Genomic DNA, 57,671 nt, shown 5'->3' with positions numbered 1-57,671 from the left:
TAGTAGAAATGAAAATAATAAATGACAATTTGGATGAAACTTTTAAATTTTTAATTTTAACCATCTCTTTTCCCTCTCTTTACATTTGATTATATTAATTAATAGATATATTTGATATTCCCTCCATTCCCTGCTTATATAGCAAGACTCAAAATTAAGCTCCAAACACTATATAAAGACTTTTGTTCATCATTATAATACTATATAATGATGAATGTAAATGTTTTTTAAACATGTATGATAAATCTGAATTACTGCTTTCCAAACAAAAATGGTAATTCAAAAAGAAATTACCATTTTGTTTGGAAGCTTGTATAGATCAAAACAACTTAGAAAATAAATCTTCCGTTGTTTCAATAACTTTATCGATCATATCATTTTCATTTTCTTCTTGTTCTTTCAACATCTTAATCGTTTCTTTTGCATCTACAGGATAATCTGTAATAATTCCATCTACATTCAACTTATAATATTTCTTTAAATTCTCCATATCATTTACAGTCCAAACGTAGATTGGTTTATTTAATTTCCTTGCTGATTTTACGATTTGTTTATTTATCATATATTCTTCCGCGACATAAAAATCAGCTTGTACATATTTTAAATTCGCTCTACTTGCATATAAAATATATCCTACTTTTATATTTGGATTTTCACGCTTAAACTCTTGAATAAGAGAATAATGTAACGTTTGAATAACACATTGTTTTTCAAACTCATTCTCTTTGATTGTCTGTAGTACCTTTTTTACAAAGTCTTTTTCATTTCCATGTAACTTTACTTCTATATTGAGCTTTATATTATTTTTTGCAAGCTTTATAATCTCATCTAACGTACTAATTTTTCCTGTAAACCCATCTTGTCTTAAGGTTAGCTTACGGAGTTCATCCATTGTCAAATCAGCAACTTGTACATTCTCATTCGCAAGACGTTTTAATTTCAAATCGTGTATGACCGCTAGTTGACCATCCTTTGTTTGTAACACATCAATTTCAGCATAATCTGCCTTTGCATCAATCGCACCTTGTACAGCTTCTCTCGTGTTTTCTACACCTTTTGAAATATAACCACGATGTGCCATAATAATTGGTTCTCTATACGTATTAGAAATGAAAGTGACAATGAAAGCAACGGCCATTCCTAATGTAAACACACCAGCAATATATACACCAATGAATTTAAAGCGATGTTTTTTAAAAAAACATTTCTCAGCTCTTGCTTTTGAATAATCTAACCCTTCTTCTAACAAAACATCTTCTACTGGAACTTTCTGCAAATAAAATCTAGTCAATGCCATAATATAAAATGGCGTCATAATAAAACTAAATACATATAATGTACTCGTTAAAAATACTGACAAAGTTGATTCAGCTAATAAAGCAAATGTCCCTTTTGGATTTGTAAATTCATATATTCCCCATATCGATAAAAAGTATATTCCCGCAAATAACAAAAATACAATTCCTATCGATACTAAAAAGCCTATTAAAAAGAACAATACTTTCAAGAAATTTGTTCTTACTAAATTTGCACTTTTGCGTGCAGCAATTCGAAATGACTTCTTTTCTAATACCATAATAGGCAACACAAATATCCAGCGAAGATTCATATAAGCGACGATAGCAAAGAAAGCGTAGTACCCAACTTGCCCCATCGTCGTTTTAAATAATTCCCCTGTTATAAAGTTCGGAATTTGAATGTCTGGGATAAGTGCAGACTGATATCCGAATCCGAATAAAGGTAACAATACAACAGCATACAAAATAAATCCTGGTAAGCAATACGTGAAAAGAGAAGATAAATATGTTACCGTCTTATATAAAACTGGGCGCAATTTTACCTTTTGACGTTTATGTGCAAAATAAGAAAGAATAATAAGCACTGCAAACTCTGTAAAGATAAGAAACAGCGCCAATATTGATAAAATAGCAACAGCTAATATTCCATATGGTGTTTTCAAAAATGCTAATAATTCATCATTTGTAGCATTTGCATAACCACCCCAGTATAATAATTTATTGAAAATCATACCAAATAGCGGTATAAAAACAATCGCAGCTAATAATTTATAAATGAGTTGAAAAGCCAACACATTCCAAAAAGCAAATTGTACCGTTTGAAAGGAATGTTTCATGACCCCTAGTATAGATAGCTTTTTTCGGTGCAACATAAAGTCCTCCAAATTCTAAAAATGATGTTTGAAATGGATTTCATATTTCTTATCAGAAGTCCATCTTTTCTATACTAATCATATATTCTAACGAACGCAAACACACTTATTCGTTTCAAAAAGGAGTGATGGCTTTTTTCCATCACTCCTTTTCTTCTCTATTTCTTATCTAATCCTTGCCCAAATGCCTTCAGAAAGCTAAATCCAAATGTAATTGCTCTATTAATGTCTGGATCCTTGAGCACTTTAAAAAAGTCCATTACTTTTGTTTTCTTTCCTTTTTTTAATTCATCTGTTGCAAATTGTAGTCCTGTAACTAAACTAGAAGTTATTTGCTTTGTCAATTCTGGGTCTACTGAAGATAATGCTTCCCCTGCTCCCATCATATTGTTTAATACGTTTTTTACTGGTTCACGATTTAATTGTTCAATCGCAATTTTCGAAACGTCTTCTTTAGCAGCAAGCAAACTAATTGCTGCATCTAAAATACCAGCTTGCTGCAAACTAGCTAGCAACTGTATCGTTTCTTCAACCGCCTCACGATTTTCTTCTAATTGTATTAAGAGCTCATCTGTTAACTGGTGTTTCTTTTCTTCCTCTGTTATAACTTTCTTTTGAATCACAGTAATTTCTTTTGCCACGTTCTTCGCCCCCCTAATTCTGATCCACAAGTGATACGTATTGTTTTCTTTGCCATTTTTTCTGGATTTCAACCCCATTTTGTGGATGACGTTTTTTATTTCTTGGGTTTGAAGCAGGGAGTGGACGCTTTCCTTTTTCACGTAGTACGCGCATTTTCACCCTTGTTTGTTTATAAGCTGGTGTACATGTATAAATATCAGTTGCCGTACCTGTTAAAATATTAATTGCTTCTTCATTCACTGTTGCATGCATTGGTAAATATAGCTCATTACCAGTAACGCGATCTGTAATAAGTGCCTGCACTTTAATTTTGCCAAATGGTGAGGTAAGCTCAACAAGACCGCCATCTTTTACATTCCGTTCTTGAGCAAGTTCCGGCGAAATCTCTACAAACACCTCAGAAATTTTTGATAGAATTCCAGCTGATTTTTTCGTCATATTCCCTTCATGGAAATGTTCTAATACACGACCATTATTTAATAATAAATCATAGTCTTCTGGTGCTTCAACTGGCGGCACCCATTCATCTAGTGATAAGCGAGCTTTTTTATCAGGAAAATTAAAGCCATCTACATATAACAGCGGTGTATCTTTACCGTCATGGCTTCCCCAACATAAACTATTCCATCCTTCTAGACGATCATATGTTGCTTGTGAATAAAGTGGTGCAAGCGATGCAATTTCATCCATAATTTCACTTGGACTCTCATAATTCCAATCGCCACCAAGAGCGCGTGCTACTTTTTGTAAGATCCACCAATCAGGCTTCGAATCACCAAGGGGTGGCATTACTTCGTACAACCTTTGAATGCGGCGCTCCGTATTTGTAAATGTTCCTTCTTTTTCTAAGCTTGGTGCTGCTGGTAAAATGACATCGGCAAAGCGAGCTGTTTTGGATAAAAACATATCTTGTACAACAAGGAAATCAAGATTTGCTAAAATATGTTGTACGTGATTCGCGTTCGAATCCACCAATGCCATTTCTTCTCCCATTACATACATACCACGTAGTTTGCCTTCTTCTGCTGCAACAAGCATCGCAATGTTATTCAATCCTGGCTCTTTCGGAATCGTAGTTCCATATGCTTTTTCAAATTTCGCACGAAGCGCATCATCTGATACTGCTTGATATCCCGGAAGCCAGTTCGGCAATGTTGCCATGTCGCAAGCACCTTGTACGTTATTATGCCCGCGCAATGGATATGCACCTCCACCTGGACGACGATAGTTACCTGTTACAAGAAGCAAATTAGAGATTGCTGCTGATGTTGTACTTCCTCCTGTATTCTGTGTAACTCCCATACCCCAAAGCACGCAAGTTCCATCTGCTTCATAAACCATACGTGCAATATCTTTTAATGTATCCTTAGAAATCCCTGTAATTTCCTCCGTATAATCGAGTGTATACTTCTCTAACATTTTGCTGTATGCATCAAAATTCTTTACATTTTCATTTATGAAGGATTGATTATGCCATCCTTGATCAATAATATATTTTGTTACTCCAGCAAGCCATACATAGTCGGTTCCTTGGCGCGGATGAACAAACAAATCAGCCCGTTCTGCCATTTCATGTTTCCGAAGGTCTGCTACAATAAGCTTTTGTTCATGCAATTTATGAGCACGTTTCACACGCGTTGCCAGCACAGGATGACCTTCTGTTGGATTTGCTCCTACGATAATAACAAGTCCAGCTTCAGCAATATCCTGTATTGTACCAGAGTCTCCCCCCATACCAACTGTTTTAAATAAACCGTCTGTTGCCGGTGATTGACAATAACGGGAGCAGTTATCTACATTATTTGTTCCATATATTTGCCGAGCTAATTTTTGCATTAAATAGTTTTCTTCATTTGTTACTTTGGAAGAAGAAATAAATCCAAATGCATCGCTTCCGTATTCAGATTTGATACGTTGCATATGAGATGCAACTACTTCTAAAGCCTCTTCCCATGAAGCTTCAACAAACATATCCCCTTGACGAATTAACGGTTTTGTAATGCGGTCTTCACTATTGATAAAGTCCCAGCCAAATTTCCCCTTCACACATGTAGAAATTCCGTTTACTGGCGCGTCTGATACAGGTTGTACTTTTAAAATTTGACGGTCTTTCGTCCATACTTCAAATGAGCAACCAACGCCACAAAATGTACAAACTGTTTTCGTCTTACGAATCTTCGTTTTCCTCATTGCAGCTTCCACTTCTGAAACTGCTAAAATACTACTATATCCTGGTTCTACATCTTTCACAAAATCAATCATTGGATCTAGTACATCCGGCTTAAGCCCTGTCATAAATCCAGCTTCTCCGAGCATCGTTTTTTCCATTAATGCATTACAAGGACAAACTGTTACACATTGACCACAACTTACACACGATGAGTCATTAATGCTTACACCGTTATCCCAGATTACGCGCGGACGCTCTAAACTCCAATCAATAGATAATGTTTCATTCACTTGCAAGTTTTGGCACACTTCTACACATTGACCACATGCAATACATTGGTTCGGGTCATAACGATAAAATGGATGTGACATATCCACTTCGCTTGGGCTGACTTTCGGTTTATATGGATATTTCTGCTCTTCAATTCCCATCATATGTACCGTATTGTGAATCTTACAATTCCCATTATTGTTATCACAAACTGTACAATATAATAAATGGTTCTCTAATATGCGGTCCATCGCTTCAGTTTGCGCTGTTTTAGCACGTGCTGATTTTCTTTCAATATGCATACCATCTTCCACTTTTGTAGAACAAGCACGCATTAATTTTCCATCTACCTCAACAATACATGTGTCACAAGTTTGAATTGGATCTACTTCTGGCACATGACAAATTTGTGGATGCTCTAAATTACTTTCGTTAAATAATTGTAGTATCGTTTTTCCATCAGATGAAACGAACTCTTGCCCATCAATCGTTACACGAACTGTCTGTTCAGCCATACTTTCCCCTCTCCTTACCACTCACTGCACAACACAAATATGAATCCGTTTTCATTTTATGTTGTTATACATATTTTGAAATACCTTACATCCTATCTAAGATGGTCAATTCTATGGTGCTATTAACATATAATACGAAAGTCAAAATGACACTATTCTACAGCTCTATTATATCGTAAATATACAATAATAACCAAAAGAATCTTATAATGTAAGTAGTAGTTCAATATTTCATGATGAATAAGAAAAAATATATAAAAAGGGGAAAAGAATATGGGTCCTGTCCAAGAAACATATAACATGGTGCATTATCAAGATGGCATGTTCTCTGAAAAACATGATGAAATTGTTACCGAAACTCCGATTACAATTAAATTAAACGGTGAAGAATATGTTACTGTAGTATGCACTCCAAATTATATTGAAGACATGGTAGTAGGCTTTTTAATTTCGGAAGGCATTATTTCTTCTTACCAACATATTGAAGAGTTATGGATTCAGAAAGATCAGGGAATCGTTCATGTAAAAGCAAAGCAAATTAATCCTCTTTACCAATCTTTATATAATAAAAGATATGTTACCTCTTGCTGTGGAAAAAGTAGACAAGGCTTTGTTTTTGTTAATGATGTAGCCAAAGCAAAAAAATTACATGATGTACATATCACACTTACTCCTGAAGAATGCTTTTATTTAATGACTGCCTTACAACAGTCTTCCACTACATTCCAACAAACCGGGGGCGTTCACAATACAGCCTTATGTGATCGAAATAGCCTCATTTTATCAAGAATGGATATTGGAAGACATAACGCATTAGATAAAATATATGGCTATTGTTTACGCCATGATATACCCGTCACAGGAAAAATCATTGCATTTAGCGGCCGAATTTCATCTGAAATCTTATTAAAAGTATCTAAAATCGGTTGTGAAATTATCCTTTCTAAATCCGCTCCAACAAAATTAGCATTACAACTCGCACATGATTTAGGCATTACTGTTGTCGGCTTTATTCGCAATAACTCTTGCAATATTTATACACATCCAGTGCGAATTGAAGGTTATATATCTTCAAAAAAATAATTCCTGTTTTATATAAACATGGAATTGTCACTATTCGCTTCCAAAGCATCTTTGTTTCATAAAAGATGCTTTTTTCTTACAACAATGTAATGTTTACGTCATCTTTATCGATCGTTCTTTCCCAACCAATTCGCTATACTAAAAATATAAAATAATAATCCAAAATATTCAGCAATGATGCAAGCAATAAAGCGAAACTTTAATCAGTGGGGGTTTTCTTCATCCCCTACTGATTATGAACCCTCACCAATCGGGCTGTTACGGGCAGTAAGACTCCCACCTATCTTCCTTGTTTCTTTCTGAATCTTGAGGTGGGAGTCTTACTGCCCCAAAATAGCGGGATAAACCAATTGTTATATAATTTAAATCCATAATTAGAGGAGTATACAGAATGAAACAAACAAAATATCGGATTTTTTTTATTTGCAGCATGGTAATTGTCACTTCAAGCTTAGCTATTCTTCCGTGGTTTATCATATAAATTACAATCTTTCTCTTGATTATATAAATCAACGCATCCTCACTCATTATTAGCCTGAATTATTTTTCGGGGGATAGCTCTCCTCCCTCCTAGCACCTTTGTTTTTCGCTAAATCTTTAATAATGGGATTAAAAAAAAAAGCGAGTTGCTTCTAGTTACAGAAACAATTCGCTTTTTTATTTATTATTAAATCCCGAAAAATTTATTTACACACGTTATAATGATTCATGCAGATACCGCAATACATATTATAATTGCATTACGCCTTGTTTATAAACAATCTTCTTTTTCATCTATGTGCACGAAGTCTCCTGTATAAAAAAGTGTGAGATAGGAACCTTTTCTTATCCGATGCGAGGTGAATACGAAAATCCTCACTATCTCACATACACAATAGAATGGAATTGTCATTTTATAATTAAAATGACATGACGTTATGTCGCAACATAGGGTATTTTGTGTCGCTACGTTTTCATTATAAAAAAGAGTTGTGCAAAAGTAGTGCATTTTTTATGTCAATTACTTTTGTACAAAGAGTTTTTTATTATTTTCATGTAAACTATACAAAGTAGAAAGAATTGTTGGGGTGTACAAAAATATGATAAAAATTTTGTTAATAGACGATGAAGAACGCATGTTACAACTGTTAGACCTATTTCTCAGTCCACGTGGTTATTTTTGTATGAAGGCTAAATCAGGTTTTGAAGCTCTTGAACTCGTTCAGCAAAAAGAGTTCGACATCATTTTGCTAGATGTCATGATGCCAAACATGGATGGCTGGGAAACATGTAAGCAAATTCGGCAACTTAGCAATGTCCCGATCATCATGTTAACAGCTCGGAATCAAAATTACGATATGATAAAAGGATTGACAATAGGAGCTGATGATTATATTACTAAACCGTTTGATGAGCAAGTACTTGTTGCAAGAATCGAGGCGGTATTGCGCCGAACGAAAAAAGAAGGATTTGTTAGCTTCAATGGAATTGAATGGGATAAAATGAAACATACCGTTACTGTTTATAATGAAAAGATTTCACTTACACCAATTGAGTTTGCATTATTAGGACTATTTTTACAAAATGTTAATCGCGCATACAGCCGTGATGATTTAATCGAAAAAATATGGGGTTATCAAACAGATATTGAATATCGTACTGTCGATTCACATATTCGAAATATTCGTGAGAAATTAAGAAAAAAAGGATTTCCTGTTGAAAACTACTTAGAAACAATCTATAAAGTAGGATACAAATGGAAAAGTGACTAATCACTACAACCAGCTGAATATAGCATCTCTTCTTTTATCAAAATTTCATTTCACTACTTATAAGGCAGTTTCCCTTTTATTTCTCAATCGAGCGTAGAAAAGAAAGGGGAACTGCCATGATTCATTAGGGAAAAATATATTTTTAATAACAGACTGATTCAATATAAAAATAAGGTATGGTGGAACAAAATGGACAAACTTTCCCTTAAAATTGCTACATATTTTTTAATATTAGCTTTATGTATTGAAACAATTGCCTTTGTTTCTTTTCATACAAGCCTTGTGAAATTACGTATCGATGAAGAAACAAATACTCTTTTAAATCAAGGGAATAAGTATCGAAACATCATCGAAAAATTTATACATACTGGAAATGAGTCACGTGCTTTTAAAATCATTACTTTAATGGAATCTCACTCCGATTCAGATACAACTATGGTCATAACAGACACAAGCGGAAAAATTATATCCACTTCAGATATTGTTACAGAAAGTATGAAGAAGCAACTAGCTTGTAAAATAAAATCTATTTCGAGAAATGGGAAAACAGTTGAAACAAACTGGAAAAAGTCTAAATTCATTTCAACTGCAAGTCCCATTATTACAAAAGGACAAGTTACCGGATATGTACATATGTTTTTAAACACATCTTTCTTAGAAAAAATGATTTCTCGTTTAACAAATCAATTCATTATTATTGGATGTTTAACTCTTATTTTAACAACTATTTCTGTCTTTCTTTTTTCTCGCGTTATTACAGACCCACTTATTAAAATGAAAAAAGCTACAGAGCGAATGCCTAAATTAAATAAACCCATTGCATTAGGAATCAAACGCAATGATGAACTTGGTAGTTTGGCTACAACAATTGAAGAATTATCAAGTGAACTAACTTATATGAAAAAAGAAAGAAATGAATTTCTTTCCAGTGTTGCGCATGAATTGTTAACTCCCCTAACATATATGAAGGGATATGCAAAGGTCGCCAAAAGAGAGGGTTTGTCCAAAGAAGAACGCGAGGAATACTTACAAATTATCGAAGATGAAACAGATAGTATTACAGCACTCATACAAGACTTATTCGACTTAGCCCAGCTAGAACAGCATCAGTTTATCATAAAAAAACAAAAAGTAACTCTTAGACCATTTCTTGAAAAAATCATTGAAAAAACAAAAACAAACTTTTCTAAAACGGACATACAAATTCGATTACATTGTAATGACCACCTGAACGTTTATATAGATGAACGCCGCATGGAACAAGTTATGCTAAATTTGTTACAAAATGCGTATCAGCATTCTCACGAACCATCTATCATTACAATAAATGTGCTTGAAAATGAGAATACTTTTACTATATGTGTTCAAGATGAAGGAGAAGGTATTCCTAGTGAAGATCTTCCTCATATTTTCGATCGCTTCTACCGTGTTGATAAATCAAGAACAAGGGCAACAGGTGGAAAAGGAATTGGCTTAGCTGTTGCGAGAGAAATTGTAGAACTGCATAATGGGACCATTACCGTCCAAAGTGAATTAAACGTCGGAACAGAATTTCTAATAAAATTACCAATCCAATAAAGTGAAGCTTGAATCGACGGGGAGTTTTCTTCATCCCCACTGATTATAAGCCCTTACCATTCAAGCTACCTGCAAATAACGAAATAAAAGAAACTGATATTCTTCGCCAACAAAAACCATTATTCGAGCCAAGTTTTTGAAATTATTCTTATTTCAATATAAAATATAACTACATTTGTCAGAAATACGGAGGATGATATACTTGGACATTCATGTACTAACAAAGGATGAAGCAGAAATTTATTTAGAACTTCGTGTAGAAGGATTAAAACAAAACCCTGAAGCTTTCAGCTCTTCTTATGAAGATATCATTAATAAAGAATGCCCGATTGAATATAAAGCGCAAAAACTTGAACAAGATGAAAATTATACACTAGGTGCATTTAAAGACGGTAAATTAATCGGGGTTGCAACTCTAGAAACAAAACCATATGTAAAACAAGAACATAAAGCAAAAATTGGTTCTGTATATGTGTCTCCAAAAGCACGCGGTCTTGGCGCTGGACGCGCTCTTATTAAAGAATGTATCGAACTTGCAAAAAAACTCGAAATCGAACAAATTATGCTCGATGTTGTTGTTGGAAATGACGGTGCAAAAAAACTATACGAATCATTAGGATTTAAAACGTTCGGCGTTCAAGAACGCTCTTTAAAATATAATGGCCAATATTGGGACGAAGAACATATGGTATTATTCTTAGATCAAGAGAAATAGTGTAACCAAGAAAAGCACTCTCATACACATGAGGGTGCTTTTCTTGGTTACTCTTACATATCTAATTACGTATCTGATCCTATAATTTCTAATGAAATGTAAAAAGAAGTCGTACGAAACTTATAACCTCTTTGTATCCTTTTAAAGGAATTGTCCCACTCTCTAGTAAATACAATTACAGTAACAATACAAAGTGGGAGTGTGGCTACATGAAAAAAATAAGTACTGCGATACTATCCATCTTTCTTATGAGCGGCTGCGCAGCAATACAACCAGATTCAAAATCCCCCGAAAAACAAATAATGAAGATCTCAAAACCTCAAACAAGCGCACCTTCATTTTTTCACCTTAGCGTTTTAAAAGATGTGAATTGGGAGGAAAGCCCTTCGTTTGCCGAAGGAAAAATGCTCTTAAAAGGTATTGAAGGAAAAATTGGCATTGTAGATAGTGTATTTACTTCGAGTGAAGCAATGGAACATATGTGGGTTTTTCTCGATTCCCAAATACCAAATGGACAATTCTCTATTATTGCTTTAAAACAAGGGAAGACCGCTCCAACTCCCGTTATTCTTTCAAATGAAAACTCCGAAAAAATTTGGACAGCACAAAAATTACTCCAACCAGGTACAAAAGAAATGTCTCTACTTATGTCACTGCCTTCTGCTGGATTATGGGTTTTAAATGTGTATATAAATAAACAATACTATGAGCAACTTGTTATCAATGTAGAGTAATTTCTATTTCCGCAATTCGCTTCTCACACTCTTAATTACTCAAGATAATAGAACAACATTGTCATGAAGTAAAATTCATAATGCTATAAAGAATAACAACTTATTCCTTGTATTAAAGATTTCTTATCTGCTAAAAAGGAGACTTCTTTCGTAAGAAGGCTCCTTTTTAGCATTCATAACTTGGTATTTTTTTAATTTGCGCTACTCCTGACTCAATTGCTGCTTTTGCTACTGCCGCTGCCACACTTGGCACAACTCTTTTATCAAGCGGATTTGGGATAACATAGTTTTCATTTCTTTCTTCATCCGTAATAATGTTAGCAATTCCATATGCTGCTGCTAATTTCATTTCTTCTGTAACATCCGTTGCACGTACATCTAATGCCCCTCGGAAGATACCGGGAAACGCCAATACATTATTTACCTGATTTGGATAATCAGATCTTCCTGTGCCAACAACAGCTGCTCCGGCTGCTAATGCTTCATCTGGAAATATCTCTGGAATTGGATTTGCCATCGCAAATACAATTGGCTTTTTATTCATCGCCTGTACAAGCTCTTTTGTTAATACATTTGGAGCAGATACACCGATAAAAATATCCGCCTCACGAATTGCCTCTTTTAATGATCCTCGCACATGTTCTCGATTTGTTTTCTTCGCAATTTCTATTTGTGCTGGATTCATCCATAATTCTCCCTCACAAACAATGCCTTCTAAACTTACTAATGTTATATGTTCTACTCCGGCTTTTAATAACAAGTTACCAATTGCTATTCCCGCTGATCCCGCACCATTAATGACAATTTTCACTGTATTCATTTGCTTCTTTACAACTTTTAATGCATTAATTACAGCAGCTAACACGACAATTGCCGTTCCATGCTGATCATCATGAAAAACTGGAATATTTGTTTCCTCTTTTAGACGTTTTTCAATTTCAAAGCAACGCGGTGCTGCAATATCTTCTAAATTGATTCCAGCAAATGTCGGCTCTAAATTTTTCACAAGGGTAACGATTTCATCTACATCTTTTGTTCCCAAACATAACGGAAATGCATCTACGTTCGCGAATTTCTTAAATAAAATACACTTTCCTTCCATAACAGGCATCGCAGCTTTCGGTCCAATATCACCTAAACCAAGTACAGCTGTCCCATCGGATACAACCGCCACCATATTACCACGTGCTGTGTAATCATACGCTGTCTCTTCATCGGCCGCGATAGCTTTACAAGACTCCGCTACTCCTGGTGTATATGTCAAACTTAAATCCTCTGCTGAATTTACTTCTACTTTACTCGTAATTTCAATCTTTCCTACTAACTCTTTATGAAGTAATAATGATCGCTCATTAATTTGCTTTTCTAACATCGGTATATTCTCCCCTCAATTTGACAAGCTAGCCATATCTTTCTATAGCTAGCTTGCCCGATTGTTATTTAAGAAAACATTTTTAATAAAATTGTTGCGGTTACAACCATCGCTGCGCCACCTAAACGTGTTGAGATTTGCGCAAATGGCATCAATTCCATACGATTAGAAGCTGATAAGATTGCAACATCTCCTGTTCCACCTAAGCCGCTATGACACCCTGTTACAATCGCAGATTCAACTGGATACATTTTCATAACCTTTCCAACAAAATAACCGGACATTATCATTGTTAGAACAACTGAAGCACACACAACGACATATCCAAATGAAAGAACCTCTGCTACATCTTTTAATGGAATATATAATAACCCTAGACCAACCATTAGAGGCCACGTTAAATTTTTCGAAATAAATTTATATAATTGAAATGCCCCTTGCTCCATCTTTGCTGGCATTAATCTAAAATATTTCACAATTGCTGCCGAAAAAATCATAATGATAGCGCCTGGAATTCCAATAAATTTAGAGGCAAATCCTCCAAAAATAAAGAATGTGCAAGCAATTAATAATCCTGCTCCCATTAATGAAAAATCAATTGGCTTCTCTGTATTTTGTTCTTTTAGTAATTCTGCTTGATTATCCGTTTTTACTAATACACCATTCCCGCTTAGCTCTGGCTTTTTCTCACCTAAGCGCTTCATATACCCCGCGCCAATAATTGCAAACATATTCCCGATAATCGCCGCTGGAATAAGCTGTGAGACGAATGTTGCTGATGATTCATTTAAAATATCACTATAAGCTAATGAAAGTGGTAAAATCCCTTCTCCAATTCCTCCACTTACAATTGGCACAATAATAAAGAAGAATGTTCTCTTCATTTCAAATCCAAATAATGAACCAACTAATAGTCCTACTACTACAGATGCTATCGTTCCCACCACTAAAGGAATAAACATTCGAATAAATCCTTGCACTAACACTTTTCGATTCATTCCTAAAATACTTCCTACTACTAAACAAGAAATATATAAGTATAAAAAGTTCGATTTCTTCATTAACATCGTTGCAGCTTCCATAGACGCTGGATTCATCCAATTAAAAAAGACGAGTAAGGATGGAATGAATAATGAAAGAATCGCTGGACCACCAATATTTCTTAAAATTGGAATTCTCATTCCAATATCACCTAAGAAAATCCCCATAATCATAATAACGGCAAATCCACCAATCATATCTGCAGGCAATTTCTGATATATAGATGCTCCATAAATAATAGCTGCTAGAACAAGATATAATGGCAATGGTATAACACCTATTTTAATATTCATCATTTGAGAAGCGAAAGTTTCTTGTTTTGATTCATTTCTCTCCACAAATGATACCGCTTCCATATTATTTTGAATTCCCATGTGGCACCCCCTTATATTCTTATTCCCATATTAAAACGCTTCCAATAGTAAAAATAGTTTTTGTAAGTTTTGTAACCAATTTTGTAATTAAAAAAAGTATAAGCGACTTGTAAAAGTCGCTTATACATATAGATTTATTTTGTTATGATCAATACATCTTAATTTGCTTACAGGCCTTCCCACTTGTTGATATACCATTTCATTTTCTAAAACTCCAATTTCTATTAAAAACTTCACATATTTCCGAATAGATACTCTTGAGATCCCTACTAATTGAGCCATTTCATCAGTAGTAAATGACTTGCCGTAAAGCAACTCAATTTGCCGCCAAATGAGTTGTAATGTTTGCTTTGTTAGTCCTTTTGGCAACTCTTGATTTGCATTTCCTTCTACCTTTTCCTTTTTGAGAATGAGTGTATCTAATTCAGATTGACTAATCTGCTGTTGCTCTTTCATAAATTGAAACTTCTCCCGGTATGCAATTAACGCCTCTTTGAACCTTTCAAATGTAAATGGTTTAATTAAATAATCTACAACTCCGTATTGCAGTGCCTTTTTAATGCTGCTCATATCATGCACAGCTGAAATCATCATAATATCAATTTCTTTTTCTTGATTTCGAACATACATCAATAGCTCAAATCCTGTATCTTCAGGCATAAAAATATCGAGTAGAATAAATTCCACATTTAATTTCTCTAATATTCTTATCGCTTCTTTGACAGAGTAGGCGACTGAAACTAGTTCGAATCCCCCAATCTGCTCTAAATAATATTTATTTAGCATTGCTACCATCGGATCATCTTCTACAATTAAAACTTTAATCATCTTTGTATCTCATCCCTACTTTGTATATGGTATTTCAATTGTGATAGTTGTTCCCTTTTCTAATAATGATTGAATATGTATTTTCCCATTGATTCTCTTCATGCTTTCATTTACAAGAAATAACCCATAGCCTCGATTCTTTCCTTTTGTAGAATATCCTTTCATCAACACTGTATCAAGTCGATCTGTCGGTATCCCATGTCCTGTATCTTTCACTACAATCATTAATGTGTCTTCATAATAAATTGCAATTTGAACTCGCTTCTCTTCACAATTTGTTACCGCATCCAATGCATTATCAATTAAATTTCCCACAATCGTGATTAGCTCATGAATCATACTTTCATCAAATATATCTGGTAAATAAGAATCCTCACTTACAATGAGCTCTATATTCCTCTCTCTTGCATAGCTAAGTTTACCAAGTAAAAAACCAACAAATACAGGATTTTTAACTTTTTTCATAACACCACCAATTTCATATTGATGCTCTGATACCATACTACTAACATATTTCTGTAACTCATCATATTGCTTCATATGTGTAAGCCCCAGTACAACATGCATCTTATTCATAAATTCATGAGACTGCGCTCGCAATGCTTCAGCATATAATCGAATCCCTGTTATTTCTTCTGCCAATTTTCTTATTTCTGTTTTGTCACGAAAGGTTGCAATCGCACCAACAATTTCACCATCTACATATAGAGGAACCCTATTTGTAACAATCGTAACTCCATAAACATTTTGCTCTTCATGTAACTGAACTTGCCCTGTCTGTAACACTTCTTTAATACGTGAATTAGGCATATATGATTCAACATCTTTACCAATCCATTCTTCCTCAAGACTACTTTTTTTCAATAATCGCTTCGCTTCATTATTAATAAGTGTAACTCTTGCTTCTTTATCTACTGCAATAATTCCTTCTTTAACAGATTGTAGCATTGTATTTCTTTCTTCTAAAATTTTTGCAATTTCATGTGGTTCAAGGCCAAATAAAATCTTTTTAGTATGTCTGGCTAATAACACTGCCCCAATAATTCCAACTAATATTCCTATGCTAATCCCAATATAAATAATATGTCTACTTTCTTTCGTTCTCTCTTTTACATTATCAGCTGAAATCCCAACAGCAACTGCACCAACTTGCTTTCCTGCTTCAGAAAATACAGGTACAAATACGCGCATCGAAATCCCTAACGTTCCTTCAGCTAAAGACACATGTTCTTTTCCTTTTAAAACCGTTCCCTCATCCCCTCCAACAAAATGATGACCGATTTTTTGAGGATTTGGATGAGATTTTCGAATTCCCTTCATATCCATAACGACAATAAACTGAACATCTGTATTTTTTAATAACCTGTTCGTATATGTTTGAATTTCAACTGCATCTCTTCTACCTGTTAAGCCTTCCAACACAATTGGTGAATGCGCTACAATACGCGCAATTATTTTGGCTTTTTCTGCTTGGCTTTCTTCTGTCGTACGCTCAACATGATGACTAATTAAAATATCCGTTACAAGTAAAGAAAGTACAACAACAGTGCATACCAGCAGTGTAATCGTTTTCCATAAACTTAATAACCTTCTATTTCTCATCCTTTCATTGACTCCCCTATTGTTTATCAAAATCATACTTCTTGAGATAGAAAAATAAGTAAGGCAATAACAATTTCACCTTACTTATTTCATACTATTCTAGTTTAAATTCACTAATCATTTCTTGTAACTCTTCCGCCATCTCTGCTAAATTTTGCGCAGCTGAATGAATTTCAGTCATCGAGCTAACTTGTTCTTCAGCAGATGCTGCGATACTTTGCACACTCGCTGTATTTTCTTCTGCGGCCGCTGCAATTTCATCAATTGCATTTGTTACTTCATTCGCTTCTCTTGCCATAAGCTTAGTCGTATCTACCATTTGATTCACTTGTGAAACGATATGATTTGTCGAATCTAAAATTTCAGCAAAATTTAATTTTGTTTTGCTTACAACTTCTAATCCACACTGAACCTCGTCACTTACATATCCCATTGATTGTACAGTATTCTCAATATCAGTTTTAATTTCTTTAATTAAATTAGCAATTTCACGTGATGATTCCCCTGACTGCTCTGCCAACTTTCTAACCTCATCTGCCACAATGGCAAACCCTCGTCCCTGCTCGCCTGCGCGAGCTGCTTCGATCGCTGCATTTAAAGCAAGTAAATTTGTTTGCTGAGCAATACTTTGAATAGCTTCTGAAATAGCACCAATTTGTTTAGATTTCTCATCAAGACGCTTGATCATACCATCTGAGTGCGAAACAGATTTAGAAATAGAATGCATTTGTTTCGCCGTTTGACCTACTAGTTTTTCCCCTTCACCAGCTTTTTGTCTTGTATGAGATGAAGAAACAGAAATAGCTTGTACGCTTCCTGTTAAATTTTGAATTGCCATGTTTACTTGCTGTAATGTCGCTGCACCTTCTTCAACCCCTTGACTTTGCGATTCTGCTCCGCTTGATACTTGTTCCAACGCTAATGTAATTTGATCTGTTGCATCATTTGCCTGTTGTACATTCGCTGTTAGCTCCTCAGCTGATGCGGCCACATGCTCTGATGAAAAGCTAATTTTTGAAATAACACTACGAAGAGAATCTGACATTTTATTGAATGACTGTGCCAAATTTCCTATTTCATCTTTCGAATAAATCTTGAGTTCTTCTCTTAAATCACCTTTACTAATTTTATGTGCAGAATCCACTATTTTACGTAACGGTTTTATAATAGATTGCACAAGGAAATAAACTAAAATACTACCAAGAACAATAGAAATCGTAATAACAATTAATGTTTTATAAAAGACTGGCTCAGCTGCTTGAACCACTTCCTCTGCAAACATAACCCCAACTATTTTCCATCCTGTTTTTTCATTTGTTATAAAAATTATGTTTTTGTCATCGCCTTTTTCTGTATAGGATAAGCTTCCTTGCTTTTTCTCATAAATAGGCGTTACCCAAGAATCTGTAATCTTTGAACCAACTTTTTTTGATGGATGACTAACAACTTGTTTATTTTGATCTAAAATAACAGGATACCCTTTATTACCAATTTCTATCATCTTAGAAATCTTTAATATGTTATCTAGATTTAAATTAATCCCTACAACACCTTTACCATCCTTCGTTTGCTTTGCAACCGTTACCACCATATTTTTTGTAGATGTTGATTGATACGGAGTCGTAACAATTACTTTTCCTTTGTTTTCAATCGCTTCTTTATACCATGACCTTTCCGTTGGATTATATCCATCGGGCATTTGCTTAAATGGCTCTCTTATAAATTTCCCTGTCTGCGTTCCAATATAGATGCCTTCTACCTCTGGGTGAAGCCTCATATATTGTTTGAATTTTGTTCTTACAATATCTTCTTGTCCGTCCGGATATGTATCCTCAGTTAAAACATCTGCAAAGTACGCCGCATCCACATATTTCGCTTCCATATTTTGTTTAATCACACTATTTAAAACTGCGACATTTTCCTTTGCTTTTTTCGTAAGTTGTTGATCAAAATTTTCCTTGGCAGTCTGATATGATACACCACCAATAATAAATCCAGGTATAGTTAAAATAATTAAAAATGCAAAAACTAACTTCTTCTTAATACTTGTTCCTCTAAATCGTTTCCATATATTTTGCATAATACCCCACCTCTAGTTGAATATCAAACATCTGTGTTATTTTATATAATCAAAATCCATAAAACAATATATAATGATTAAATTTCGGAAAATTGTCAATTAAATGTTTGAAAACTATTCACTCATTTGAATAATCCTTATATGTAATTGTTGCTGTTCAATATCTCTTTCTTATAAAAAAGAAGCGGAATTCAGTAGCATATATCTCTATACTACATTCCGCTTCTTTTTCCGCTTTTTGATGCATTCCAAAATTGAATATATATACTTGCTTGTTTATTTGAATGGTTCTAGAAAAGAATTACATGATTCTAAAACTCTTATTTATACTCGACTAAATAAGTATAAGGAGTTCATTTCTAAGAAGTATCATCTGTACTCGTATCCAAAATAATTTCATCAAGTCGTTTCACGTTCATATCTTTTCTCATTCATTGAAATCGCTTGGCTTCCCATTTGAACCCATGCCTGTTCAAAGTTTTTTCGTGATACGCGTATGCTCGGTTGGTTGCTAAGCGGGTCATGAATGTATACCGATTCCTTATCATAGCCAATGAGAAGAACACAATGTTCATTGTATGTAATTGAAACATTTCCTGTCTTTGTTTTCCATATACGAAATTCATCCGTATCTAATGGAGCGTATGTTGCATTTGTAATCATCACAACAGGATTACCAGCTCGTATTCTTTCATAAATTCCCTCTATATTTTTACCTGTTAAATCAACAACTTGATTCGGTAAATATTTAGTTGCTAGCTGAAAAAGCGGCTTATGATATACCCCATACCCGGGCTCAGAAAATGTATAAATGTTCCCTACAAATCCTTCATTCGGATTACCACGCAAACCGTTATGTAAAAACGGAATTTTAGGTATTTCTTCTGCAAGTGTCATTTTATCAACTGTAACACCCGCATACTGTAACATCATCGCTAAACTTGTTACTTCACACCCTCTATCCAATTCTGGCGCTTGTCTAATGAATGGAACATGTTGTAATAATACCTTTTCTTCATTTCTTTTTTGTACATTTTGTGAAGTTGAAAAAAAGCGCTGCGTTTGATCATTTATAGAAACTGGATAAAAAGCAATATTCTTGGTCACCTCTTTATGATCTGTAATCGGCAGAATATCATTCTTATTTATGTACATACTACTGCTGCTGATGCCGACTCCAATTAAGCAAATACATTTCTTCCAATTGCGTATCATTCTTTTATTTCACGCCCTTGTTCATTCGTTAAAAACAAATAGTCTTATTGTTCTTTCGAGCTTTTCAAGTATTTTTCCTTATTGTTTATCCATTTCTTGCTCCATTCACCATTTGAATCGCTTCTTGCTTATTTCTTTTTTATGTTTCATAAATAGCTTGTCCATATAAAGTAATATAATACTTTCTAGTAGCTAGGTTCACATGATAAGAAATGATGAATAAAAATAATCATGTATGATCCTCCAACTATAGAAAAAAGTAAGAAATCATGATGTTCCTGACCTCTTACTTTTTCTTTCATACTACTCTATCGTTTCAAGTGTTTCGTTCGCTCCCGCTTCTTTGAGCATATTTACGATTTCTGTAAAACCTCTTCTTTCTGCATGCTCCAAAGGCGTTATCCCTTCACGATCCGCTAAATTTACATCTGCTCCATGATTGATTAGTAGTTGCACAACTTGTTTATGATTCTCACTACCATTTCCTAACACAATTGCCTTAAGTAAAGCTGTCCATCCATCATCATTTTTATCGTTCACATCAATATCTGTACGATTTAATAGCTCTTCGACTACTTCGACATGCCCTCTCTCAGCAGCTGGAATAAGTGCTGTCCCACCAGAACGGTTTGTTTCTCTTACATTTGTTCCAGCATCAATTGTTAATCTAACAATATCGACATATCCTTCAGTACTTGCATAAAGAAACGGATTGTCTTGCTTTTTATCCTGTAATTCAATATCAGCCCCTGCCTGAATCAAAGCCTTTACAGTTTCAACATGATTGTAATATGTTGCAGCCATGATAGGTGTTTCTCCTTGGTCACCTGTTACATTTATATTCGCTCCGTCTTTTATTAACTTAATAGCAGTTTCTGTATCACCAAGCGTTGCCGAAAGCAATAATTGCTTATCCATTAAGTTCATGCTCTTTTCTTCTTTTTCCTTCTGTTTCTTTTCACTTTTCACATGAACTGGCTTCATTTCAGGTTCTTCTTGTTTATCACAAGCCACTGCCATCATTAATAACCCCAATAACATACATAATAAAATCTTTTGTTTCCTCACACTTACAGCTCCTATGAAAGATAATGTTTTTTTAACCATTCCTTCATTACATGTAATAATTCTTCTTCAATAGTTTTATCCAGAAGTCCCTTATATTCCTTCCTTAATCGAAGCATTGTGTGCTTATGTTCAGCATTTCTTAAAACATGATTCATGTTCGGAATGATATGCCACTCTGCTTTATCATGAACATGTGAAACAATTCGCTTCGCATATTCAGGAGGCACCTGTATATCCCTTCCTCCTGTAATTGCTAAAACTGGGCATAATACTTTTTCTAAATATGAAATTACATTATATTGTAACCGTTCTCTTAACCATTTGGCATCTAACTTTATACTTTTTGTCCAACTGCTGTTTTCTTCCAAAAGTTGTACTTCCCTCATCATTTTATCATTTCTTAATTTCATATGATACGGTATTTTGAAAACCTTCCATAACCAGCTTACAAATCTAGAACATCTCTCGTTCACATGATTTTCTATTTTTGCTTCTAATATAGAATTTGCTGGTTCCACCGCACCTGCAAGCATAATGAAACCAGCAACAGACTCCTTACTATAAAATGAAAATTTAATCAGTAGGGGGTTTTCTTCATCCTCCACTGATTATGAGCCCTCACCAATCGGGCTGTTACGGGCAGCCCTAATCCCCCCTATCTTCCTTTCTTCTTTCTAACTCTTGAGGTGGGAGTCTTACTGTCCTAAAATAGCGAGATAAACCGCTGGTGCTAGTAGCGCTCCTTCGCCATATCCTGCGATAATGATTCGTTTTGGATCTATGAGCGGATGAGCTTTTAAAAAACGAACCCACAAAGTAGCATCATCAATTAAATCTTGTATTCCTATTTTTCTATAATTCCCTTTACTTTTACAACCTCTCCGCTTATCATAACGCAACACCGCAAATCCTAATGCTGTCCAATAATAAGCTAATTCTTTATATAAGTTTACTTGTAAACATCCAACATTTCATCACGATCCAATTTTCCAGCATCACTAATCATCATAATTGCTGGATATATTTCCGCGTAATATGTAGGAATTGTTAAAGTGCCTTGAAGGGGAGTAACACTTTTGATTGTTACCAACAATTCTTTTCCCATTGTTATTCTCTCCCTATCTTTTTGAAGATAGTCGGAACGAAAACAGTTATAAGTTCTTCCTTTTACGCCTTATGTTATCGTATTAAAAGTGAAATATAGACATTCCATTTCTTCTAACGAAATGTTGTACAGTTTACAATGAATGTGCTTGGAATGAGCCTCTAACCAAAAAAGGTGTGTAGTAACTTCTACGCACCTTTTTATTCACAACCTGTAATGATTAAATCATCTTCTAATGTTATTAATAGTGTGTCCGTATTCACTTTTTGACCAACTTCTATATTTACCGCTCTTATATTTCCGCTAATACCAACTGCAACCTTTTCTAATGTCCCATCATTTTTGCGAATCATCATTAACTTTTCCCATTCATAAACATAGGATGACTCATCAACAAAAATCTCTTCTACCACTCCGATACACGGGCTATAAATTTCTTCAATTATTACTTTCATTCAAAACCTACTCCCTACTTCACACGTCTCTATTTTCTCATCTATTCTATCACCCTTGTCTTGAACAAATTATATTTTTAAATATTCTAAACAAAACTTATGAATACTGTAAAAGCGGAGTAGCCTTCCCCACTCCGCTTTTACCTCTTATACTCTAAATTTCCCTATCATCTCTTGCAATTCTTCAGCCATTTGTGATAAATGTACTGCTGCTGAATTAATTTCTTCCATTGAAGCCAATTGCTCTTCAGAAGAACCAGCGATATTTTGTACACTTGCTGCATTTTCTTCAACTGTTGCTGCAATTTCATTCATAGATGAGCTTACTTGGTTCGCATCCGTCGTCATACGTTTTGCGATTTCTGCCATATTATGAATTTGTGACACAGTATCATTTGTAGATTGTAATATTTCCGCAAAGCTTTGTTTTGTTTCATTCGCAACAACAATCCCTGATTCTACTTCTGCTCCTACTTGATTCATCGAACCTACAGTTTGTTTTATATCCGATTGAATTTCTACAACTAGTTTTCCAATTTCTGTTGAAGATTTCCCCGATTGCTCAGCTAATTTTCGAACTTCATCTGCTACAATTGCGAAACCTCTGCCATGCTCGCCTGCTCGCGCCGCCTCAATCGCTGCATTTAGTGCTAATAAATTTGTCTGCTCCGCAATATTTTGAATGACTTCAAGAATCTCTCCAATTTGTTTTGATTTATCCTCGAGCAGTGTAATTACTTTATCTGATTGCGAAACAGACTCATGAATTAATTTCATTTGTTGAACAGTCTTTTCGACTAACTTCCCACCATTTTCAGCTTTTTGTTTTGTATATGCAGACGCATTTGATACAAGTGAAGAACTATCCGCAACACGTTGAATGCCTTTTGTAACTTCTTCCAGCAACATTGCACCATCTTCAACTTCTCGATTTTGTATTTCCGCACCGCTTGATACTTGCTCCATTGCTTTTGTAATTTGCTCTGTCGCTTCACTTGCTTGCTTCACACTAGCTGTTAATTCTTCTGATGAGGCTGCTACATGGCCTGCTGACAGATTAATTTTGGAAATTAGATCATGTAGAGCTGTTGCCATTTCATTAAAGCTAATCCCTAATTGCCCAATTTCATCATTCGAATGAACACTCACCTTTTCTGTTAAGTCACCTTCACTAATTTTTTTCGAGGACATAACAAGTTGTTTTAACGGTTTAATAATAGATGCAATAATGAAATAAATTAAAACCCCACCAATTAATAAAGAAATACCTATTACAGTTAATGTTTTGAAAAAAATTGGTGCAGCTGCTTGAATGATTTCTGCCGAAGGCATAATACCTACTATTTTCCACCCTGTTTTCTTATTTGTTTCAAAAATTACATTCCGTTCTTCACCGTCTTGGACAAATTTGAAATCTCCTTTTTCTTTTTGATACAGCTCTTGTATTGCTGAGTCTTCTAATTTTTCACCTGGCTTTTTCGTTGGATGTGCCACCACACGTGTATCTTGATCAAAAATTGCTACATACCCTTGCTTACCGATATTAACCATTTTTGAAGTATTTACAATATCATTAATAATTAAATCAATACCAAGAACACCACTTTTATCCTCATTTTGTTTTGCTAATGTAATCACTATGTTTCCTGTCGTTTTGGATTTATATGGAGCTGTTACAATTACCTCTCCGTTTTTTTTCACCGCCTCTTTATACCAATCTCTTTCTGTAGGATTATATCCTTCTGGCATTTCAGTAACCGGTGATTGAATAAACTGCCCATTATTAGATCCAGTATAGATGGCCTCCAATTCTGGATGTAACTGATTATATTCTTCTAATTTATTCTGTATATTTTGAACTTGATCCCCTTGATAACTCGCTTCGGTAAATAATTTTGTAAAATATTCAGCATCCACTTGCTTCTTATCTAGTTCTTTATTAATGACATTATTTAAAATTTTTATGTTATCTTTTGCTGTTTCCAAAATTGTATCATTAAAATTTGTTTTCGCTTGTAGATAAGACGTCCAACCAATTACAATACTTGGAAGAACCAAAATGATAATATATGATACAAGTAATTTCGTTTTTAAACCTATTCCTCTCAATTTCTTTTTTCCTTGTTCCATTTCTCTGTCTCCTTTATATTTTGTTCATAGATATTTCGTGATAGTATCCATTTGTAAAAATGATGACATAATTAAGTCTTACATATATTTTTAATTCTATATAAAACGAATAATGAAAACAATATATAAGATTGTCTATTTTTTTTAATTTTCAACAATACAAAAAGAGCTTCTGATACGTGACCCAGAAGCTCTTTTTGTATTATTATTGTTTATCGTTCCTTTGTTCTTCTACCACTTGTACAGGAAGCTGCTCCTTTACTACTTTCTCCACCGCATCTTTTCCTGCGAAACTTTCTAATAGTTCTTTTAAGTCAATACCAGAAGAAGCTTTCAATGTTTCTTGCATCGTTGCCATTAAGTCTGTTGCATACCCTGCAACTTTTCCAGCACCGCTGTTTTTTCCACCACCGCCTGTATCAACAACTGTAATCTTATCAATATTACTAAGCGGACTCGCAATTTCTTTCGCATAGCTTGGAAGCATTTTCAGAACCATATCCATAATTGCTGCTTGCCCATATAATTCAAATGCTTCGGCAATTTTTTGTTTTGCTTCTGCTTCCGCTAAACCTTTTAGTCTAATAACATCTGCTTCTGCAGTACCTTGTGCTTTCTCAACTTCTGCCTTCGCTTCCCCTTGCGCCTTTTCAATTTCTGCTTTTGCTAACCCTTCTACACGTACTTCTTCAGCCCGTGCTTTTGCTTCCGCTTCAATCTTATATTGATCTGCATCCGCTTTTTTCATTTGTCTTACTTTTTCTGCTTCTGCCGCTTGCTCAACTGCATAACGATCTGCATCTGCTTTTTTCTTTACTTCAGCATCATATTGTTTCTCACGACGAGCAATTTCTTTTTCTTCTAATTCAATTTGTTTTTCACGCTCAATAATTTTCACTCGCATTTGTTCTTCTGTTACATTTTGTTGTGCTTTTGCTTGCTGTAATTCATAGGAAAGATCCGCATCCGCACGAGCCTGCTCTTGTTCTTTCTTATATGATTGCACTTTTAACTCTTTATATTTTTCTGCTTCTGCAATTTGAGCATCGCGTTGATATTCAGCTTCTTTCGCTTCCTTTTCAGCACGTGCTTTTTCAATGCGCGCTTCTTTTTCACGCTCTGCATTTGCAATTTGAGCATCACGCTTAACAGTTGCAATTTGCGGTTGACCGAGTGCATCTAAATAGCCATTTTTATCTGTAATTTCTTTAATTGTAAAAGAAACGATGCGAAGTCCCATTTTCTTTAAATCTGAAGACGCTACTTCATGTACTTTCTGTGCAAATTGTTCTCTATTACTATATGCATCTTCCACCGTCATCGAGGATAAAATCGCTCGTAAATGCCCTTCTAATACTTCTTTTGCCTCCACTTTTAACTCTTCTGTTTCTTTTCCTAAATATTGTTCTGCTGCCGTTGATACTTCTTCAATTGTTGAGCCTACTTTAATAATGGAAACACCATTTACAGTAACTGGTACCCCTTGTTTTGTATACGTATCACGCGTTCCAACTTCTAATTTATAGTTTAATAAACTAAGAGGTTCTGCACGCTGCATAATTGGTACAACAAAAGTACCTCCACCACGAATAATTTTAATTTTCTTTCCATCATCCGTCGTCACAACATTTTTACCACCGCCAAGCCAGTTTCCTGTGACAATTAAAGCTTCATCTGGACCAACGGTGCGATATTTCGTGATAAATACTAAAATAAGCAAAAGTAAAATTGCGAGTAATACACCACCAATAATTAATGGAATCATGTAAACTCCTCCTTACCACTTTGGTTTTTTTAAAGAATGAGCAATATTTCGTACAAGTAGTACTCCATCTTGTACTCCTTCTATCATTACTTGTGTACCTTGTAAAATATCCTGCTTTCCAACCGTTTTAGCTGGTATCGCATTACTTCCAAATTTTGAAGAAATTAACACTTCTCCAAATCCTTCCTTTGGAATAGTAATAATGACTTCTCCTCTGCAACCGATAAATTCCTCCATACCATGTACTGTATTTTGTTCAGATTCAGCAATGGGTTTTAAAATTAATATTTTCATAATAAAAACACCAATCAGTGATATACAGAGCGAAAGAATAAAGATAACGATACTATCTAAAGACAATACATATTCACCAATATAACTAAAACCACAAAGCATAGCTAAGAAACTTAGTAGCAACGTGACAATAGAAGTAGATCCACCTCCAAAGCTAAATACAGATTCAAAAATATCTCCAAAAAAGATGTAAATCACAGTAAGAATAGTAATAATAATAAATCCGTATAAATAAATTGTCTCAAGTGGATACCCCAATACAGACATGCCCGCTGTCCTCCTTTCTCTTTCATACTTCTTTTTTATATGTATGCTTCACCTCTTTCGATATTTTTTCACAATTTTCAGTCATTTATTCTTTAAAAGAAAAACCTGTCGTACAGGTTTCCTAAAAAAGAACAGGAGGAGCCTGTCGTGACAGGCTCCTCCTAAAAAACAACCGATATATTGTATATTTATATAATATATCATTTCCCATAAAAAGTAAAGTTTCGTATACATCGGACATACACTTATTTTACTGATAATGTGTATGTCCCATTTCCGTTATCAAATTTATATACATATAAATAATACTTTCCTGGTTTTGCTTCAAATTTCCCTTTTATATCATTTCCATTAGCTTGGCCATACGCAACATAATTTTGCATATCTGATTCATGATGAAGAACCCATGTCATCCCAATGTTATGTTCATTTACAACAGAAATATCTATATTTTTTGAAGAAGTGACATCAAAAGTATAAATATCTGTACGATCTTCATTCATAAGACTACCTTTTATCAATGTATGGAATGCAATAGGATTCGCTTCCTCCAGACGATTATTTGGTTCGGATTCTACCGTTGTTTCGTGTCCTTTTCTAACAGTAACGGTTGTTTCGGTTTTCGCTTCTTTTCCTTTATCGTCTTTTACTGTTAATGTTACTTTATATGTTCCTTCCTGCTTATATACATGTTTTGGATTTGCTTCCGTAGTTGTTGTACCATCTCCAAAATCCCATAAGTAAGAAGTAATTTTTCCATCCTCATCTTTGGAACCATCACTATTAAACTGAATGGCTTGATTTACATTTCCATTGTATGGACCATTTATATTTACAACTGGAGCTTGATTTTCTCCACTATCTGTTGCGATACCATGAAATACAACATCGTATTCGAATTGATTTTCTGCATTTACACGATAGTTCACAAAATAAGCTGTAACTGTTTTATAACCGCTCCATTCCTTCTGAGTCAATTTTTCTAGAGATTGGTTGATGTGCTTACTCATCTCTTTCCAGTCCTCAGCTTCTCCCTTTGTCGTACTACCTGTATACGTTCCTTCTACCGTAAATGTATCAAAAAATTGGGACTTATGCTTTTTAATCGTTGCCCCTTTCAGATTCGTTGTATCCTCGATATCTTTCTTCACTTCTGTTAATGCCTTTGGTGCATGCTCTGCTAAATAATCATCTGATACCTCTGGCACGTTATATCTTTCTTGATTATCAATTAATTTTTGCATATACGCCTGGTACTCAGTATTTAAATTCGCATCCTTACTTAAAGCCTCACGATATGCATCATAATTCTTCACATCATTCGCTCGAATTAAGTCTTGAATTTGATCAAATATTTCAAAACGATGATTATATAAATAGGACTGTAGTGCAAAAGAATAGTTATAAAAATCCCATGAACCATATTTTGCAAATAATGTTCGTTCTGCTGTATAACGATTTGCAGGATCAGATGATAATCCACTAATTATACTTTTACGTGGAATAACATTGTTCATACGAGTAGATCCTGCAAAGAACTCTGCATTCCCTTCTTGAAACCAAGTTAATCTCTCATTTTGATACATATCTCCTTCTCCAAATAAACCAGGAACCTCATATCTCCCTTGTAAATAATGAGTAAATTCATGACGGAATAACTCTTCTAAACTATAAATACTTTGTTCTGGGGTACGTTCATATGTAAAGAAAGTTCCGTCTTGTTCAATATAAATTCCACCATTATTTGTTTCATATCCATATAGTTGTCTATTAAGCTTATATTCATCTGGACTATTATAAATAACAACTGTTAGCACATCATCCGGATTACCTGGCTCTAGCGCTTTATCATTTCCAATCACACGATGATATTGCGCTTTTACTTCTTTAGCAGCCCAGTACAATCGCTTCACTTTTTCTTCTGTTACTTTATCCCCTGTTTTAAATACAATAGATCCATCATCAAATGTATATGTTTTTGGCAAGTACCGTTGTTTTCCCTCTTCACGTATTTTCTCTGCATCTATTTTATTTCCATTGTAATCTTTTCCGCCATAATTCGTTTTAATCTGCTCTACTGCAACAAAATAAGCATCACTTAAATGCGGATACATATGCATTGCTTGTGTAACAACTGCTAATCCTTTATTTGGGTCACTATGAAATTTCCCTAAACGACCTGCAAAATAAATGCCATTATTAATTAACCAACTATTTTCTGTTGTTACATGCTGTAAAAGCGCAATACGGCTCACTTCATTTACAAAAGCATCCATTTTACCGTACCACATTGTTTGATTTGCTTCTTTATACGAAGCATACACATAAGAATCTATATCATAATCAATCCCTTGTATAAGACTATATACAGCTTGCCCTTTCATAAAATCGCTTACATAAGTAGCGAGATTATCATTGTACTGTTTTAAAATATTTGCTGCATATTGCACTGTTTCAATATCGCTCGAAGCGTTACTAATTAATTTCCCGTATGCAGATACTACCGTATCTTGTTGTTCTGTCCCAAGTTTAAAGTTTGGATTTTTCGCAATGGCTTTTAATGCTGGCAAGCATTTATCATGGAAACTACGCTCATTTAAATAGTTTAATTCTTTATGATAGAAACCAAGGTAAAAAGCTGAACGTAACACTTCAACAAATGTATCAATTCCTTTTGCATCATCTTTTGTAAATGTACTCCCACGACGACCTAATTCATCAATCAGAACTTGCATTCTTTCCTTATTTTGATAAAACGTTTTTGTGTCTTGATTAAATTGAAATAAATCTGTGATTTGATTCCAACGAATATTTGCCAATGTATCAATCAATTCTTCATTATTCATTTTATTGAAATCAGCCATAGAATAACTTTCTTGAAACTGTTTAGATTCCGTTCTCTTCATTCCAAAAGCTGGACGTTGAGAAAAATCTCCCGTTCTTAATCGTTCTTCAAAAGATAATGTTTTATTTTCCTGCGAAACATGAGCAATTTGATCCGTCTGAGTTTCAACTCCAATCGGCTTCATTTGCATGACATTATAAGGTATTTTTTCTTCTGCTGATACTTGTGTTTGAATACTTCCAAATGATAAAGCTACTGTACTAATACCGAGCATCATTTGCGTAATTTTTGATTTCTTATTCATAATAACTTCCTTTCATCTTTATATTTCTATATTAATTACTTAAAATTTAACATATTATACTAGTAAAATAATGTAAAATGCAATATTTCATATTATTGTTTGATAAATTGTGAACATTTCTCAAACAATATCTCTACCTTATAAATTCGTTAAAAACCGAATTTTTTGACATTTAAACTCGTTATTGTTATAATAAATATAATTATTAACTTTATTAAATAAAAGGTGGGATTCTATGATAAAAAAAAGAACAGTGTATTCTATATCTCCATCTTGCTTACAACATTATTTATTATATGGGGTGCGATTCCAGCAAGTTGGATACAAGGCTATGATTTACAAAGTGTTACTTCTTCATTAAACTCATTTATCCTCAATAAGTTTGGATGGTTTTACTCTTTACTTATGACCACAATGATTATTTTAGCTGCTTATTTAGCTTTTTCAAAATATGGTTCAATCCGTCTTGGTAAAGATGATGAGAAACCAAAATACAGTTACCTGTCTTGGCTTTCTATGTTGTTTGGAGCAGGAATGGGAGTTGGTCTTCTCTTTTATGGAATTGCTGAACCAATTTCGCATCTTGGTTCACCGCTTACTGGTGAACCTGGGACAGAACAAAGCGCAAAACTTGCTATGAGATATTCTTTTTTCCACTGGGGACTCTTCCCTTGGTCACTATATGCAATGGTTGCTTTAACAATCGCATACTTTACATTTCGAATGAAAAAAGGTAGTACAATTAGTGCTACAGTTACTCCTTTATTTAATCGATCGAAAAACTCTCCTATCGGAAAAACAGTCGATATTTTAGCTGTTTTAGCAACCGTCTTTGGAATTGTGCCATCTGTAGGAATCGGTGCACAACAAATTGCAGGAGGCTTAAACTATTTATTCCCTTCTATTCATAATACCATTAGTACACAGCTCATACTCATCGCCATTTTTACTATACTGTACTTAACAAGTGCACAGACTGGTTTAGATCGTGGGATTAAATATTTGAGTAACTTAAACTTCTCCCTAGCAAGTATATTACTCATTTCCTTTTTATTTCTTGGACCAACTGTCTTTATTATGAAATATTTTACCTCTACAATAGGTTCTTATATCGGATCACTACCAAGTATGGGATTAGAATTAGGAGCCTTTAGCAAAAACTCCTCTTCATGGATTGAGAATTGGACCATTTTCTATTGGGGCTGGTGGATCTCTTGGTCTCCATTCGTTGGAACATTTATCGCAAGAGTTTCCCGCGGACGTACGATTCGAGAATTCATTTTTGGCGTAGTTTTCATTCCAACACTCATTTGTACATTTTGGTTTGCCGTTTTTGGCGGTACTGCTATCCATATGGAAATGTTCCAATCGCTTGGAATTGCTGATGAAATCGCCAAAAACGGCACAGAAATCGGATTATTTTCCGTTATTTCTCATTTACCATTCTCAACGTTCTTAACAATTATAAGTCTCGTGTTAATCGCAACGTTCTTTGTTACATCGGCTGATTCTGCAACATTCGTTGTTTCTATGCAAACGAGCAATGGGAGCTTATCACCAAAGAACCATTTAAAATTAATTTGGGGATTAACAATTGCAGTCATTGCTGCTATTCTCTTACGAGCTGGCGGACTAAAAGCCTTGCAAATTGCAGCCATTATCGCTGCCTTGCCATTCTCATTTGTTGTCATTTTAATGATTACTTCATTATTTAAAGCATTGCGACAAGAAAACGTTGCTATGCAAACGAAACAAGCAACAAATACTATTAAAAAAGTAATGTAATGTAATGTAAAGCACCTCTCGCTTATTGAGAGGTGCTTTTTATGATTGACACTCAATCGTTTGATAGCATTACAAGTCTTAAAAGAATTGTTGGGAAAAAATAAGGAACCTAACTACTTCTTCGATATTTGAAATAGAACATATATATAGAAACATTTCCTTCATATACATATGATATATCACTTAAAAAATTTAATGTATAATATATATTGTTATATTCTTTCAGACTTTTCAACATAAATTGAAAATGCCTAAAGAAAATAAATGATAGATCAGGAGAAATTAGAATGTACACAAAACTATTAAAATCAATCACTTCACTCACACTAATTGGAAGCGCTCTATTATATACACATACTGATACCATCAAAGCTGCTGAAGTGCCCTCTTCTTTTTCTGATGTTCCCCAAAAACATTGGGCATACCCTGCTATTACGACTTTAGCAAGTCAAAATATTATTGCAGGCTATGGAAACGGAAAATTTGGTTTAGGTGATGTTGCTACTCGCGAACAAGTAGCCGCTTTAATTTACCGCGTACTATTTCCTAATAAAAAGAATGGCACTTTCAGTAATGATAATACTCGCTATATTTTAAAAGATGGCTCACAATTGAAAAATCCTTATCGTGACATTACGCATTCTTCTACCATGTTTCCAGAAGAAATTTTAGCACTTACAGATTTAGGAATTTTTAAGGGGGACGACCAGGGAACCTTCAGACCAAAAGATTCTATAAGCCGAGCAGAGATGGCACAAATTATAAAAAATGCCTTTCATCTTTCTACAAAACAAGGACATATATTTCATGATATTCCAAAAAACTTTTGGGCAGAAGATGCGATTAGTGCTATACAATCCAATCATATTGCAGCTGGTACAGGCGATGGGAATTTTGAACCATTCAAAACTGTAACTCGTGAACAATATGCCCAGTTCTTATACAATGCTTTAGAATATAACAAACAAGCCAATGGAAATATGAAACAACAAGCTAATACCCCACCAAAAGATATGCAATTACTAGAGGAATTTAAACATGAATTACAAAAGCATATCAATGCCTATGAAGTAAACATTACACTTCCTTATAAAACACAAAATAGTAATAGGCAGGAAGTGATGGATATACTTTTTAATGCGTACAAAGAACTGATGAATACAAATGAATATGCGAATTATACACTAGCCCGCACTTCATATTCTCTCTCTGGTTCACCTGGTAATTATCGTTTTACTTTAAACATTACATACCGTGAATCGAAAGAACAAAGAGAATATGTCATGAAACAAACAAAAGCAATTGTTCAGTCTATTATTCAAAGTGGCATGGATGATCATGAGAGAGTAAAAGCCATTCACGATTACGTTGTAAAACATATTGCCTATGATACTTCTTACCATGCTTATACAGCATATGAAGCACTAGCAAACCGTTCCGCTGTTTGCCAAGGTTATGCACTATTAACCTATCAATTACTAAAAGAAGCTGGAATAGATAATCATATTGTAACAGGCACTGGAAATGGAGAGCCACATGCTTGGAACTTGGTGAAAATCGACAATAAATGGTACCACCTTGATACAACATTTGATGATCCTATTCCAGATGAGCAAGGAAGAGTTATGTATTCCTATTTCAATGTAACAGATGAACAGCTCTCAAAAGACCACCAATGGAATCGTAACGCATATCCAACGGCTACTACAAACTATTACAATGAATTAATCAATAAAGTCTCAGCTGGCAGTCCAAAATCAGCGAGCTATGAACAAATATTAAAAGACACAAAATTAATGTATCAATCAAAGCAATATGTTGCTGACAACTATGAAGAACTAACAGCAAAATTACAACAGCAATTCTCAGCAAAACCTGAAAAAGTTGAAGTTCTTTATAAACAATCCGTGCAAAATGCTATGCAGGACATCAAAAAAGCCCTTGCAGAAATCCATCTACCAGCTGGTGCACAAAGAGCTTCCTACAAAGCTACACCATACAGTGCAAAAGAAGGCTACTCATTTATAACAATTACTTTTACATATTAAAAATACGCCAAGGCATCTATAAAAGATACCTTGGCGTATTTTATTACTATGCCATTCTTTCACTGGATTCTTCCCTAAAAAAGCTCTTCATCGCATGAAATACATCTGCTTTTTGCTTTAAAATATAATATCTAAATTTTTCTTCCTTTATATTTTTATAGGCTGACATCAGTGTACTGTGGCGATTGTACTGGTTTAATTAGCAAAGATATACCCATACTACAATTCTATATAACTATTGTATATAAATATATCAAGTTAAGAATTATAAGAAGGTATTCCTAAATGACATCCACAATACCCAATATAAACTTTTTCATCTTCTTCATCTACATAGTAATGAATTCTGGTTGTACGACCAATTTTTATATGCCATTCAAATAATCTTTTTCCTTTAGAAGGTATATTAAGCTCTCTTTTTCCTTCTAAATTTAGGTGTTTGTATCATCCTTTTTGATTCTCCTAAAATTTCATAACCTGTTTGTTTTAAAAATATTTCTTTTCTATCTTCTTCAGATACTCTCTTTTTTAATAATGATAATTCAATATACTATCTTCACCAAGAGATTCTTAAATTTTAATATCCATAATTTAGTATGTTTTTTGTATACTAAATCAACTTATTCTCTTATACTTAAATGTATTTTAAATGAGCTAGCATCCAATGACCGAGACTGCTTCATTCAAAATAGAGTTCTCTATCCTAATTACCGAACATGTTTATTCCACTAAATTTCTGTACATCATAATAAATATAATCAAGTTTTTGTCATAATGGAATTAAAGAATTTCTCAATGGTATCAAACTCAGTGATTAAGTATATGTGGTATACGCTTCAAACCATTTTTGAGCTGATTCTGGATCATGAACATAACTTACTGATGTAATTGTAATTTTCTTTTGTTTATTCATTTTATGTATTCCTTTCAATAAATCCATGGAGGTTAGTCTTATGATAAACGAAATTGGTAAACACATTCGTACACTACGTACTCAAAAAGGCATTGGACTAAACACCTTTGCAAAACAACTTGGCGTATCACCAGCCTATTTAAGTAACCTTGAAACGGGAAAGACGGATACCATTCAACTTTCATTATTACAAAAGCTACAAGATGAGCTTCACCTCATTACAATAGATAATTCATCCTTACCCCTTGATGAAACAAAATATAGAATTGCTCGCGCAAGCACCCTATTACATAACTTGATACAACAGGATAAAGCATTTGGATATTACTTATTAGAAACCTTAGAGAAAGGGATTGATCTATCTCCAGTTTCACCTACCTTCCATAATAATGATCAAGATTATTATTTACAGAACTAAAAAAGCTATTCATCATTAAAAACACTTATTTATTTTAATGAATAATTTAATCGAAAAAAGAGGAGCATATCTCTTAATGAAAGAGAATGCTCTTTTTATTTTTCATCTTCTTGGCAACTTACTGCCGCTTCAACTATAGACCTTAAAATCGGATTTTTCTTTTCCCATTCTTGTTGAAACCATTCTTTTTGTTCTTCTTTTCCCATTGATGCAAGTGGCGAATGGATTATGACTTTTGTATTACCGAATTGGAATTCTTTCATCATATCCCCCCCTTGCATTATATGTATGCAAGACAGGAAAAAAGACGAACTATCATTTTCATAGGACAAGCTAGCTATACATATCCATAACAATAATACTAGACAAGCTGGTAGGTGAAACTAATGTATCGTCCAGAAGAACTTGATGTATTTATTTATTTACGTAAAAGCCGTAAAGATCTAGAAGAAGAAAAAAAAGCAATGGAACACGGACAACATTATGATACACTTGAACGTCATCGAACTCAGTTATTAGAACTCGCTCATAAAGAGCATCATAATATCATTGATATTTTTGAAGAAGTTGTTTCTGGTGAATATATATCTGAAAGACCTATGATGCAAAAATTACTTCGTGAAGTAGAGACTGGCATAGCTGATGCAGTATTAGTAATGGATTTAGATCGCCTTGGTCGCGGTGATATGGTAGATCAAGGAACAATTTATCGTGTATTTCGTTATTCAGAAACATTTATTATTACACCAACAGAAGTTATCAATCCTAATGATGAAAATCAAGAGTTAACCTTCAGTATAAAATCTTTAATTGCACGGGAGGAATTAAAAACAATTGTTAAGCGTATGCAGCGTGGTAGAAAAGCTTCCGCAAAAGAGGGAAAATCAATCTCTCGTGTTCCAGCTTATGGATACCTACGAGATAATAACTTAAAACTTTATCCTGATCCTGAAAAAAGTTGGGTAATACCTAAAATTTTCGAATTAATGGCAAATGGAATAGGTAGACAAGCGATTGCACAAGAATTAGATAGATTGGGTATTGCTCCTCCTGAAGGCGAATATTGGAATCCTTCAACTATCTCATCCATTATAAAAAACGAAGTATATCTTGGTCACATTATTTGGGGGAAAATCCGTTACATTAAACAAAACGGGAAATACATTCGAAAAAAAGTATCAAAAGAAAGATGGCAGCGACATGATAACGCTCATCCGCCACTTGTATCAGAAGAATTATTTCAAAAGGCTAATACGGCTCATAGTAAACGCTGGCGACCACCAACAATTAAGACAAAAAAACTTTCTAATCCATTGGCAGGCCTCTTGTTATGTGAGCTATGTGGGCATTCTATGCTTTATCAGCCACGAAAAGATCGCCCTAATCCTCAAGTACGTTGTGTACAGCCGTCATGCAAAGGAGTTCAAAAAGGTGCTTCTTTGGCACTCGTTGAACAGCGCATACTTGATGGATTAAAACAAATTATCGAAAGCTTTGAGATACAAGAAAACATGGTACAACAAAAGAAAAGAAAAAATAATATTCATCTACAACAAAAAGCTTTAGAAAAGAAAGAACAACAAATGATTAATTTGCAAAAACAAAAAAATAATCTCCATGATTTGTTGGAGAAAGGTGTATATGATGTTGAAACATTCTTAGAGAGGCAAAAATCTATTGCTGTACGATTGAAGACTACGCAAAAGGCAATTGAAGAGCTTAAACATGAAATTAAAAAGATATTAGAAAAAGAAAAACATATACATGAATTTGTTCCGAGAATCAAAAATGTTTTAGAGGCTTATTATGCAACGAATGATATAGAAAAGAAAAATCGCCTTCTCAAGTCAGTGCTTGAAAAGGCTACATATTTAAGAAAAAAAATCTGGCAAAGAAAAGATGAATTTTTAATCGAATTATATACTAGAATATAGAACAGATAAAATAAAAAACTAGGCTACACTTTTCTTAAAATACAAGTAATTATGGCCTAGTTTTTTTATTATTTATCCCCTATCATCTTCTTTTCTACCCAGGGAGAATAGCGATAGATTCTCTTTAAAATTTCTTGTCAGAATCAACTCTTTATTTTTTTTCAAAATATCCAATTAACCTCCTATTGTTAAACGTATTAAACTGGCTATAATTATATTTTAGATCTAGACTATCTTTAGTAATTTTTTCTTCATTACTTCAAATTCATTTCTAATCCACCATTTATTCATTTACGCAAAATGTGTTATATTCTCATATGTATTTAAACATGGTTTGCCAGCTTTAAATACTTGTTTCACATTTTTCAAATCCAATATATTCTCTAATGGATTCCCTTCAACTATAAGAATATCTGCCCACTTTCCTTTTTCTAATGTTCCAGTTAGAGAGTCAATTTTCAAACAAGCAGCACCTACACTAGTTGCCGCCTGAATCGCTTGTAAATTACTCATACCTTCATCTACCATAATCTTCATTTCATCTACTATTTGGCCTGGGAAATTATATGGAGTACCCGCATCAGTACCCACAGCAATTTTTACACCTTGACTCAAAGCACTACGGAAACTTTTTCTATGATGCACCTCAATATCTTCTAATTTATCTAACATATGTTGTGGAATCTGATTTGGATTATTTAAAATTAATATAGGTGCCAAAAGAGTTGGAATCAAATACACATCTTGGTTAATCATCATTTGAATCGATTCATTATCTAGATAGTAACCGTGCTCTATCGTATGAACACCTGCTCTTATGGCATTTTTAACACCTTCTATTCCTATTGCATGAGCAGCTGTAGCTATATTAGCATTCTTAGCCTCTTGACAAGCACATTTTAACTCATCGATAGTTAATTGTACTGAGGCAGGTTTATTTCCTTTTGTTAAAACACCACCCGTAGCCATTAATTTTAGTAAGTCAGCACCAGCTTTTATTTGAGTTCTAGATGCTTTTCTTATCTCATCAATTCCATCAACCTCAATTCCCATTGCTTGTCCATGTCCTCCCGTAATAATAATGGGGTTACCTGAAGCAAATACGCGTGGTCCATCTATTATATTTTTTTGAATAGAATCTCTATATTGAATATCAATATTATTTCTAGTTCCTAAATTTCGTACGGTTGTAATTCCAGATTCAAGAAATTGAATACCTTGTTTATAAGCAAGATAAGCAATTGTGGTATCATCTGTATGACTCATACCGAAAAATGGATCTGGCGAACAATCCATTCCTAAATGAACATGAGCATCGATTAATCCAGGTAATGCCGTCAAGCCTGTTCCATCAACCACCTGACATTCAGTAGGTAAATTTAATAAAGGTTGATTCGATACTTCAATAATACGCTCTTGATCAAAAACTATAAAGCCAGTTTCAATAGTTTCCAAGTTATCCCCTATAATTAATCGAATGTTATTTATACAAATCATTAAAATCTTCCCCCTTTTCAGAATTATTTTAAATTATATAACAAAAATGGTAAAATAATCATAAAAAAAGGAGGGTTATATATGTCAAAAGAAATTTTTTTAGAGAATCCTTACATAAAACAGGAGTTTTCTATAATTAAAAATATAGAAAATGAAAAAATAATATTAGATAAAACCATATTTTATCCCACTGGCGGTGGACAACCCTGTGATATTGGATATTTACAGCAGAATAAAATTATTTTTCCAGTTAATAAGGTTGAAAGAGTTGATAATGAGATCATTCACTTTATTGATAATTCGGAAAAGTTGCAATATGGACCAGTTGAACTAGTATTGGATTGGAATCGAAGATATAAGTTTATGCGCTATCATTCCTTGCTACATGTTTTTGCTGGTTATCTTTATAACGAGTATGATGCATTAACTCTCAGAAATCAAATCTTTGAAAATCGAGCTAGAATTGATATACAGTTTAATGCACAACTTTCCGACACTGAATTTCAGAATATTGAAAAACGTATTAATGAAATTATTCAAGATAACCATCAAATTAAGTCCCGAATTATTAATCGATGTGAAGGAACCAATTTAGATGGAAAAATTAAAACTGTTCTTAGTCTTATTCCTAATAATATAAACAATATTCGCCTCATAGAAATAGAAAATTTAGATGAACAACCATGTAATGGTACTCATGTTTCTGAAACTAAAGAAATAGGTTCCTTTCAAATAATATCTAATAAATCTAAAGGTAAAGGAAAAAGGAGATTTGAACTGATTATTAATGATGTATAAAAAATAGTGTTAAAATATAACTCTATATGATAAACTATTAAATGTAAAAAATGTTATATTTTGGGAGGAAAATTTATAATGGTTATTGTTAAAACTTGGGGCATAGAAGAAACGCAAAAATTATCTGTAGAACTACTGGAAGATTTATTCAAAGGAAATATCGGTGCAATTAGAATTCCTAACTTTATATCGAAAGAAATTTGCGAAAAAGCTTTAAATGGCATTAAAGAATATGGAGTAAATTATTATGAAGGTGTATATCCTAAAATCGGAAAAATAGGAACCACTCAATTTGAACATAGATTCAGTATAGAAAAGAAAAAGGAATACTTTAAAAAAGCAGTTATAGCAAACCAAGCAAGAGAATCTATTTTTAGAGATTCTGGAGATTTAGCTAAAAACGTAATAAGATTCGTTGGGGATGCTTGGCCACACAATGTAGACTTTGCCATAGAAGAAGAAACTGGGGATACATATTTTGCAGGACTTGTACGTGTTATGGACCGTGCCTTGATTCATGTTGATTGGGCTGGAGGACTAGACGGCTTATTCCCTGAATGGACTATAGGTAAAATCAATGCTCAACTAGCTTGGAATATTTATTTACAACCAAGTGCTAATGGAGGTTCTACAGTAGTCTATAATCGTCCTTGGAAAAAATCTGATGAAGCTTTTTATAAATTAAAAGATAGTTATGCATACGATTATGAAGCTGTTAAAAATGCAGAATGTATTAGAATTACACCGCAACAAGGAGAATTAGTGTTTTTTAATCCTCAAAATTATCACGAAGTTCAAAAAGCAAGTGGTAGTGAGGATCGTATTACTGTTAGTTCTTTTGCGGGTTTAATGCCAAATAAAGATATAGTTTTTTGGTCTTAATTTAATAAAACATAGGCCCTCTTTTATTGAGAAGGCCTATGTTGATTTTACAACTGAAAAAATAATTTTTAAAGCAAATAAAATAATTACAGTACCTAGGAAACGATCGAACCAAAAAGAATACCTTCGGTAAAATAATCTGAATTTTCCATAAGATATTATTGTTGCTAATACCACAAACCATAATCCTACTGCAAAAATAATTTCAACTCCATATACCCAGCGTATCCAATCAGGCGTATTAGTAGAAATAAATTGAGAAAATATGCTTAAAAAAAACAAAGCAGATTTAGGATTTAGAACATTACAAAGAAATCCCTCTTTAAATGCTTGAAAAAGATTTTTTGAAATTTTCTCATTCTTTAAATCTTCGGTAATTTCATTTGTTTCTTTAGAAGTTGACCGGATGGCATTCCATCCTAACCAAATTAGATATGCTGCCCCTAATAACTGAATAATTATAAATACCGCAGGATATTTCTGAAGTATTACTGTAAATCCAAGTATGGTATAGGTAATATGTATAACGAGAGCTAAAGCTATACCTATTGCAGTAGCAATACCTGTACGGGACCCAAAATCCAGACTATTTTTCATGACAATAAAAAAATCTGGCCCTGGTGACATAGCTGCTAAGAGTCCTACTAAGAATACTTGAATATACAACCCCCCACCCCATTTCTATACGTTTCTTAAATTGTAACAAAATACCATTTTCAAAACAAGATATTGAGGGAGGAAAAAATATGGATGACAAACAAGTAAAACATTTATTAAAAAACTGGAAATTACATGCTGTAGTTTTTTGTATTGTGCTTCTCACTGAATTTATAGGGCCGTTTTATATTAAGTTAGGAATTGGAATTATATTGTTATTACCTATGCTTTATGCATTTTTAATAGGACTTCTCTCATACTTTTCACCTCTTATTCAAAAAGAACATGCTAAAAACTTAGAACCTATAATTGTTACTGGCGTTACTTTAACCATTGCAAAAACAGGCGTTGTGATTGGACCACAGTTGCAAGTACTATTAAGTGCAGGTCCCGCTTTATTATTGCAAGAACTAGGTCACATAGGTACTATTATTTTAGCTCTTCCTATAGCTATGCTACTCGGCTTTAAACGTGAAGCTATCGGAATGACTCATTCTATTGGTAGAGAGCCTAATGTAGGATTAATTACGAATAAGTATGGTTTTAATTCTCCTGAAGGTCATGGGGTAATGGCAATTTACATTTTTGGAACGGTTTTTGGTGCCTTATTTTTTGGATTGTTAGCAGGATTATTAGCAACTTTTAAAATTTTTCATCCTTATTCTTTAGCGATGGCTTCAGGTATAGGAAGTGGAAGTATGATGGCAGCTTCTTCAGGTGCATTAGTTGCCTCATTTCCTTCCTTACAAGATGAGATTATAGCTTTTGCAGGTGCTAGTAATTTGATTTCTTTATCTACTGGATTATATGTAAGTATGCTGATTAGTTTACCTTTAACTGAAAAAACATATAATCTATTAGATAAACGACGAATGAAGAAAAAAGATTCAGTGGTTAAGGAGGAAAAATCTGATGTCAACAATATTTAAATCCTCTCTCTTATTATGTATTATCGGTTTTATGTCTATAATTGCAAACTGGATTAGCTTCAATATACCACCTAAACAATCTATTATGGGTATGTTAATTTTAATTACTATTTCTTCAATAGGTTTCTTCTTAGAAAAAATAGTTCCTTTAAAGATTCCAGCAGTTGGCTATATAGGCCTTGTCGGTATATTAATTACAGTTCCTTGGTTTCCATTTTCTTCTTATATTGTAAATTGGACTTCAAAAATAAATATTCTCTCTTTAGCTACCCCCGTTCTAGCATATGCGGGTATTTCAGTAGGTAGAAATTGGGTTACTTTTTCTAAATTAGGATTACGTAGTATTATCGTAGGAATATTTGTTTTTTTAGGGACATTTTTAGGTTCTATTGTCATAGCTGAAATTATTTTAAGGATTCAAGGAGTAATCTAATAAGAAAATTCATGCTCTGATTGATATAAAAAGAACCTCTTACACCTCTAAACTTAGATATACGTCCTTTTCAAAAATTGAAGCATTTTTATACCTTCCTAATCTTTTAAACAAAAATATGTTTGGGTATATGGTGGAGTGTTGTACTGGTTCACTTCCCCATACCCAAACATATTACATACCTTCATCAATTCCTGCACAAGCTTGACGCAACGAGCATTATCAGATGTTAAGTTATCCCCATCAGAAAAATGAAATGGATAAATATTATAGCGTTCCGGCGAATACTTTCCATCTATAAGCTCAAGTGCTTTTCTATAAACAGAGGAACATATTGTACCACCGCTTTCGCCTTTGGAGAAAAATTCTTCCTCCGTTACTACTTTCGCTTCTGTGTGATGTGCGATAAATTCAATATCCACTGTTTCATACTTTGTACGTAAAAATCTTGTCATCCAAAAGAAAAAGCTTCGTGCCATATATTTTTCCCAAATTCCCATCGATCCACTTGTATCCATCATTGCTAATACAACTGCTTTTGATTCTGGTTTTAACACTTCATTCCATGTTCGAAACTTTAAGTCTTCTTGATAAATTGGATGGAACGATGGTTTTCCATTCATTGCATTTCGTTTATACGCTGAAATCATTGTTCGTTTCTTATCAATATTTCCCCATAACCCCGTCTTTCTAATATCATTAAATTCAATATGCTCAAGCCGATTTTCATCCATTTCTTTTCTCTTTAAATTAGGTAATTCTAACTCCTTGAAAAAAGCTTGCTCCAATTCTAAAATAGATACTTCCGCTTCATAATAATCCTCTCCGGCTATATCACCTGCGCCTTGCCCTTTTCCTGGTCCCTTCTGCTTTTGACCACCAGAACCGTCTCGTGCAACGACATCGCCAACTTTACTATCACCATTTCCTTGCCCAACATGTTTATTTTTATCATAGTTATATCTAATTTTATATTCATCTAAAGAACGAATTGGTATTTTGACAACATCCCTACCATTAGACATTATGATACTTTCTTCTGTTACAAGATCTGGCAAATTATTTTTAATTGCCTCTTGTACTTTTTCTTGATGGCGTTGTTGGTCGTCATATCCTTTGCGATGGAGGGACCAGTTTTCCTGTGAAATTGTGTAATTATGTTTATTTTCTTCGCTCATTCCTTTCCCTCCTTACTAGTTTTTCCTTCATATTGCTTAAAACAGTAGGATTCAAATGGCAATACAAAACTGCTCATGAACCTTTCTTCTCAACTCATACTTACATCCTACCCCGAACATTCCCAACAAAGAATTTAATACGCAATCCATAATCGTGAACATACTGCCAAGATGTACGAAATAAACACAATGCATTATTGCACACTTTTGTGCTTTGTAACATATGATATTGTGTCGGCTTTTTTCTGTATGAATGGTTGGTTACTCTATCATATGCATATTACAAAAATAATTGACAATAAATTCATAAAATTGCATCTTAATTTATTATATTGGACAAGCCTTATTCTTCATTTGGAGTTCCTATACCTTTCTTTATATCGCTATTTGTAGACCGTACTCTCATACGATATAAAAACGCCGTCTCCATTCTAGAAAGAGACAGCGTTCTATTATCATATTATCGATTCAATAAACTGCCCACATAACGTAACAATTCATTAGCAGACGAAGAGTTGTATCCATGTTCATCAATTAAGCGTGCTACAACATCATTAATTTTCTTGAGTTGATTTTCATCAGGCGTTTTCGTTGATGTCGTAATTTTTACTACATCTTTCAGATCAGCAAACAGTTTTTTCTGTATTGCTTCACGAAGACGTTCATGTGAATTATAGTCAAAGCGTTTTCCTTTACGCGCATAAGCTGAGATACGAATTAAAATCTCTTCACGGAATGCTTTTTTGGCGTTTTCGGAAATACCAATTTGTTCTTCAATAGAACGCATCAGCTTTTCATCTGGACTCATTTCTTCGCCCGTTAATGGATCACGTAATTTTGATTTATTGCAATATGCTTCGACATTATCTAAATAATTATCCATAAGTGTCTTAGCTGATTCTTCATACGAATACACAAATGCCTTCTGCACTTCTTTCTTCGCAATTTCATCATATTCTTTTCGCGCTAATGAAATAAAATTCATATAACGTTCTCTATCTTCATTACTAATAGATGGATGCTGATCTAATCCGTCTTTTAAAGAGCGCAATACATCAAGTGCGTTAATAGATGGAACTTCTTTTCGAATAATTGTAGAAGAAATTCTATTAATAACATATCGAGGATCGATGCCGCTCATTCCTTCATCTTGATATTCACGCTGTAATTCTTCCACATCAATCGAATTATATCCTTCTACCATTTCACCATCATATAAACGCATCTTTTTAATGAGATCAATATCTGGACGCTTTGGATCTTTTAATCGAGTTAAAATAGTAAACATTGCTGCAACTCGAAGTGTATGAGGGGCAATATGCACATCGGATACATCGCTTTCGCGAATCATTTTTTCATAAATATGCTCCTCTTCGCTTACTCGTAAGTTATATGGTACTGGCATAACAATAATTCTCGAATGTAATGCTTCATTTTTCTTATTTGCGATAAAGGAGCGATACTCTGTTTCGTTTGTATGAGCTACAATTAATTCATCTGCTGAAATAAGTGCAAATCTGCCCGCCTTGAAATTCCCCTCTTGTGTGAGAGATAACAAGTGCCATAAAAATTTTTCATCACACTTTAACATCTCTTGAAATTCCATCATTCCTCGGTTCGCTTTATTTAACTCTCCATCAAAACGATAAGCACGCGGGTCCGATTCTGAACCATATTCAGCAATTGTAGAGAAGTCAAGACTTCCTGTTAAATCAGCAATATCTTGTGACTTTGGATCCGATGGACTAAATGTTCCAATTCCTGTACGACGGTCCTCTGAGAAGAAAATGCGCTCAACCATTACATCTTCTATCCTTCCACCATACTCCTGTTCTAACCTCATCATATTTAACGGCGATAAATTCCCTTCTATCCTTACGCCATATTCCTCAAAGAAAGCATCTCGTAAATGATGCGGGATTAAATGAAGAGGATCTTCATGCATTGGACAACCTTTAATAGCAAAAATAGCTCCACGATCTGTACGTGAATATGTTTCTAATCCTCTTTTTAACATCGTAACTAACGTCGATTTCCCACCACTAACAGGTCCCATTAATAATAAGATTCGCTTTCTAACATCTAGACGTTTTGCTGATGGATGAAAATATTCCTCAACAAGACGTTCTAAAGCATCCTCTAATCCAAAAAGTTGATTACTAAAGAAATTATATCTTTTTCTCCCATCTACCTCTTCAATGCCAGCATCTTTAATCATATTATAAATGCGAGAGTGTGCTGTTTGGGCCACCCATGGTTTTTCTTTTACAAGATCCAAATACTCCGCAAACGTCCCTTCCCACTTTAAACGTTCCTCTGATTCTCGGTGCTGTTCAATCTTTTTTAGAATATCCATTATAGCTCCTCCCCCATCTCCTTGTTCAATCGGATTATTATAAAAGGTATGCGAGGATGTCCCTAAACATTCTTTAAATCAAAATGAAATATCTTATCATCCTAAAAAATCTACCCAAAACAATAAGAAAATTCTGTATAATAAAGATATTAGGGAACGCATCTCTTTATTCGTCCGAATTTAATCCCTTCTTCACCTCAAAGAACAATACATAACGAAAGAATGAATTTATAAACAAAAAGAGAGGGGGGAATGTAACATGAAATTATTATTAATTCTAGGGGTTTCACTTACATTTCTTACTGCTATTTTTACAGCTGGGTATAATGATAAGCCGGGAACAAACAAAAAGTGATGTGCCTAAGCACATCACTTTTCTACATCTTGAACAGAAAGCAGATGGTTAAAATAATCACCATGCGCAAATGACACATCTCTTTTCAAAACGTATGAAGGCATATTTCTTTCATAAAAAAGTCGTCAAGTGACAACTTTTAGTACACAATCTTTTCATCTAGACCTGGATAATTTTGTTGACGAAAAGCCTCATAAACTAAAATAGCTGCTGTATTTGATAAATTTAATGAGCGAACTTTATCTGTCATTGGAATACGCAAACAATGGTCAAAGTTTTCTTGAATGATATTTGCTGGTAAACCATTTGTTTCTCTTCCAAATACAAAATAATAATTTTTCTCTGGATTACTATAATCAAACGCTGTATGTGCTTTTTCACCATACTTTGTTAAATAGAAAAATTCACCATCTTGATTTTTTTCATAAAACTCTTCAATTGAATCATAGTACGTAATTTTTACATGCTCCCAATAATCTAAACCAGCGCGCTTCAACATTTTATCATCTGTTGAAAACCCAAGCGGTCTAATTAAATGTAGCCCAGCTCCAGTCGCTGCACACGTACGTGCTATATTTCCTGTATTTGCTGGAATTTCTGGTTGATATAAAACAACATTTACTCCCACGGAATATTCACCTCAATTTTTTCTCTACTACGTATTATACCACTTGAATGAAAAATCTCTACCCATTAATAATATGAAAAAATTTGTACTTCATTTGCGGTGTATACTTACTAGAATCTTCATAATTCCAATAACGCTTTCGGCTATTAGCTGAATGAGCATTGACAAGCGGCATCCCATCTGCATCTTTCGCCACTACAATCGTCGTATGATTCCATCTTCCATCATTCTCGAAGTCATAAGCAATTATATCGCCAAGTATAAGGTCTTCTGGTTTTTCAACCGATTTAGCTCTTAAGCCTGTTGTTGCTCCTGATAAATACCAATAAAACGAATGAGCAACTGCCCAGCTCCAGCTCCATTGATTTCCCCTTTGCCACCAACCTTTACGAATATTAGGATATCCTGTCATTGGTACTTCCCCTGCATGAAGACATTGGGAAACAAAATTTGTACAATTATCAGGAAAATTACGGTATACTGGATTTCGATTATCCCACCAACGTTCCGCATATTTAACTGCTTCAAGACGATTGTATTGATAGAACCCAAATTTTTCTTTTGCTCTTTCACGTTCTATTGGTCCTTCACTGCTAAGTTTATCTTTCACTTCAATAACGTGATCTTCTTCGATTCTCTCTCCTTTTAAACGTATACGCCGCTCTACTCGTTCTTCTTCTATATAAAATAATTCTTTATGTTGAATGAAATATTTCAAATGTACTTGATAATCCACTTCTTGATACGCTTTACTATTTAATTGCCGAATAAAAGAAATATCTGCTGTTGCTTTTATAATATTTGCACCACGTTTTTGAAATAAGTTTTTTTTCCGCTGTAATACCTTCCATAAATCTGGAGAAATTCCATCTACATGTTCCCTTTTATCAACTATAAATGCTAAAGATTGTTGTATCTGTTTTTCAATGTAAGATTTTACAGTCATTTTCTCCCCTCCCCATATTACAATATGAAACAGGGGAATATTATCTACTCTTTTTTCTGTGCTAATAATTCAAGTCCACGCTTCATTTCATGAAGAACTTCTTCATCCTTCTCACGCTCCATTGCACGTTCAATAGCAACACCTACTCCATCACCGCCAATTTTCCCAAGAGCCCATGCCGCTGTTCCTCGTATAACAGGCCTTGGATCATCTTTCATTACATCAATTAAGTGTGGTACTGCTGCTGTTTCTTTAAAATGAGCAAGTGCTAAAATTGCATTTCGCTGCAACGGTTTCTTTCCTCGCCATGATCCAGACATTATCCCATATTTTTCTTTAAACTCTCGATTACTTATTGTTAATAACGGTATTAATAGTGGTTTAACTAATTCTGGATCTGGTTCCATTTCGGGATGATTATGGAAGTCTTTCCCTTTATTCTTTGGACAGACAGTTTGACATGTATCGCACCCATATATTCTGTTTCCTATCTTATCCCGATATTCTTCTGGCAAGAATCCTTTTGTCTGTGTTAAAAAAGCAATACATTTCTTTGCATTTAATTGTCCCCCTTGTACTAAAGCTCCAGTTGGACAAATATCAATGCATTTTGTACAACTTCCACACTGATCTTCTATAGGCTGATCAGGAGGAAACGGGACATTCGTAATCATTTCACCTAAATATACATAAGAACCAAATTCTGGAGTAATAATCGAGCAGTTTTTTCCACTCCACCCGATACCAGCACGTTCTGAAACAGCACGATCACTTAATTCTCCTGTATCAACCATTGATTTTACTTCTATACCAGGTAGCTTTTCGATTAAATACGTCTCTAACTTTTTCAAACGGTCTCGTAAAACAAGATGATAATCTTGTCCCCAAGACGCGCGACAAAAAATGCCTCGTCTCTCTCCTCTCTTACTTAGCGGTGCATTTTTTAGTTTTGATGGATAAGCTAATGCAATCGCAATAATTGATTTTGCCCCTGGTAATAATAGCTGTGGATTTGTTCTCTTCTCAATATCAGGTTCTTCAAAACCAGATTGATAATTTAATTGTTGCTGCTGAATTAAACGCTGCTTCAATTCTTCAAAAGGAGAAGCACTTGCAAACCCTATTTTATCGATTCCAATCGTTTTACTATACGCTATTACATCTTGCTTTAATTTCTCAAAATCCATGCTTTGCCTCCTTCTACGATGAATATATATTGAATCATCTACCGTTGGTTAGCAATTCATTTCATAATCATATTCGTTCATTCTATTCTTGCATAAAATATTCTTTTCCAAACATTAAAAAACGCAATGCCTCGTTTATCTTAGAAACGAAACACTGCGTTGATCACAAGTTATTATAAAAATACGAAATAATAGCTGGAGCGGGTGAAGAGAATCGAACTCTCGACCAGAGCTTGGAAGGCTCTTGTTTTACCACTAAACTACACCCGCAAATCATAAAAAATACATAAGTTATTTCAATAACTTATGTAAAGTAGTATAGCACGTAATAAAAGCCTATGCAATAATTTTATCGAAAAAAGTCGAAAAAGTGATGAGGGGTCTCATCACTTTTTCAATTCTTTATCAATTTCCTTTTTCATACTGTCATAATCAGGATTTGTAAGATTTCCGTTTACATATACCGATGGTGCACCTTGTACTTTTAGTTTTTCTGCACGATCAAAATCTTTACGTACTTTTTCTTTCATTTCCTTACTGTGTAAATCCTTCTTAAACTGTTCTACATTCACTTTTGGAAGTTTTTCCTTCACTATGTTCAGAAGCAGTTCTTCTGTAATCCATTCCTCAGTATCTTTTTTCTGACTTTGATAAATTTCATCATAGAATTTCCAGAAAGAATCTGGATCTTGTTTATAAATTGCCTCACCAGCTGCAGCACCTAATTCAGAATCTTTTCCGATAAATGGGAAGTTAATAAAATAAAACTGCACTTTTCCTTTATTAATATAATCTTCTTTTAAACGAGGAAATACTGTTGCATCCCAAGTTCGACAAGCTGGGCATTTGAAGTCTCCAAATTCAACAACTTTCACAGGAGCATCTTCTTTCCCTAAAGCTTGTTGAGTAGAATAAGCAAACATCTCATTTCCTTTTTCTTTTTTGTCATTTATAATACTGTACACAATTGTTCCAATAACAATTAATACAGCAATAGAAAAAACAATACCAAGAATCATGATTTTGTTCGATGATTTCATATGCATTCCTCTTTAATTTCATATTCTATGTACATTGCTGTACACAATACACATAATATCAATACTTATATCAGTCATGCAATGAACACGCTCACATAAATTCCAAAAATAGAGTAAATGTGACAATATTGTGTCTCTTCTGTTCATATTTTATCCATAAAAAAGAAGCTCCTCTCTCGGAACTCCCTTTCACTAACAAGCTTTTCACGTGCTGTCTTTTGTATCAAATGCTCTGTTTTTGGATCGTGACGAATAACAAGTTTCTCACTTAGTGCTTGCACATATTGGTTATGATTAATATATCCCTCTCGCTCCATTAGCTTTAAGACTACGTTTCTTCGTTCCACAGCTTTATTGTAATTTTTTGCAGGTGAATAATACGCAGGTGCCTTTACAACAGCAGCTAACATTGCACTTTCACTTAATGTTAGTTTGTTAACCTTTTTACCAAAATATAACTTTGCTGCTTTTTCAATTCCCCATGCACCTTCTCCATAATAAATATTACTCACATACAATTTCAAAATTTCATCTTTCGTAAATGTACGCTCAATTTTTTTTGTATAAAAAATTTCTTTCCATTTTCGAGAAAATGTGCGCTCATTAGATAAAAAAGCATTTTTAGATAACTGCTGTGTAATTGTACTTCCTCCTTGTACAATACCACCCGCTTTTATATTTTCAATAGACGCACGAACAATTGCAATATAATCTAATCCATTATGATGGTAAAACCTTTTATCTTCAGTCGCAATAAATGCGTGAGCCAACGAGCTTGGTATCTCTAATTTAGCAGGAACTTGCAGCTTGCTAATATCACTACGTTCAATCATTACATTTCCGATAAATAATAAAGTACAACTTAGTAATAATAATAAAATAATAGCTTTATAAAGAAACTTTGTAATCGGATTGAATGAAATTTTTTGATGATAATTCACTCTAGATAATACACGCTCTTTCATCGTGCCCACCTCTTTTCTATATAGAATATATTATTCTTAATTTAAGAATATCGTCTTCCAAAAGAAGATCCAATCGATTTCTCTTACACCTATCTTACAATCTTGTAAGTTATAACATCCGTTCATCATCTTAACAACATTCATATGGAATAAAATGTTTATCTTTTTATTATACCATCTGCTATATATTTTTTCGGAATACAAATGTATTTCTTAGTTGTTTTATATACTAAAATGTATATCCATTATACAGAACAAACGTTCTTTCAATCAACTTAAAAATATTTTATGCTTTTATAGTCTTTCTGTTCTTTTTGAATATAAAAAAGCCTTTTGCTAAATAACAAAAGGCCTTTTGCTCATATATTATTCACCTAAATCAACGTTATGATAAACTTGTTGTACATCATCTAAATCTTCTAATGCATCAATTAACTTTTCAAATTGTGCTTGTGCCTCTTCTGAAAGTTCTACATCATTTTGTGCAAGCATTGTAAGTTCCGCAACTGTAAATTCAGTAGTTCCAGCAGCCTTAAGCGCTTCTTGTACTGCATGAAACTGATCTGGTTCAGCATAAATAATAACAGAATCCTCTTCCTCTAAAATATCACGTGCGTCTACATCTGCTTCCATCAAAATTTCAAGTACCTCATCCGCAGTTTTCCCTTCAAGTCCAATAACAGCAGTTGCATCAAACATATACGCTACAGATCCATTTACACCCATATTTCCACCGTTTTTATTAAACGCAGCACGTACGTCCGCTGCAGTACGGTTTACGTTATTTGTAAGTGTATCTACGATTATCATCGAGCCGTTTGGACCAAATCCTTCGTAACGAAGCTCATCATAATTTTCTTCCGAACCGCCTTTTGCTTTTTCAATTGCACGATCAATAATTGATTTTGGTACACTGTATGTTTTCGCACGTTCTAATACAACTTTTAACGCTTGGTTTGATTCTGGATCTGGCTCACCCTGTTTTGCTGCCACATAAATTTCACGTCCAAATTTTGCATATATACGGCTTGTGTTAGCATCTTTTGAGGCTTTTTTGTCTTTAATGTTGTTCCATTTACGACCCATTCTGTTCCACTCTCTTTCACGTTTAAATCTACATAAAAAATATTAATATGAAATATAGTATTTCTTCAACACTTTTTCAAAATAAGTATAAAAAGTTCATAATTCATTATGAACTTAACAAAAACTCGCATAGCTTTTATTTCACATTATATATTATACATGAATTTTATTCTTCATTGCGAATGTAATACTTCTTCCATTTATTATGTAATAAGAGAAAGCAAATAATTATTTTAAGACAGATCTCTAGGTCTCGTTAAATAAGTAGCAACTGTATCTCCAAGCAGAATAAGTTATTCTTTTATCTCATTAAATGCTAAAAGACTCTAACCAAAATTGTTAGAGTCTTTTTCTACGCTCTTCAATACCGATGGGCGGGGTCGAACCGACACTCCCGAAGGAACACGATTTTGAGTCGGTTATAGAATTTAATCCTTCCCTCAAACCATCGAAAACATTGATATATATATACGTTCTTTTACGTTCAATTTTAAATTAAACCTAATTATCACATACGACTATCTTGTAAACAAGTATATTTTGTTTAAAAAAGTTCGTCAAGTTGAGTAGTTCGACATAAAACGAGTTTCTTCCTATTATATATGTACATATGTTATTTAATATATTTTTTCCTTATCGAAGGATCAGTTTTTAATCATATAAATTAAATAAGACATTCTTTTATTGAAACGCCTTATTTAACAGTTCATCCATTATTATGTAACATATCTATTTCCCTGCTCCTACTTTAAACAATACGCTTAATACATCTGCTTCTTTAAATTTTAAATTTGCACTTACTAATAAAAACATCATATTTTTCCATACACATATACTTCCTATTATGTACTATTTAAAATGATTTTATATTCCTCTCTCAAAAAACAGAAAATTCAGTTTTTTATTGAAAAACAATTAGGTATAATATCTATTATATTCCATTCTTGCTATCATTATTTATAAGAACCTATAAAATACAAAGGAGGATATCATGAACGTTCAAACAAAGGGGAATGAACAGATTACAAAGTTATTAGATAACTGGTATATAGAAATTCGAAAAAGAAATTTAGATAATGCAAAGCAACTAAAAAAAGAAATCGATAAAAACATTACCAGTGTAAAAGACGATAAAAATGTACTTTTATACTACTCTTTATTGAACTTCCGTTATCAATACTTGATGGACAGTTTAAGTATTGGCAAAGATAGTTTTAAAGAAATAGAATCTTTTGATATACCAACAGATGAACCTTTATTATATTATTACCATTTTTTCAAGGCAATGCACTCAAACATAACTGGTGATTATAATTTGGCAAAAGAACATTATGAAAAAGCCGAAATTAAATTAAAACAAATCCCAGATCAACTTGAACAAGCAGAATTTTATTTTAAACTTTCTACCTTTAGTTGTCATAACCAACAATATGTTTTAGCACTTAAACAGGTCTCTAAGGCAAAAGAAATTTTTTCTAAATACAATGGTTATGAATTAAACATTGGTTACTGTAATAACCTTTATGGATTAGCATGTATACATTTGAAAGAATATGAATTAGCAGAAGAATGTCTTATCTCTGCATTAGATATATTCCAAAAACAAAACGAAGAACAAGCAACCTTATACGTTCGACATAACTTAGGTTTTATGTATGCAAATCAAAACCTTTCAGAATTAGCAATTCGCTATTTATCCGAAGTAACTGAAAAAATGCCGGCAAACTATAGAGCGATTTTAATTGAAGCATGTGAACACGCAAAAATTAATAATAAAGAAAAAGCATTAGAACTTTTGAAAACAGGTTTAGAAATCAGTTTAGAATTAAAAAATGAGGAATACCAACATCGCTTTAATATCTTACTAGCGATAAACAATGAGGTTTCTGGAGAACAATTAGAATCAATAATACTAGCAGGAATGCTCTATTTTGAAAAAGAAAACCTATACGAGTACATTCATGAATATAATGAAAAATTAGCAGTAAAATTTTATCATGAAGGAAATCACTTAAAAGCAAGTAAATATTTCTATCTAAGTTCAAATGCAAGAGAAAAAATTCATGCTAAGGGGGCATTAAAATGAAAAAAGTAATAATTAGTTTAATGGGAATTATGACTGCACTAACATTAACATTTGGTGTACTGGATTCTAAAGATACACATCAAGCTATTCATACTGTAAAACAAATGTCAGATGGTCATACTGGTGGTTAATAGATTGAATTAAAAGAGGCTGGGACAAAATCCATCTCTAAACTAAAAATCCGGTGAAATTTTACGGTCAGTAAAATTTCACCGGATTTAAATTTTTTCATAAAAAATAAGGACCATTTCTGATAAAATTAAGTCACCACAACAAAATAATACAGAAAGAGGAATCCTTATGTTTAAAAATTATAACATGAATCAATTCGTTTTGTCTTTAGATTTAGAATTCAAAACCTTTAAAATCATTCTCTAAAACTGCATTTCTAAATTCATCTGATACCAACAGATAGTTCGGATGAATTTTTTCATTTATATATACTTAAAAAATCGTTTCATTTTGAACAACACTAGGAATAAATGCAAATTTTTCACAGCCTATTCTTAAAATATTTTTTATCCTCTTCATAATTTAATAATTGAAAAGTTTGATAATCACTAGTTGAACTTTTTAATTGCCAAATCTTCATATGTATATTCTCCCTCACCATTTATTGCCATATAGTTATTTCTTTGGTTCATTTAATCTTATATCTTACCTTCTAATAAATCTTGTCTTATTTTGTGTAAAACTTCAGCTACATCAGCTTGAGTACCACCCATTTGTAAACGCCAAGGAGTATTTCACAATTTCTGCCAAGTTTCCTTTTATACATTAGATTACGCATAGCCCACTTGACATGGAGCCTCTACAGGTATGATAAACAGCCTTGAAGCCTTAGTAATAAAAGAACCATGGCTGATTCTACAAGGCTATCATACCTGCTTCTCCAAATAAAGTGGGCGACAAATGTGGATAAAAATGTAAAGTCCATATTAGCGAAAACTGTAAAATTTATTCTGGCGTTTACATGTATCTGGAGTAGGATAGCCACCATCATATTTCTTTACACACTCAATAAAATCATTAGGAAATTTAATACCAAAGTACTGTTCTAATTGTTCAATTTGTTCATCTGTAATTTCTTTTTTATTTACTCCAATCCAAGTAATATTATTCATAATGCAGTCCTCCTATTAAAGAAGGGTGATTTTTAACGCTTCCTCAAGCATTGTATTAAAATCATTATATGTGTTCATTACCGTACCTGATGGTTTATCAAGTTCTAAATAAGTACCATCTGATAAGCTTTTACAAAACCACGCAATATTTGAATCCCCAAAGAAAAGATACTCTTTTTGAAATTCATTTTCATACCAAATCTCATTCGTGTCTATAAAGCCGCAAATATGTTCATCTTTTTTTGTTTCTAGTAAAGAAGAATCAACTCCGTAAAGTACCAGTCCATCAAAGTCTAAACCATTTACAGTTTTAAGAAACTCTTCGTATTCACTCGGTAAATCAACATTAAATTTCTCTTTTACATGTTCTCTTAATCTCTGAACTTCAGTATCCGTTGCAGGTGTATTCAGCTTATAATTAACACTTTTCAGTATATCTCCAATTTCCAAAATCATATTTTTCCACATATAAAAACCTCTTTCTAAATTTATTCCCCTTTAGGGTAGATATTATATTTCGGTATAGGCCAGCTTATGTCTACACTATCTCCAGGTTATAAGCCTTTAGTTAATGTACGTTGTGTATTAGTTATAGCTTTATGATATGGGTGATTTTGTATTAAAGTTAAATTTTCAAATGCATTTGTCCCTCCATCATCTAAAGGAAGATTATGATGTACTTGCCACCCTATTGGAGGCTTTCCTCTTTTCATCAATTCTATATCCCCATCTGATATACCAGCATTCTTGGGTTCAGCAAGCTTAACAGGATCATTAACTAAGGATTTAAGAAAATCTTTTCTGACACTTCTATCAAATTCCTTCCGAAGTTGTTCAGCTTCTTCTCGAGTTCTCTTAGAGTATGTAATTTCATCAACTTTAACATCTTTAAGAATTACATCTTCTCCATATAATTTACCAACAAAAATGTCACCATCCGTAGTACTTTTAGTATATTGATAAGGTGATAGCTTCATCAAACGTTTCAACATAGAATTTACTTTATTTTTTAATAACAGCTAATTTACTTTCTGCTGAAGTGTTTTTTCTTCTAGCCATAAGTTAACCACCTTTCTTTACCTATGAACACGACCAATGAATACGATTATAAAAGTGGATTTTTTAAGCAAAATTACCCCTGAAAACACAAAAAAACGCCTTCCTACAAAACTGTAGAAAGACGTTTTAAACGTTGCTATTACTTAATTCTTCTGTAATTCACGATAACCATTTAACGATACCGATGGTCGGGGTCGAACCGACACTCCCGAAGGAACACGATTTTGAGTCGTGCGCGTCTGCCAATTCCGCCACATCGGCATATAAAAAAAAGGCGGCAACCGGATTCGAACCGGTGGTAAAGGTTTTGCAGACCTCTGCCTTACCACTTGGCTATGCCGCCATATTCAATTTGGAGCGGAAGACGGGATTCGAACCCGCGACCCCAACCTTGGCAAGGTTGTATTCTACCACTGAACTACTTCCGCAAAATGGCTGGGCTAGCTGGATTCGAACCAGCGCATGACGGAGTCAAAGTCCGTTGCCTTACCGCTTGGCTATAGCCCATCGAATGATTAATACATTATATGTTATCATCATCAACTTTATTACAATGATTTTCATATAAGACATTAAAAATCTTATCATATTTTAATCAATTTGTAAATATTCAAAGTAAATGGGGCGACTGATGGGAATCGAACCCACGAATGCCGGAGCCACAATCCGGTGCGTTAACCACTTCGCCACAGTCGCCATATTCATTTGGCAGGGGCAGTAGGAATCGAACCCACATTGGAGGTTTTGGAGACCTCTGTTCTACCATTAAACTATGCCCCTATATAAATGGTGGAGGGGGGCAGATTCGAACTGCCGAACCCGAAGGAGCGGATTTACAGTCCGCCGCGTTTAGCCACTTCGCTACCCCTCCGAAACTTACTGGTGCCGGCTAGAGGACTTGAACCCCCAACCTACTGATTACAAGTCAGTTGCTCTACCAATTGAGCTAAGCCGGCTCGCTAATTCAAAATGGTGGCTCGGGACGGAATCGAAC

General features: G+C 33.9%; 45 protein-coding genes, 9 tRNA genes and 5 pseudogenes (1 of these 59 running past the window's edge). 15 read left to right on the top strand and 44 right to left on the bottom strand.

Annotated elements, in window-relative coordinates; translation table 11 throughout:
• The 4 genes and pseudogenes from MR059_RS22485 to fdhF all read right to left on the bottom strand — a co-directional run.
• Positions 1 to 64: pseudogene (locus MR059_RS22485) on the bottom strand (MCP four helix bundle domain-containing protein); its annotated part reaches 707 nt to the left of the window's first position; the annotation flags it as partial.
• Positions 65 to 319: 255 nt separating this feature from the next.
• Complete coding sequence (locus MR059_RS14190) at positions 320 to 2,170, bottom strand: glycerophosphoryl diester phosphodiesterase membrane domain-containing protein (protein ID WP_011983616.1); 1,851 nt, start codon at positions 2,168 to 2,170, stop codon at positions 320 to 322.
• Between the two features lie 158 nt (positions 2,171 to 2,328).
• Positions 2,329 to 2,811: a helical membrane plugin domain-containing protein gene (locus MR059_RS14185; protein ID WP_011983615.1), complete on the bottom strand. Its 483-nt coding sequence runs from the start codon at positions 2,809 to 2,811 to the stop codon at positions 2,329 to 2,331.
• 13 nt (positions 2,812 to 2,824) lie between these two features.
• Positions 2,825 to 5,767 (bottom strand): formate dehydrogenase subunit alpha, encoded by a 2,943-nt coding sequence (fdhF, locus tag MR059_RS14180; protein ID WP_011983614.1) that lies wholly within the window; start codon positions 5,765 to 5,767, stop codon positions 2,825 to 2,827.
• Between the two features lie 273 nt (positions 5,768 to 6,040).
• Here fdhF and fdhD point away from each other — a divergent pair, with 273 nt between their 5' ends.
• From fdhD to MR059_RS14155, 5 genes are all read left to right on the top strand, one after another.
• Positions 6,041 to 6,850, top strand: a complete 810-nt coding sequence (gene fdhD / locus MR059_RS14175; protein ID WP_011983613.1) for a formate dehydrogenase accessory sulfurtransferase FdhD — start codon at positions 6,041 to 6,043, stop codon at positions 6,848 to 6,850.
• 1,079 nt (positions 6,851 to 7,929) lie between these two features.
• Entirely contained in the window at positions 7,930 to 8,601 is a 672-nt protein-coding gene (locus MR059_RS14170) for a response regulator transcription factor (protein WP_011983612.1), read from the top strand.
• A gap of 189 nt (positions 8,602 to 8,790) precedes the next feature.
• Complete coding sequence (locus MR059_RS14165; RefSeq protein WP_011983611.1) at positions 8,791 to 10,179, top strand: HAMP domain-containing sensor histidine kinase; 1,389 nt, start codon at positions 8,791 to 8,793, stop codon at positions 10,177 to 10,179.
• A 202-nt stretch (positions 10,180 to 10,381) separates the two neighbouring features.
• Complete coding sequence (locus tag MR059_RS14160) at positions 10,382 to 10,894, top strand: GNAT family N-acetyltransferase (RefSeq protein WP_011983610.1); 513 nt, start codon at positions 10,382 to 10,384, stop codon at positions 10,892 to 10,894.
• Positions 10,895 to 11,103: 209 nt separating this feature from the next.
• Positions 11,104 to 11,628 carry a DUF4871 domain-containing protein gene (locus MR059_RS14155; RefSeq protein ID WP_011983609.1) on the top strand — a complete coding sequence of 175 codons (525 nt, stop codon included), beginning with the start codon at positions 11,104 to 11,106 and terminating at the stop codon, positions 11,626 to 11,628.
• A 166-nt stretch (positions 11,629 to 11,794) separates the two neighbouring features.
• On the opposite strand, the gene MR059_RS14150 is transcribed toward MR059_RS14155, so the two are convergent.
• The 15 genes from MR059_RS14150 to colA all read right to left on the bottom strand — a co-directional run bounded on the left by MR059_RS14150 (position 11,795) and on the right by colA (position 30,373).
• Positions 11,795 to 13,000: an NAD(P)-dependent malic enzyme gene (locus tag MR059_RS14150; RefSeq protein ID WP_048723277.1), complete on the bottom strand. Its 1,206-nt coding sequence runs from the start codon at positions 12,998 to 13,000 to the stop codon at positions 11,795 to 11,797.
• A 68-nt stretch (positions 13,001 to 13,068) separates the two neighbouring features.
• On the bottom strand, positions 13,069 to 14,415 hold the full coding sequence (locus MR059_RS14145) for a 2-hydroxycarboxylate transporter family protein (protein ID WP_011983607.1): 1,347 nt from the start codon (positions 14,413 to 14,415) through the stop codon (positions 13,069 to 13,071).
• Positions 14,416 to 14,535: 120 nt separating this feature from the next.
• Entirely contained in the window at positions 14,536 to 15,243 is a 708-nt protein-coding gene (locus MR059_RS14140) for a response regulator (RefSeq protein WP_011983606.1), read from the bottom strand.
• A 15-nt stretch (positions 15,244 to 15,258) separates the two neighbouring features.
• The gene (locus MR059_RS14135; RefSeq protein WP_011983605.1) at positions 15,259 to 16,845 is read right to left on the bottom strand and encodes a sensor histidine kinase; all 1,587 of its coding nucleotides are present in this window, start codon (positions 16,843 to 16,845) and stop codon (positions 15,259 to 15,261) included.
• A gap of 94 nt (positions 16,846 to 16,939) precedes the next feature.
• Positions 16,940 to 18,925 (bottom strand): methyl-accepting chemotaxis protein, encoded by a 1,986-nt coding sequence (locus MR059_RS14130; protein ID WP_011983604.1) that lies wholly within the window; start codon positions 18,923 to 18,925, stop codon positions 16,940 to 16,942.
• Between the two features lie 399 nt (positions 18,926 to 19,324).
• A complete protein-coding gene (locus MR059_RS14125) occupies positions 19,325 to 20,140 on the bottom strand; it encodes a C39 family peptidase (protein ID WP_011983603.1) in 816 nt (271 codons plus the stop codon).
• Between the two features lie 303 nt (positions 20,141 to 20,443).
• Complete coding sequence (locus MR059_RS14120) at positions 20,444 to 21,247, bottom strand: ankyrin repeat domain-containing protein (RefSeq protein ID WP_081428344.1); 804 nt, start codon at positions 21,245 to 21,247, stop codon at positions 20,444 to 20,446.
• Positions 21,220 to 21,813 carry an alpha/beta hydrolase gene (locus tag MR059_RS14115; RefSeq protein ID WP_049759237.1) on the bottom strand — a complete coding sequence of 198 codons (594 nt, stop codon included), beginning with the start codon at positions 21,811 to 21,813 and terminating at the stop codon, positions 21,220 to 21,222. Before MR059_RS14115 ends, MR059_RS14120 begins: the two co-directional genes overlap by 28 nt.
• Positions 21,814 to 21,903: 90 nt before the next feature.
• Positions 21,904 to 22,107: an alpha/beta hydrolase gene (locus tag MR059_RS14110; protein WP_049759236.1), complete on the bottom strand. Its 204-nt coding sequence runs from the start codon at positions 22,105 to 22,107 to the stop codon at positions 21,904 to 21,906.
• Between the two features lie 50 nt (positions 22,108 to 22,157).
• Positions 22,158 to 22,313 carry a hypothetical protein gene (locus MR059_RS14105; RefSeq protein WP_157671218.1) on the bottom strand — a complete coding sequence of 52 codons (156 nt, stop codon included), beginning with the start codon at positions 22,311 to 22,313 and terminating at the stop codon, positions 22,158 to 22,160.
• A gap of 200 nt (positions 22,314 to 22,513) precedes the next feature.
• On the bottom strand, positions 22,514 to 22,768 hold the full coding sequence (locus MR059_RS14100) for a biotin/lipoyl-binding protein (protein ID WP_011983601.1): 255 nt from the start codon (positions 22,766 to 22,768) through the stop codon (positions 22,514 to 22,516).
• A gap of 147 nt (positions 22,769 to 22,915) precedes the next feature.
• Positions 22,916 to 24,898, bottom strand: coding sequence for a methyl-accepting chemotaxis protein (locus MR059_RS14095; RefSeq protein WP_011983600.1), 1,983 nt, complete (start codon positions 24,896 to 24,898; stop codon positions 22,916 to 22,918).
• A 205-nt stretch (positions 24,899 to 25,103) separates the two neighbouring features.
• On the bottom strand, positions 25,104 to 26,663 hold the full coding sequence (locus MR059_RS14090) for a flotillin family protein (RefSeq protein WP_011983599.1): 1,560 nt from the start codon (positions 26,661 to 26,663) through the stop codon (positions 25,104 to 25,106).
• Positions 26,664 to 26,675: 12 nt separating this feature from the next.
• Complete coding sequence (locus MR059_RS14085) at positions 26,676 to 27,224, bottom strand: NfeD family protein (RefSeq protein ID WP_011983598.1); 549 nt, start codon at positions 27,222 to 27,224, stop codon at positions 26,676 to 26,678.
• A 245-nt stretch (positions 27,225 to 27,469) separates the two neighbouring features.
• Entirely contained in the window at positions 27,470 to 30,373 is a 2,904-nt protein-coding gene (gene colA / locus MR059_RS14080; protein WP_242161878.1) for a collagenase ColA, read from the bottom strand.
• 225 nt (positions 30,374 to 30,598) lie between these two features.
• Here colA and opuD point away from each other — a divergent pair, with 225 nt between their 5' ends.
• Together opuD and MR059_RS14070 are read left to right on the top strand one after the other, a co-directional pair.
• Positions 30,599 to 32,158, top strand: coding sequence for a glycine betaine transporter OpuD (opuD, locus tag MR059_RS14075; protein ID WP_242161877.1), 1,560 nt, complete (start codon positions 30,599 to 30,601; stop codon positions 32,156 to 32,158).
• A 287-nt stretch (positions 32,159 to 32,445) separates the two neighbouring features.
• Complete coding sequence (locus tag MR059_RS14070) at positions 32,446 to 34,206, top strand: S-layer homology domain-containing protein (protein ID WP_011983595.1); 1,761 nt, start codon at positions 32,446 to 32,448, stop codon at positions 34,204 to 34,206.
• 46 nt (positions 34,207 to 34,252) lie between these two features.
• Here the strand turns inward: MR059_RS14070 and MR059_RS14065 are convergent.
• Positions 34,253 to 34,405 (bottom strand): annotated as a pseudogene (locus MR059_RS14065) (sporulation protein YhbH); the annotation flags it as partial.
• 754 nt (positions 34,406 to 35,159) lie between these two features.
• On the opposite strand from MR059_RS14065, the gene MR059_RS14060 reads away from it, so the two are divergent.
• Entirely contained in the window at positions 35,160 to 35,537 is a 378-nt protein-coding gene (locus MR059_RS14060; protein WP_011983593.1) for a helix-turn-helix domain-containing protein, read from the top strand.
• A 95-nt stretch (positions 35,538 to 35,632) separates the two neighbouring features.
• On the opposite strand, the gene MR059_RS14055 is transcribed toward MR059_RS14060, so the two are convergent.
• Entirely contained in the window at positions 35,633 to 35,800 is a 168-nt protein-coding gene (locus tag MR059_RS14055) for a hypothetical protein (protein WP_164468635.1), read from the bottom strand.
• 123 nt (positions 35,801 to 35,923) lie between these two features.
• Between MR059_RS14055 and MR059_RS14050 the strand changes: the two genes are divergently transcribed.
• Positions 35,924 to 37,471, top strand: coding sequence for a recombinase family protein (locus MR059_RS14050; RefSeq protein WP_011983591.1), 1,548 nt, complete (start codon positions 35,924 to 35,926; stop codon positions 37,469 to 37,471).
• Positions 37,472 to 37,762: 291 nt separating this feature from the next.
• Here MR059_RS14050 and MR059_RS14045 read toward each other — a convergent pair whose 3' ends face one another.
• The gene (locus MR059_RS14045; protein ID WP_210351922.1) at positions 37,763 to 38,968 is read right to left on the bottom strand and encodes a metal-dependent hydrolase family protein; all 1,206 of its coding nucleotides are present in this window, start codon (positions 38,966 to 38,968) and stop codon (positions 37,763 to 37,765) included.
• An 81-nt stretch (positions 38,969 to 39,049) separates the two neighbouring features.
• Between MR059_RS14045 and MR059_RS14040 the strand changes: the two genes are divergently transcribed.
• Positions 39,050 to 39,766, top strand: a complete 717-nt coding sequence (locus MR059_RS14040) for an alanyl-tRNA editing protein (RefSeq protein ID WP_242161876.1) — start codon at positions 39,050 to 39,052, stop codon at positions 39,764 to 39,766.
• A 78-nt stretch (positions 39,767 to 39,844) separates the two neighbouring features.
• The gene (locus MR059_RS14035) at positions 39,845 to 40,648 is read left to right on the top strand and encodes a 2OG-Fe(II)-dependent halogenase WelO5 family protein (RefSeq protein ID WP_011983588.1); all 804 of its coding nucleotides are present in this window, start codon (positions 39,845 to 39,847) and stop codon (positions 40,646 to 40,648) included.
• A 36-nt stretch (positions 40,649 to 40,684) separates the two neighbouring features.
• Here MR059_RS14035 and MR059_RS14030 read toward each other — a convergent pair whose 3' ends face one another.
• The gene (locus MR059_RS14030; RefSeq protein WP_011983587.1) at positions 40,685 to 41,314 is read right to left on the bottom strand and encodes a LysE family translocator; all 630 of its coding nucleotides are present in this window, start codon (positions 41,312 to 41,314) and stop codon (positions 40,685 to 40,687) included.
• Between the two features lie 80 nt (positions 41,315 to 41,394).
• On the opposite strand from MR059_RS14030, the gene MR059_RS14025 reads away from it, so the two are divergent.
• The gene (locus MR059_RS14025; RefSeq protein WP_087094445.1) at positions 41,395 to 42,234 is read left to right on the top strand and encodes a DUF3100 domain-containing protein; all 840 of its coding nucleotides are present in this window, start codon (positions 41,395 to 41,397) and stop codon (positions 42,232 to 42,234) included.
• Positions 42,218 to 42,667, top strand: a complete 450-nt coding sequence (locus MR059_RS14020) for a hypothetical protein (RefSeq protein ID WP_011983585.1) — start codon at positions 42,218 to 42,220, stop codon at positions 42,665 to 42,667. Before MR059_RS14025 ends, MR059_RS14020 begins: the two co-directional genes overlap by 17 nt.
• Positions 42,668 to 42,807: 140 nt before the next feature.
• Here MR059_RS14020 and yhbH read toward each other — a convergent pair.
• The 9 genes and pseudogenes from yhbH to MR059_RS13975 form a co-directional block, all read right to left on the bottom strand.
• Positions 42,808 to 43,845: pseudogene (gene yhbH, locus MR059_RS14015) on the bottom strand (sporulation protein YhbH); the annotation flags it as partial.
• A 460-nt stretch (positions 43,846 to 44,305) separates the two neighbouring features.
• Entirely contained in the window at positions 44,306 to 46,201 is a 1,896-nt protein-coding gene (locus tag MR059_RS14010) for a PrkA family serine protein kinase (RefSeq protein WP_011983583.1), read from the bottom strand.
• Positions 46,202 to 46,695: 494 nt separating this feature from the next.
• Positions 46,696 to 47,184 carry a tRNA (uridine(34)/cytosine(34)/5-carboxymethylaminomethyluridine(34)-2'-O)-methyltransferase TrmL gene (trmL, locus tag MR059_RS14005; RefSeq protein WP_011983581.1) on the bottom strand — a complete coding sequence of 163 codons (489 nt, stop codon included), beginning with the start codon at positions 47,182 to 47,184 and terminating at the stop codon, positions 46,696 to 46,698.
• Positions 47,185 to 47,242: 58 nt separating this feature from the next.
• The gene (locus MR059_RS14000) at positions 47,243 to 48,130 is read right to left on the bottom strand and encodes an amidase domain-containing protein (RefSeq protein ID WP_048723296.1); all 888 of its coding nucleotides are present in this window, start codon (positions 48,128 to 48,130) and stop codon (positions 47,243 to 47,245) included.
• A gap of 44 nt (positions 48,131 to 48,174) precedes the next feature.
• The gene (gene queG / locus MR059_RS13995) at positions 48,175 to 49,317 is read right to left on the bottom strand and encodes a tRNA epoxyqueuosine(34) reductase QueG (RefSeq protein ID WP_011983579.1); all 1,143 of its coding nucleotides are present in this window, start codon (positions 49,315 to 49,317) and stop codon (positions 48,175 to 48,177) included.
• Positions 49,318 to 49,513: 196 nt separating this feature from the next.
• A tRNA-Gly gene (locus MR059_RS13990) sits at positions 49,514 to 49,587 on the bottom strand.
• A 116-nt stretch (positions 49,588 to 49,703) separates the two neighbouring features.
• Positions 49,704 to 50,357 (bottom strand): DsbA family protein, encoded by a 654-nt coding sequence (locus MR059_RS13985; protein WP_011983578.1) that lies wholly within the window; start codon positions 50,355 to 50,357, stop codon positions 49,704 to 49,706.
• 143 nt (positions 50,358 to 50,500) lie between these two features.
• Entirely contained in the window at positions 50,501 to 51,322 is an 822-nt protein-coding gene (locus MR059_RS13980) for a transglycosylase domain-containing protein (RefSeq protein ID WP_011983577.1), read from the bottom strand.
• Between the two features lie 366 nt (positions 51,323 to 51,688).
• Positions 51,689 to 52,408: a YebC/PmpR family DNA-binding transcriptional regulator gene (locus MR059_RS13975; protein ID WP_011983576.1), complete on the bottom strand. Its 720-nt coding sequence runs from the start codon at positions 52,406 to 52,408 to the stop codon at positions 51,689 to 51,691.
• Positions 52,409 to 53,399: 991 nt separating this feature from the next.
• Here MR059_RS13975 and MR059_RS13970 point away from each other — a divergent pair.
• Together MR059_RS13970 and MR059_RS21840 are read left to right on the top strand one after the other, a co-directional pair.
• On the top strand, positions 53,400 to 54,494 hold the full coding sequence (locus MR059_RS13970; RefSeq protein WP_011983575.1) for a Rap family tetratricopeptide repeat protein: 1,095 nt from the start codon (positions 53,400 to 53,402) through the stop codon (positions 54,492 to 54,494).
• On the top strand, positions 54,491 to 54,625 hold the full coding sequence (locus MR059_RS21840) for a hypothetical protein (RefSeq protein ID WP_256941437.1): 135 nt from the start codon (positions 54,491 to 54,493) through the stop codon (positions 54,623 to 54,625). Before MR059_RS13970 ends, MR059_RS21840 begins: the two co-directional genes overlap by 4 nt.
• 214 nt (positions 54,626 to 54,839) lie before the next feature.
• On the opposite strand, the pseudogene MR059_RS13965 reads toward MR059_RS21840, so the two are convergent.
• The 12 genes and pseudogenes from MR059_RS13965 to MR059_RS13910 form a co-directional block, all read right to left on the bottom strand.
• Positions 54,840 to 55,086: pseudogene (locus tag MR059_RS13965) on the bottom strand (hypothetical protein).
• Between the two features lie 364 nt (positions 55,087 to 55,450).
• Positions 55,451 to 55,618, bottom strand: a pseudogene (locus MR059_RS13960) (SMI1/KNR4 family protein); the annotation flags it as partial.
• 15 nt (positions 55,619 to 55,633) lie between these two features.
• Positions 55,634 to 56,086, bottom strand: a complete 453-nt coding sequence (locus MR059_RS13955; RefSeq protein WP_011983573.1) for a YrhA family protein — start codon at positions 56,084 to 56,086, stop codon at positions 55,634 to 55,636.
• Positions 56,087 to 56,172: 86 nt separating this feature from the next.
• A complete protein-coding gene (locus tag MR059_RS13950) occupies positions 56,173 to 56,610 on the bottom strand; it encodes an HNH endonuclease signature motif containing protein (RefSeq protein WP_011983572.1) in 438 nt (145 codons plus the stop codon).
• Positions 56,611 to 56,856: 246 nt separating this feature from the next.
• A tRNA-Leu gene (locus MR059_RS13945) sits at positions 56,857 to 56,938 on the bottom strand.
• An 11-nt stretch (positions 56,939 to 56,949) separates the two neighbouring features.
• Positions 56,950 to 57,020 (bottom strand) — tRNA-Cys (locus tag MR059_RS13940).
• A gap of 10 nt (positions 57,021 to 57,030) precedes the next feature.
• Positions 57,031 to 57,105, bottom strand: a tRNA-Gly gene (locus MR059_RS13935).
• 4 nt (positions 57,106 to 57,109) lie between these two features.
• Positions 57,110 to 57,184: transfer RNA gene (locus MR059_RS13930), tRNA-Gln, on the bottom strand.
• Between the two features lie 113 nt (positions 57,185 to 57,297).
• A tRNA-His gene (locus tag MR059_RS13925) sits at positions 57,298 to 57,373 on the bottom strand.
• Positions 57,374 to 57,383: 10 nt separating this feature from the next.
• A tRNA-Trp gene (locus tag MR059_RS13920) sits at positions 57,384 to 57,457 on the bottom strand.
• 7 nt (positions 57,458 to 57,464) lie between these two features.
• Positions 57,465 to 57,548, bottom strand: a tRNA-Tyr gene (locus MR059_RS13915).
• Between the two features lie 9 nt (positions 57,549 to 57,557).
• Positions 57,558 to 57,633 (bottom strand) — tRNA-Thr (locus MR059_RS13910).
• Positions 57,634 to 57,671: the final 38 nt, after the last annotated feature.

This window comes from Bacillus cereus group sp. BfR-BA-01522 (assembly GCF_022662635.1).
Lineage (GTDB): Bacteria > Bacillota > Bacilli > Bacillales > Bacillaceae_G > Bacillus_A > Bacillus_A cytotoxicus.
Note: the sequence above shows the minus strand (reverse complement) of the source record. Positions and strands in the feature narration are given on the sequence as shown.

Excerpts from the sequence above, each read along its gene's own strand:
- MR059_RS14085 (WP_011983598.1), bottom strand. The coding sequence starts at position 27,224 with ATGTCTGTATTGGGGTATCCACTTGAGACAATTTATTTATACGGATTT.
- MR059_RS13985 (WP_011983578.1), bottom strand. The coding sequence starts at position 50,357 with ATGAAATCATCGAACAAAATCATGATTCTTGGTATTGTTTTTTCTATT.
- MR059_RS14035 (WP_011983588.1), top strand. The coding sequence starts at position 39,845 with ATGGTTATTGTTAAAACTTGGGGCATAGAAGAAACGCAAAAATTATCT.
- MR059_RS13970 (WP_011983575.1), top strand. The coding sequence starts at position 53,400 with ATGAACGTTCAAACAAAGGGGAATGAACAGATTACAAAGTTATTAGAT.
- fdhF (WP_011983614.1), bottom strand. The coding sequence starts at position 5,767 with ATGGCTGAACAGACAGTTCGTGTAACGATTGATGGGCAAGAGTTCGTT.
- MR059_RS14000 (WP_048723296.1), bottom strand. The coding sequence starts at position 48,130 with ATGACTGTAAAATCTTACATTGAAAAACAGATACAACAATCTTTAGCA.
- MR059_RS14125 (WP_011983603.1), bottom strand. The coding sequence starts at position 20,140 with ATGATACGCAATTGGAAGAAATGTATTTGCTTAATTGGAGTCGGCATC.
- MR059_RS14145 (WP_011983607.1), bottom strand. The coding sequence starts at position 14,415 with ATGGGAATTCAAAATAATATGGAAGCGGTATCATTTGTGGAGAGAAAT.
- MR059_RS14150 (WP_048723277.1), bottom strand. The coding sequence starts at position 13,000 with ATGTTAGAAAAGCAAATTAATGAGCGATCATTATTACTTCATAAAGAG.
- MR059_RS14025 (WP_087094445.1), top strand. The coding sequence starts at position 41,395 with ATGGATGACAAACAAGTAAAACATTTATTAAAAAACTGGAAATTACAT.
- MR059_RS13980 (WP_011983577.1), bottom strand. The coding sequence starts at position 51,322 with ATGAAAGAGCGTGTATTATCTAGAGTGAATTATCATCAAAAAATTTCA.
- fdhD (WP_011983613.1), top strand. The coding sequence starts at position 6,041 with ATGGGTCCTGTCCAAGAAACATATAACATGGTGCATTATCAAGATGGC.
- MR059_RS13975 (WP_011983576.1), bottom strand. The coding sequence starts at position 52,408 with ATGGGTCGTAAATGGAACAACATTAAAGACAAAAAAGCCTCAAAAGAT.
- MR059_RS14090 (WP_011983599.1), bottom strand. The coding sequence starts at position 26,663 with ATGATTCCATTAATTATTGGTGGTGTATTACTCGCAATTTTACTTTTG.
- MR059_RS14130 (WP_011983604.1), bottom strand. The coding sequence starts at position 18,925 with ATGCAAAATATATGGAAACGATTTAGAGGAACAAGTATTAAGAAGAAG.
- MR059_RS14155 (WP_011983609.1), top strand. The coding sequence starts at position 11,104 with ATGAAAAAAATAAGTACTGCGATACTATCCATCTTTCTTATGAGCGGC.
- MR059_RS21840 (WP_256941437.1), top strand. The coding sequence starts at position 54,491 with ATGAAAAAAGTAATAATTAGTTTAATGGGAATTATGACTGCACTAACA.
- MR059_RS14010 (WP_011983583.1), bottom strand. The coding sequence starts at position 46,201 with ATGGATATTCTAAAAAAGATTGAACAGCACCGAGAATCAGAGGAACGT.
- MR059_RS14060 (WP_011983593.1), top strand. The coding sequence starts at position 35,160 with ATGATAAACGAAATTGGTAAACACATTCGTACACTACGTACTCAAAAA.
- MR059_RS14170 (WP_011983612.1), top strand. The coding sequence starts at position 7,930 with ATGATAAAAATTTTGTTAATAGACGATGAAGAACGCATGTTACAACTG.
- MR059_RS14100 (WP_011983601.1), bottom strand. The coding sequence starts at position 22,768 with ATGAAAGTAATAATTGAAGAAATTTATAGCCCGTGTATCGGAGTGGTA.
- MR059_RS14190 (WP_011983616.1), bottom strand. The coding sequence starts at position 2,170 with ATGTTGCACCGAAAAAAGCTATCTATACTAGGGGTCATGAAACATTCC.
- MR059_RS13950 (WP_011983572.1), bottom strand. The coding sequence starts at position 56,610 with ATGTTGAAACGTTTGATGAAGCTATCACCTTATCAATATACTAAAAGT.
- MR059_RS14040 (WP_242161876.1), top strand. The coding sequence starts at position 39,050 with ATGTCAAAAGAAATTTTTTTAGAGAATCCTTACATAAAACAGGAGTTT.
- queG (WP_011983579.1), bottom strand. The coding sequence starts at position 49,317 with ATGGATTTTGAGAAATTAAAGCAAGATGTAATAGCGTATAGTAAAACG.
- MR059_RS14120 (WP_081428344.1), bottom strand. The coding sequence starts at position 21,247 with ATGGTTAAAAAAACATTATCTTTCATAGGAGCTGTAAGTGTGAGGAAA.
- MR059_RS14140 (WP_011983606.1), bottom strand. The coding sequence starts at position 15,243 with ATGATTAAAGTTTTAATTGTAGAAGATGATCCGATGGTAGCAATGCTA.
- MR059_RS14135 (WP_011983605.1), bottom strand. The coding sequence starts at position 16,845 with ATGAGAAATAGAAGGTTATTAAGTTTATGGAAAACGATTACACTGCTG.
- MR059_RS14020 (WP_011983585.1), top strand. The coding sequence starts at position 42,218 with ATGTCAACAATATTTAAATCCTCTCTCTTATTATGTATTATCGGTTTT.
- MR059_RS14070 (WP_011983595.1), top strand. The coding sequence starts at position 32,446 with ATGTACACAAAACTATTAAAATCAATCACTTCACTCACACTAATTGGA.
- MR059_RS14095 (WP_011983600.1), bottom strand. The coding sequence starts at position 24,898 with ATGGAACAAGGAAAAAAGAAATTGAGAGGAATAGGTTTAAAAACGAAA.
- MR059_RS14105 (WP_157671218.1), bottom strand. The coding sequence starts at position 22,313 with ATGGGAAAAGAATTGTTGGTAACAATCAAAAGTGTTACTCCCCTTCAA.
- MR059_RS14165 (WP_011983611.1), top strand. The coding sequence starts at position 8,791 with ATGGACAAACTTTCCCTTAAAATTGCTACATATTTTTTAATATTAGCT.
- MR059_RS14045 (WP_210351922.1), bottom strand. The coding sequence starts at position 38,968 with ATGATTTGTATAAATAACATTCGATTAATTATAGGGGATAACTTGGAA.
- MR059_RS14055 (WP_164468635.1), bottom strand. The coding sequence starts at position 35,800 with ATGAAAGAATTCCAATTCGGTAATACAAAAGTCATAATCCATTCGCCA.
- MR059_RS13955 (WP_011983573.1), bottom strand. The coding sequence starts at position 56,086 with ATGTGGAAAAATATGATTTTGGAAATTGGAGATATACTGAAAAGTGTT.
- MR059_RS14050 (WP_011983591.1), top strand. The coding sequence starts at position 35,924 with ATGTATCGTCCAGAAGAACTTGATGTATTTATTTATTTACGTAAAAGC.
- colA (WP_242161878.1), bottom strand. The coding sequence starts at position 30,373 with ATGAATAAGAAATCAAAAATTACGCAAATGATGCTCGGTATTAGTACA.